This is a genomic window from Pseudomonas sp. 14P5.3.2 (assembly GCF_057799175.1).
On sequence record NZ_JBYOKU010000035.1, the window covers coordinates 1 to 56313 of the forward strand.

At 60.3% G+C, this 56313-nt stretch carries 55 protein-coding genes, 4 tRNA genes and 1 pseudogene (1 of these 60 only partly in view); 24 read left to right on the forward strand and 36 right to left on the reverse strand.

The annotated features are described in order from the left end of the window. Positions 1–143 precede the first annotated feature (143 nt). From acs to AC27VU_RS23240, 5 genes are all read left to right on the forward strand, one after another. A complete protein-coding gene (acs, locus tag AC27VU_RS23220) occupies positions 144–2081 on the forward strand; it encodes an acetate--CoA ligase (protein ID WP_488725004.1) in 1938 nt (645 codons plus the stop codon). A 50-nt stretch (positions 2082–2131) separates the two neighbouring features. Then, entirely contained in the window at positions 2132–3004 is an 873-nt protein-coding gene (locus AC27VU_RS23225) for an oxygenase MpaB family protein (RefSeq protein WP_488725005.1), read from the forward strand. A 184-nt stretch (positions 3005–3188) separates the two neighbouring features. After that, complete coding sequence (locus AC27VU_RS23230) at positions 3189–4205, forward strand: class I SAM-dependent rRNA methyltransferase (RefSeq protein ID WP_488725006.1); 1017 nt, start codon at positions 3189–3191, stop codon at positions 4203–4205. A gap of 220 nt (positions 4206–4425) precedes the next feature. Then, positions 4426–7374, forward strand: a complete 2949-nt coding sequence (locus AC27VU_RS23235; protein WP_488725007.1) for a DUF748 domain-containing protein — start codon at positions 4426–4428, stop codon at positions 7372–7374. Further along, positions 7374–7670 (forward strand): DUF2845 domain-containing protein, encoded by a 297-nt coding sequence (locus AC27VU_RS23240; RefSeq protein WP_400508087.1) that lies wholly within the window; start codon positions 7374–7376, stop codon positions 7668–7670. The genes AC27VU_RS23235 and AC27VU_RS23240 overlap by 1 nt, the downstream gene beginning before the upstream one ends. Positions 7671–7939: 269 nt before the next feature. Here AC27VU_RS23240 and AC27VU_RS23245 read toward each other — a convergent pair whose 3' ends face one another. Together AC27VU_RS23245 and AC27VU_RS23250 are read right to left on the reverse strand one after the other, a co-directional pair. Continuing rightward, a complete protein-coding gene (locus tag AC27VU_RS23245) occupies positions 7940–8296 on the reverse strand; it encodes a BON domain-containing protein (RefSeq protein ID WP_262143301.1) in 357 nt (118 codons plus the stop codon). Between the two features lie 298 nt (positions 8297–8594). Continuing rightward, a complete protein-coding gene (locus AC27VU_RS23250) occupies positions 8595–9035 on the reverse strand; it encodes a pilin (RefSeq protein ID WP_338800026.1) in 441 nt (146 codons plus the stop codon). A gap of 228 nt (positions 9036–9263) precedes the next feature. On the opposite strand from AC27VU_RS23250, the gene pilB reads away from it, so the two are divergent. Genes pilB through yacG form a run of 5 tightly spaced genes read left to right on the forward strand, consistent with a single transcriptional unit; the run spans position 9264 to position 13872 of the window. After that, a complete protein-coding gene (pilB, locus tag AC27VU_RS23255; RefSeq protein ID WP_103484969.1) occupies positions 9264–10964 on the forward strand; it encodes a type IV-A pilus assembly ATPase PilB in 1701 nt (566 codons plus the stop codon). 2 nt (positions 10965–10966) lie between these two features. Continuing rightward, positions 10967–12184, forward strand: a complete 1218-nt coding sequence (locus AC27VU_RS23260) for a type II secretion system F family protein (protein WP_488725008.1) — start codon at positions 10967–10969, stop codon at positions 12182–12184. Between the two features lies 1 nt (position 12185). After that, a complete protein-coding gene (locus tag AC27VU_RS23265; RefSeq protein ID WP_003228291.1) occupies positions 12186–13058 on the forward strand; it encodes a prepilin peptidase in 873 nt (290 codons plus the stop codon). Next, positions 13055–13678: a dephospho-CoA kinase gene (gene coaE / locus AC27VU_RS23270; protein WP_488725009.1), complete on the forward strand. Its 624-nt coding sequence runs from the start codon at positions 13055–13057 to the stop codon at positions 13676–13678. Before AC27VU_RS23265 ends, coaE begins: the two co-directional genes overlap by 4 nt. Continuing rightward, positions 13675–13872: a DNA gyrase inhibitor YacG gene (gene yacG, locus AC27VU_RS23275; protein ID WP_003228296.1), complete on the forward strand. Its 198-nt coding sequence runs from the start codon at positions 13675–13677 to the stop codon at positions 13870–13872. The genes coaE and yacG overlap by 4 nt, the downstream gene beginning before the upstream one ends. Before the next feature lie 2 nt (positions 13873–13874). Here yacG and AC27VU_RS23280 read toward each other — a convergent pair whose 3' ends face one another. Together AC27VU_RS23280 and AC27VU_RS23285 are read right to left on the reverse strand one after the other, a co-directional pair. Further along, positions 13875–14090, reverse strand: coding sequence for a hypothetical protein (locus tag AC27VU_RS23280; protein WP_003228298.1), 216 nt, complete (start codon positions 14088–14090; stop codon positions 13875–13877). Positions 14091–14155: 65 nt separating this feature from the next. After that, entirely contained in the window at positions 14156–14845 is a 690-nt protein-coding gene (locus AC27VU_RS23285) for an energy-coupling factor ABC transporter permease (protein WP_103484970.1), read from the reverse strand. A 118-nt stretch (positions 14846–14963) separates the two neighbouring features. On the opposite strand from AC27VU_RS23285, the gene AC27VU_RS23290 reads away from it, so the two are divergent. From AC27VU_RS23290 to AC27VU_RS23305, 4 genes are all read left to right on the forward strand, one after another. Then, the gene (locus AC27VU_RS23290; RefSeq protein ID WP_003228301.1) at positions 14964–15590 is read left to right on the forward strand and encodes a DUF1780 domain-containing protein; all 627 of its coding nucleotides are present in this window, start codon (positions 14964–14966) and stop codon (positions 15588–15590) included. Next, positions 15587–16114, forward strand: a complete 528-nt coding sequence (locus AC27VU_RS23295; protein WP_003228303.1) for an MOSC domain-containing protein — start codon at positions 15587–15589, stop codon at positions 16112–16114. The genes AC27VU_RS23290 and AC27VU_RS23295 overlap by 4 nt, the downstream gene beginning before the upstream one ends. Positions 16115–16165: 51 nt before the next feature. After that, positions 16166–16339 carry a DUF3094 family protein gene (locus tag AC27VU_RS23300; protein ID WP_003228304.1) on the forward strand — a complete coding sequence of 58 codons (174 nt, stop codon included), beginning with the start codon at positions 16166–16168 and terminating at the stop codon, positions 16337–16339. A 63-nt stretch (positions 16340–16402) separates the two neighbouring features. Next, positions 16403–17701, forward strand: coding sequence for an NAD(P)/FAD-dependent oxidoreductase (locus AC27VU_RS23305; RefSeq protein ID WP_488725010.1), 1299 nt, complete (start codon positions 16403–16405; stop codon positions 17699–17701). A 152-nt stretch (positions 17702–17853) separates the two neighbouring features. Here AC27VU_RS23305 and AC27VU_RS23310 read toward each other — a convergent pair whose 3' ends face one another. The 9 genes and pseudogenes from AC27VU_RS23310 to rluD form a co-directional block, all read right to left on the reverse strand. Next, positions 17854–18717: a methyl-accepting chemotaxis protein gene (locus AC27VU_RS23310; protein WP_488725018.1), complete on the reverse strand. Its 864-nt coding sequence runs from the start codon at positions 18715–18717 to the stop codon at positions 17854–17856. Beyond that, positions 18709–19479 (reverse strand): annotated as a pseudogene (locus AC27VU_RS23315) (MCP four helix bundle domain-containing protein); the annotation flags it as partial. The pseudogene AC27VU_RS23315 and the gene AC27VU_RS23310, both read right to left, overlap by 9 nt. A 161-nt stretch (positions 19480–19640) precedes the next feature. Continuing rightward, positions 19641–19717, reverse strand: a tRNA-Pro gene (locus tag AC27VU_RS23320). Positions 19718–19814: 97 nt separating this feature from the next. Beyond that, positions 19815–19890: transfer RNA gene (locus AC27VU_RS23325), tRNA-Lys, on the reverse strand. Positions 19891–19895: 5 nt separating this feature from the next. Then, a tRNA-Pro gene (locus tag AC27VU_RS23330) sits at positions 19896–19972 on the reverse strand. Positions 19973–19981: 9 nt separating this feature from the next. Continuing rightward, positions 19982–20057: transfer RNA gene (locus tag AC27VU_RS23335), tRNA-Asn, on the reverse strand. Between the two features lie 295 nt (positions 20058–20352). Continuing rightward, positions 20353–22917, reverse strand: coding sequence for an ATP-dependent chaperone ClpB (gene clpB, locus AC27VU_RS23340; protein WP_488725011.1), 2565 nt, complete (start codon positions 22915–22917; stop codon positions 20353–20355). Positions 22918–23047: 130 nt separating this feature from the next. Then, positions 23048–23770, reverse strand: coding sequence for a peptidoglycan editing factor PgeF (gene pgeF, locus AC27VU_RS23345; RefSeq protein WP_103521816.1), 723 nt, complete (start codon positions 23768–23770; stop codon positions 23048–23050). Further along, complete coding sequence (gene rluD, locus AC27VU_RS23350; RefSeq protein WP_003228314.1) at positions 23767–24729, reverse strand: 23S rRNA pseudouridine(1911/1915/1917) synthase RluD; 963 nt, start codon at positions 24727–24729, stop codon at positions 23767–23769. Before rluD ends, pgeF begins: the two co-directional genes overlap by 4 nt. 151 nt (positions 24730–24880) lie before the next feature. Between rluD and AC27VU_RS23355 the strand changes: the two genes are divergently transcribed. From AC27VU_RS23355 to AC27VU_RS23370, 4 genes are all read left to right on the forward strand, one after another. Beyond that, entirely contained in the window at positions 24881–25900 is a 1020-nt protein-coding gene (locus tag AC27VU_RS23355; RefSeq protein WP_003228317.1) for an outer membrane protein assembly factor BamD, read from the forward strand. Positions 25901–26026: 126 nt separating this feature from the next. Next, entirely contained in the window at positions 26027–26260 is a 234-nt protein-coding gene (locus tag AC27VU_RS23360) for a PP0621 family protein (RefSeq protein WP_488725012.1), read from the forward strand. Beyond that, positions 26250–27839 (forward strand): sensor histidine kinase, encoded by a 1590-nt coding sequence (locus AC27VU_RS23365; RefSeq protein ID WP_488725019.1) that lies wholly within the window; start codon positions 26250–26252, stop codon positions 27837–27839. The genes AC27VU_RS23360 and AC27VU_RS23365 overlap by 11 nt, the downstream gene beginning before the upstream one ends. Further along, on the forward strand, positions 27836–29182 hold the full coding sequence (locus tag AC27VU_RS23370) for a sigma-54-dependent transcriptional regulator (RefSeq protein WP_488725013.1): 1347 nt from the start codon (positions 27836–27838) through the stop codon (positions 29180–29182). Before AC27VU_RS23365 ends, AC27VU_RS23370 begins: the two co-directional genes overlap by 4 nt. Before the next feature lie 132 nt (positions 29183–29314). Here the strand turns inward: AC27VU_RS23370 and thiO are convergent, their stop codons facing one another. From thiO to AC27VU_RS23405, 7 genes are read right to left on the reverse strand one after another with little or no spacing between them, the layout of a single operon-like run. After that, a complete protein-coding gene (gene thiO / locus AC27VU_RS23375; protein WP_262143294.1) occupies positions 29315–30415 on the reverse strand; it encodes a glycine oxidase ThiO in 1101 nt (366 codons plus the stop codon). 59 nt (positions 30416–30474) lie between these two features. After that, on the reverse strand, positions 30475–30876 hold the full coding sequence (locus tag AC27VU_RS23380; RefSeq protein WP_041065326.1) for a type IV pilin protein: 402 nt from the start codon (positions 30874–30876) through the stop codon (positions 30475–30477). Between the two features lie 15 nt (positions 30877–30891). Next, positions 30892–33975 carry a pilus assembly protein gene (locus tag AC27VU_RS23385; RefSeq protein ID WP_488725014.1) on the reverse strand — a complete coding sequence of 1028 codons (3084 nt, stop codon included), beginning with the start codon at positions 33973–33975 and terminating at the stop codon, positions 30892–30894. After that, a complete protein-coding gene (locus AC27VU_RS23390; protein ID WP_045122842.1) occupies positions 33962–34441 on the reverse strand; it encodes a pilus assembly PilX family protein in 480 nt (159 codons plus the stop codon). The genes AC27VU_RS23385 and AC27VU_RS23390 overlap by 14 nt, the downstream gene beginning before the upstream one ends. A 10-nt stretch (positions 34442–34451) precedes the next feature. Beyond that, complete coding sequence (locus tag AC27VU_RS23395; RefSeq protein WP_103485407.1) at positions 34452–35165, reverse strand: PilW family protein; 714 nt, start codon at positions 35163–35165, stop codon at positions 34452–34454. Then, positions 35162–35611: a type IV pilus modification protein PilV gene (pilV, locus tag AC27VU_RS23400; RefSeq protein WP_003228332.1), complete on the reverse strand. Its 450-nt coding sequence runs from the start codon at positions 35609–35611 to the stop codon at positions 35162–35164. Before pilV ends, AC27VU_RS23395 begins: the two co-directional genes overlap by 4 nt. Next, on the reverse strand, positions 35608–36081 hold the full coding sequence (locus AC27VU_RS23405) for a GspH/FimT family pseudopilin (protein WP_488725015.1): 474 nt from the start codon (positions 36079–36081) through the stop codon (positions 35608–35610). The genes pilV and AC27VU_RS23405 overlap by 4 nt, the downstream gene beginning before the upstream one ends. A gap of 131 nt (positions 36082–36212) precedes the next feature. On the opposite strand from AC27VU_RS23405, the gene AC27VU_RS23410 reads away from it, so the two are divergent. After that, complete coding sequence (locus tag AC27VU_RS23410; RefSeq protein ID WP_400497758.1) at positions 36213–36782, forward strand: GspH/FimT family pseudopilin; 570 nt, start codon at positions 36213–36215, stop codon at positions 36780–36782. Here AC27VU_RS23410 and ispH read toward each other — a convergent pair. The 6 genes from ispH to murJ all read right to left on the reverse strand — a co-directional run bounded on the left by ispH (position 36739) and on the right by murJ (position 44272). Next, positions 36739–37683: a 4-hydroxy-3-methylbut-2-enyl diphosphate reductase gene (gene ispH / locus AC27VU_RS23415; protein WP_003228337.1), complete on the reverse strand. Its 945-nt coding sequence runs from the start codon at positions 37681–37683 to the stop codon at positions 36739–36741. The two genes, AC27VU_RS23410 and ispH, sit on opposite strands and share 44 nt — an antisense overlap. A 187-nt stretch (positions 37684–37870) precedes the next feature. Next, on the reverse strand, positions 37871–38308 hold the full coding sequence (fkpB, locus tag AC27VU_RS23420) for an FKBP-type peptidyl-prolyl cis-trans isomerase (RefSeq protein WP_198286829.1): 438 nt from the start codon (positions 38306–38308) through the stop codon (positions 37871–37873). 7 nt (positions 38309–38315) lie between these two features. Then, positions 38316–38828 carry a signal peptidase II gene (lspA, locus tag AC27VU_RS23425; protein ID WP_003228341.1) on the reverse strand — a complete coding sequence of 171 codons (513 nt, stop codon included), beginning with the start codon at positions 38826–38828 and terminating at the stop codon, positions 38316–38318. Further along, entirely contained in the window at positions 38821–41652 is a 2832-nt protein-coding gene (gene ileS, locus AC27VU_RS23430) for an isoleucine--tRNA ligase (protein ID WP_226501101.1), read from the reverse strand. Before ileS ends, lspA begins: the two co-directional genes overlap by 8 nt. Positions 41653–41665: 13 nt before the next feature. After that, positions 41666–42604 (reverse strand): bifunctional riboflavin kinase/FAD synthetase, encoded by a 939-nt coding sequence (gene ribF / locus AC27VU_RS23435; RefSeq protein ID WP_003228347.1) that lies wholly within the window; start codon positions 42602–42604, stop codon positions 41666–41668. A gap of 129 nt (positions 42605–42733) precedes the next feature. Continuing rightward, positions 42734–44272: a murein biosynthesis integral membrane protein MurJ gene (murJ, locus tag AC27VU_RS23440; RefSeq protein ID WP_103485413.1), complete on the reverse strand. Its 1539-nt coding sequence runs from the start codon at positions 44270–44272 to the stop codon at positions 42734–42736. 252 nt (positions 44273–44524) lie between these two features. Here murJ and rpsT point away from each other — a divergent pair, with 252 nt between their 5' ends. Then, entirely contained in the window at positions 44525–44797 is a 273-nt protein-coding gene (rpsT, locus tag AC27VU_RS23445; RefSeq protein WP_003228351.1) for a 30S ribosomal protein S20, read from the forward strand. A 183-nt stretch (positions 44798–44980) separates the two neighbouring features. On the opposite strand, the gene AC27VU_RS23450 is transcribed toward rpsT, so the two are convergent. The 5 genes from AC27VU_RS23450 to rplU form a co-directional block, all read right to left on the reverse strand. Further along, complete coding sequence (locus AC27VU_RS23450; protein WP_003228353.1) at positions 44981–45448, reverse strand: CreA family protein; 468 nt, start codon at positions 45446–45448, stop codon at positions 44981–44983. Positions 45449–45459: 11 nt separating this feature from the next. Further along, on the reverse strand, positions 45460–46578 hold the full coding sequence (gene proB / locus AC27VU_RS23455; RefSeq protein WP_064589259.1) for a glutamate 5-kinase: 1119 nt from the start codon (positions 46576–46578) through the stop codon (positions 45460–45462). Positions 46579–46715: 137 nt separating this feature from the next. Next, positions 46716–47939 carry an Obg family GTPase CgtA gene (gene cgtA, locus AC27VU_RS23460; RefSeq protein WP_003228358.1) on the reverse strand — a complete coding sequence of 408 codons (1224 nt, stop codon included), beginning with the start codon at positions 47937–47939 and terminating at the stop codon, positions 46716–46718. 194 nt (positions 47940–48133) lie between these two features. Further along, positions 48134–48391, reverse strand: a complete 258-nt coding sequence (rpmA, locus tag AC27VU_RS23465) for a 50S ribosomal protein L27 (protein ID WP_003228360.1) — start codon at positions 48389–48391, stop codon at positions 48134–48136. A gap of 35 nt (positions 48392–48426) precedes the next feature. Then, the gene (gene rplU / locus AC27VU_RS23470) at positions 48427–48738 is read right to left on the reverse strand and encodes a 50S ribosomal protein L21 (protein ID WP_003228361.1); all 312 of its coding nucleotides are present in this window, start codon (positions 48736–48738) and stop codon (positions 48427–48429) included. 241 nt (positions 48739–48979) lie between these two features. Here rplU and AC27VU_RS23475 point away from each other — a divergent pair, with 241 nt between their 5' ends. The 3 genes from AC27VU_RS23475 to AC27VU_RS23485 all read left to right on the forward strand — a co-directional run bounded on the left by AC27VU_RS23475 (position 48980) and on the right by AC27VU_RS23485 (position 50935). Further along, positions 48980–49948, forward strand: coding sequence for a polyprenyl synthetase family protein (locus AC27VU_RS23475; protein WP_003228362.1), 969 nt, complete (start codon positions 48980–48982; stop codon positions 49946–49948). A 180-nt stretch (positions 49949–50128) separates the two neighbouring features. Continuing rightward, a complete protein-coding gene (locus AC27VU_RS23480; RefSeq protein WP_003228364.1) occupies positions 50129–50470 on the forward strand; it encodes a zinc ribbon domain-containing protein YjdM in 342 nt (113 codons plus the stop codon). Positions 50471–50677: 207 nt separating this feature from the next. Continuing rightward, entirely contained in the window at positions 50678–50935 is a 258-nt protein-coding gene (locus tag AC27VU_RS23485) for a PA4570 family protein (RefSeq protein WP_003228365.1), read from the forward strand. A gap of 130 nt (positions 50936–51065) precedes the next feature. On the opposite strand, the gene bamJ is transcribed toward AC27VU_RS23485, so the two are convergent. The 3 genes from bamJ to AC27VU_RS23500 all read right to left on the reverse strand — a co-directional run bounded on the left by bamJ (position 51066) and on the right by AC27VU_RS23500 (position 52734). After that, positions 51066–51683: a BamJ family beta-barrel-assembly machinery protein gene (gene bamJ, locus AC27VU_RS23490; protein WP_003228367.1), complete on the reverse strand. Its 618-nt coding sequence runs from the start codon at positions 51681–51683 to the stop codon at positions 51066–51068. A 121-nt stretch (positions 51684–51804) separates the two neighbouring features. Next, the gene (locus AC27VU_RS23495) at positions 51805–52110 is read right to left on the reverse strand and encodes a DUF6482 family protein (RefSeq protein ID WP_003228369.1); all 306 of its coding nucleotides are present in this window, start codon (positions 52108–52110) and stop codon (positions 51805–51807) included. A gap of 135 nt (positions 52111–52245) precedes the next feature. Further along, complete coding sequence (locus AC27VU_RS23500) at positions 52246–52734, reverse strand: TIGR00645 family protein (protein WP_003228371.1); 489 nt, start codon at positions 52732–52734, stop codon at positions 52246–52248. 177 nt (positions 52735–52911) lie between these two features. On the opposite strand from AC27VU_RS23500, the gene AC27VU_RS23505 reads away from it, so the two are divergent. Then, the gene (locus AC27VU_RS23505; protein ID WP_488725016.1) at positions 52912–54744 is read left to right on the forward strand and encodes a hypothetical protein; all 1833 of its coding nucleotides are present in this window, start codon (positions 52912–52914) and stop codon (positions 54742–54744) included. 6 nt (positions 54745–54750) lie between these two features. On the opposite strand, the gene AC27VU_RS23510 is transcribed toward AC27VU_RS23505, so the two are convergent. Continuing rightward, a complete protein-coding gene (locus tag AC27VU_RS23510) occupies positions 54751–55080 on the reverse strand; it encodes a PA4575 family protein (protein WP_003228378.1) in 330 nt (109 codons plus the stop codon). A gap of 324 nt (positions 55081–55404) precedes the next feature. Beyond that, positions 55405–56313 carry the 3' end of a Lon protease family protein gene (locus AC27VU_RS23515; protein WP_103520288.1) on the reverse strand. Its footprint extends 1530 nt past the window's final position, so 909 of the gene's 2439 nt are visible here — the last part of the coding sequence; its start codon lies off the right edge, out of view; it ends in the stop codon at positions 55405–55407.

Consider the following 56313-nt stretch of genomic DNA (forward strand, 5'->3'; position numbering starts at 1 on the left):
CCCCCCCCCGAGCAGGCTCACTCCTACAGTTGTTTTAGGGGATATTCAAAATCAGGCTCAAACATCAGATTCCTGATGCGGCTTGAACCCTTGGCCCTCTCGGCGCATCTTTATTCTTCGCACAACAAGAATAAGGAACCGTCATGTTCGATATCAGCACGTTCCCCAAAGCCGATGCCGTCCGCCGGGCTGCGCAGTTGAGTCAGGACGACTATAAGCGTCTGTACCGCGAATCCATTGAACACCCCAGCGCCTTCTGGGCTGAACATGCCACCCGCTTCCTCGACTGGAGCACACCGTGGCAGACCGTGCAGCGCTACGACCTGAAAACCGGTGAAGCGTCCTGGTTTGCCGGCGGCCAACTGAACGTCAGTTACAACTGCATCGACCGCCACCTCGCCCAGCGCGGCGAGCAGACCGCGATCCTCTGGGAAGGCGACGACCCGGCCGAATCAGCGCAGATCACCTACAAAAAACTCCACCATCACGTCTGCCGCCTGGCCAATGTGCTGAAAAGCCGTGGGGTGAAAAAAGGCGATCGGGTGTGCATCTACATGCCGATGATCCCCGAGGCGGCCTACGCCATGCTCGCCTGCGCGCGGATCGGCGCGATTCATTCGGTGGTGTTCGGCGGCTTCTCCCCGGACTCATTGCGTGACCGCATCCTCGACGCCGACTGCCGCACCGTGATCACCGCCGATGAAGGCGTACGCGGCGGCAAGTTCGTGCCACTCAAGCACAACGTCGACAAGGCCCTGCAAAGTTGCCCGGACGTCAGCACCGTCGTCGTAGTCGAACGCAGCCAAGGCCAGGTCGATTGGGTCGAGGGCCGTGATCTCTGGTATCACCAGGCCGTGCGTGAGGCCAGCGACGATTGCCCGCCAGAACCGATGGACGCCGAAGATCCGCTGTTCATCCTCTACACCTCCGGCAGCACCGGCAAACCCAAAGGCGTGCTGCACACCACCGGCGGCTACCTGCTGCAAGCGGCGATGACCTTCAAGTACGTGCTCGATTACCGCGACGGCGAAGTGTTCTGGTGCACCGCCGACGTCGGCTGGGTGACCGGCCACAGTTACATCGTCTACGGCCCGCTGGCCAACGGCGCAACCACGCTGATCTTCGAAGGCGTGCCAAGTTATCCGAGCACTTCGCGCTTCTGGCAGGTGATCGACAAACACCACGTCAACATCTTCTACACCGCGCCGACCGCCCTGCGCGCGTTGATGCGCGAAGGTGCCGGGCCGTTGCAGGAAACGTCGCGCCAAAGCCTCAGATTGCTCGGCAGTGTCGGTGAGCCAATCAACCCGGAAGCGTGGGAATGGTATTTCAACGTGGTCGGCGAGCAGCGCTGCCCGATTGTCGATACCTGGTGGCAGACCGAAACCGGCGGGATCATGCTCAGCCCGCTGGTCAGTGCGCAACGCATCAAGCCGGGTTGCGCCACGCAGCCGATGTTCGGCGTGCAACCGGTGCTGCTCGACGAGCACGGCAAGGAAATCAAAGGCGCCGGCAGTGGCGTGCTGGCGATCAAGTCCAGCTGGCCGGCGCAGATCCGCAGCGTCTACGGCGATCCGCAAAGAATGGTCGACACCTATTTCAAACCTTACCCCGGCTATTACTTCACCGGTGACGGCGCACGCCGCGACGAGGACGGCGATTACTGGATCACCGGGCGCATCGATGACGTGATCAACGTCTCCGGCCACCGCATCGGCACCGCCGAAGTGGAAAGCGCGCTGGTCCTGCACGACAGCATCGCCGAGGCCGCCGTGGTCGGTTACCCGCACGACGTCAAAGGCCAGGGCATCTACGCCTTCGTCACGCCCATGAACGGCTTCGAGCCGAGCGATGAGCTGAAGAAAGAACTGCTCGCCCACGTCAGCAAGGAAATCGGCAGCTTCGCCAAACCGGACCTGATCCAGTGGGCGCCGGCCTTGCCGAAAACCCGCTCAGGCAAGATCATGCGGCGGATCCTGCGCAAGATCGCCTGCAACGAACTCGACAGCCTCGGCGACACCTCGACCCTGGCCGATCCGAGCGTGGTCCAGGGCCTGATCGACAAGCGCCTGAATCAGTAACATCTCCGGCGCGGCCAACCGCCCGCGCCCTCCACCACCAATGAGTTGTCATGGAATTCATCCGCAGCCGTATCGAAAACCAACTCATGAGCCTGACCGGTCTGTCCCTCGGTCAGCTCGATCTGGAAAATCCCAAGGGCGATCCCGGGCTGTTCGGGCCGGACTCGGTCAGTTGGCAAGTGCATGGCGACTTCAGCAGCATGCTGATCGGCGGCATCAGCGCGTTGTTGCTGCAAGCCCTGCATCCGCTGGCGCTGGCCGGGGTCTGGGATCATTCGAACTTTCGTCAGGACATGCTCGGACGTCTGCGCCGCACCAGTCAGTTTGTCTCCGGCACCACGTTCGGCTCACGCCGCGACGCCGAATGGCTGATCGACAAGGTGCGCACCATACACCTGCAAGTGGTCGGCACTGCGCCGGATGGCCGGCCGTATGCGGCCAGCGATCCGGACCTGTTGACCTGGGTGCATGTGGCCGAGGTCAGCCATTTTCTTGCGGCGCATTTGCGTTACCGCAATCCGCAATTGTCGGGGGCGAATCAGGATCGCTACTACGCGGAAATCGCCGTGGTCGCCGAGCGCCTGGGTGCGCGGGATGTGCCGAAATCGCGGCAAGCCGTGGCCGACTATCTGCAACACATGCGCCCGCAACTGCTCTGTGATGAGCGCAGCCGCGAAGTCCTGCGCCTGTTGCTCGACGCGCCAGCCCCGAGCGTGCTCGCTCGACCGTTTGGCGACCTGATGATGAAGGCCGGCATCGATCTGCTGCCGGACTGGGCCAGTGACCTGTTCGGCATACGGCAGAACCCGCTGCAACGCCAGTTGATCCGCGCCAGCGTCAAGCGCAGTGCGCCGATGCTGCGCTGGGCGATGCGCAATGGCTCGGTACAGCGGGCCAAACGCCGAATGGGACTGCTCACCTGATTTATACACAGAACCTGTGGCGAGGGAGCTTGCTCCCGCTGGGTTGCGCAGCGACCCTCGGAATGTTGCGAGCGCTTCGCACTCGAGCGGGAGCAAGCTCCCTCGCCACAGATCTGCGCAATGTCTCAGGGCTTCGGTAACTGCTAAACTCCCGCGCCCCAATTCTCACCAGCAAGGCGCACGCATGTCTTCCTTGAATCAGGCGCTGCGCGCCGCCCTCGATCAACGCCAGGATCTGCTCGCTGAGCTGCACAGCCAGGGCACCGATTGCTATCGCCTGTTCCACGGCAGCCAGGAAGGCGCCGGTGGTCTGACCGTCGACCGCTACGGCCCGCAGTTGCTGGTGCAAAGCTTTCACCAGACCCTGGAGCGTGACGACCTGCTGCAACTGCACGCCATGGTCAACCAGACCCTGGGCTTTGAAACGCTGCTGGTCTACAACGACCGCTCCCGCGGCAACTCGCGGATCGATCGCGAAGACAGCGTCTACAAAGCCGACGACGCCGCACTGGCGGATCTCATCGGTCATGAGTGGGGCCTCAATTACCGCGTGCGCGGGCGCCATGCCGGGCAGGACCCGCTGCTGTTCCTCGACCTGCGCAACACCCGCGGCTGGGTCAAGGATCACGCCAAAGGCAAAAGCGTGCTCAACCTGTTCGCCTACACCTGCGGCGTCGGCCTCAGTGCCGCTGCCGGTGGCGCGCGCGAGGTGTGCAACCTCGACTTCGCCGAAGGCAATCTGGCAGTCGGCCGCGAAAACGGTCTGCTCAATCCACAGTTGCCCGAGATGCAATTTATCCAGTCCGATTACTTTCCGGCGATCCGCCAACTTGCCGGGCTGCCGATCAGCCAGCGGCGCGGGCAAAAACTGCCGAGCTATCAGCGCCTCGACCAGCGTCAATACGATCTGGTGCTGCTTGATCCACCGGCCTGGGCCAAGAGCGCGTTCGGCACCGTCGACCTGCTGCGCGACTATCAGAGCCTGCTCAAACCGGCACTGCTGAGCACCGCCGACAACGGCGTACTGATCTGCTGCAACAATTTGGCAAAAGTCAGCATGGATGACTGGCGTGAACAGGTCCTGCGCTGCGCCGAGAAGGCCGGGCGCCCGGTGCGCGAATGGAGCGTGATGACCCCGGGCGCGGACTTCCCGTCGCGTGATCAACAGCCACCGCTGAAAACCCTGATCCTGCAGCTGTAACCCCCCCTGCGGGACTGGCAACCATCCAATGTGGGAGCGAGCTTGCTCGCGAAGGCGGCGTGTCAGTCAGCATATTTCTCGACTGATCCACCGCTTTCGCGAGCAAGCTCGCTCCCACAGTGTCTTGGTCCTACAGAACAATCTGAACAATCCTGCACCCCACGATGTACTTCGGAACCAGAATCGCGTGCCATACTCCAAGGCACTCCGATTCAGACAGATGAAGCCGCACATGCCCAAAGGATTGATTCGCGCGATTGGCGCCTTGTTGACTGCTCTGGCCCTCTACAGCCTGCTGGGGTTTCTGATTTTGCCGGGCATCGCCCTGCGCATCGCCAACCAGCAGTTGGCCAACTACGCCACGGTACCGGCGCATATCCAGCGCATCGAACTCAATCCGTTCAGCCTTGAAGTCACCCTGTGGGGACTGGTCATCGGTGAGCCGGGCAAGGAACAGGTCGGTTTCGAGCGGCTGTACGCCAACCTGCAACTCGACAGCCTGTGGACCAAGGCGCTGCATCTGGCCGATATCGAGCTGGACAAGCCCAAGACCGAAGTCCTCTTCGCCAAGGACGGCCAGCTCAATCTGCTGGGCCTGTTCAAAATTCCCGCCAGCGAGCCGACCCCGGCCGACCCGAATGCCAAGCCGTTCCCGCTGCGCATCGACCGCATTCAACTGGCCGGGGGCAACGTGCATTTCCAGGACGCCCGGCCGAGCGAGCCGATCGAGTTCCTCTACGACAAACTCGACTTCGAACTGAAAAACCTCAGCACCCTGCCCGAAGACAACGCCGACATGACCCTGGTGGCTGCCGGCCCGGCCGGTGGGCAGATCGACTGGAAAGGCAACTTCAGCCTGATCCCGTTCACCTCCGAAGGCACTTTGAAAGTCACCGACGGCAAGATGAAATCCTTCTGGCCCTACGTGCGCGATGCGCTGCCCTTGGTGCTCGAAGACGGCGTGATCAACCTCAGCACCGAATACAAACTGAATCTGTCGAAAGAAACCGAACTGCTGTTGAACAACGTCGCGGTGAGCATTGCGCCGTTCGCGATCAAGGCGCCGGACGGCCGGCCGCTGGCAAAACTCGAACGCCTCGATGTCAGCGAGACCTCGGTCGACCTGGCCAAACAGCAAGTGGTGGTCGGCAAGATCCGCAGCAACAAACTGGAAACCTGGGCCGCGCTCGAAGCCGACGGCCAGCTCGACTGGCAGAAACTGTTCGCCAGCCAGCCATCGAAACCGGCCGCCAAGGCCGCCGCCGAACCCAAGTCCACTCCAGCCGCCGCCGACTCGCCGAAAGCGCCGGCCGCGCCGAGCAAGCCTTGGCAAGTGCTGCTCAAAGACGTACAGCTACGCAACTACACCGTGCATCTCGCCGACCGTTCGGCCAACCCGCCGGTGGCGCTGGACATCACCCCGCTGAACATCGACCTGCAGGATTTTGACAGCCTCAACGGCTCGCCTTTCAAGGTCAGACTCGACAGCGGCTTGGGCAAACAAGGCAAGATCAACGCCGACGGCGTGGTCAACCTCGCGCCGGTCACCGCCCAGCTCAACGTGAAAACCCAGGACATCGACCTGCGTGTCGCGCAGTCCTACATCAATCCGTTCATTCGCCTGGAGCTGCGCAGCGGCATGCTCGGCAGCGACCTCAAGGTCAACCTCAAGAGCACCGCCCCCCTGGCACTCGGCGTGACCGGGCGTGCGCAGATCGATCAATTGCACACCCTCGACACCCTGAAAACCCGCGACTTCCTCAAGTGGCAGCAAGTGGTGGTCGAAGGTCTGAATTATCAGCACGGTGACAGCCTGTCGATCGACAAGGTCAACCTGTTCCAGCCGTATGTGCGGTTCATGATCAACGATGACCGCACCACCAACATCGACGATCTGCTGATCCCGCAGCCTGCCGACAGCGGTGCGAAAACCGCCGCGGCGAAGCCGGCCAGCAAGGACAAGCCGCTGGGCATTCACATCGGCGCGATTGCGATCAACGACGGCTCGGCCAACTTCGCCGACTTCAGCCTGACGCCGAATTTCGCTACGGCGGTGCAACAGCTCAACGGCCAGATCGGTACCATCGACAGCCGTCAGGCGAAACCGGCCAGCGTCGACGTCAAGGGCAAGGTCGATCGCTATGCACCGGTGACCATCAAAGGTGCGGTCAACCCGTTCGATCCGATGGCCAGCCTCGACATCGCCACCAGCTTCAAACGTGTCGAACTGACGACACTGACGCCGTACTCCGGCAAGTTCGCCGGTTACCGCATCCGCAAGGGCCGGCTCAACCTCGACCTGCACTACCTGATCACCAAGGGCCAGTTGAAGGCTGAAAACAAAGTGGTGGTCGAGCAACTGCAACTCGGCGAGAAAGTCGACAGCCCGGATGCCGTGAGCCTGCCACTGAAGCTGGCGATTGCCCTGCTCAAGGACGTCGATGGCAAGATTTCCATCGAGCTGCCGGTGACTGGCGATCTGAATAACCCACAGTTCAGCGTGATGCCGATTGTCTGGCAGACCCTGCGTAATCTCATCGTCAAAGCTGCCGCGGCACCGTTCAAGCTGATTGGCGGGCTGATCAACGGCGGCGGTTCCGAAGACCTCGGCACCGTGTCCTTTGCCCCGGGGTCCAGCGACCTGAGCAAGGACGCCCAGTCGGCGCTGGACAAACTGTCCCAAGCCCTCAAGGAACGTCCGGCCCTGCGCCTGGAAATCGAAGGCACCGCCGCTCAGAGCAGCGACGGTCCGTTGATCGCCGAACAGCGTCTGGAGCGCGAATACCAGTACAACTACTACAAGATGCTCCAGCGCCGAGGCGACAAGGTCCCGGCTCAGGCTTCCCTGCTGCAGGTGCCGGACAGCGAAAAAGGCCCGCTGCTCGAAGGCATCTACCGCACCCGACTGAAAACCCAGCCACCGGCCGAATGGAAGGATCTGGGCAAGGAAGAACGCACGGCGAAAATGCGTGACGGCGTGATCAAGTTCTGGAGTTCAAGCGATGTGCTGTTGCGTCAATTGGGGCAGGAACGCGCCAGCAGCATCAAGGACTACCTGGTCGACAAGGGCCAACTGGCGGATGACCGGGTGTACTTCATCGACGCCAACCTTGGCGAAGCCGAAAGCGATGGTCGGGTCGTGACGCAAATGCACCTGGACGCCGAGTGATGAGCCACAACTGGCTGGTTGCAATAGCGCTGATGCTCGCCGCCAGCCCCGCGCTGGCCTCCGACACGCTGCGTTGTGGCAGTCAGTTGGTCAGTCTCGGCGACCGCACCAGCGAAGTGCTGCAGAAGTGTGGCGAACCGGTCAGCCGCGATGTCCTCGGCTACAAGCGCAGCGCCAATCGCCGCGAAGAGTTTCAGGTCGAGGAATGGACCTACGGCCCGAGCAACGGCATGTACCAGTACCTGCGCTTTGAAGGCAACCGCCTGCGGCAGATCAACAGCAAGCGCGGTAACTGAACCACAACCTATATCCCTGTGGGAGCGGGCTTGCTCGCGAATGCAGTGTGTCAGCTGATGAATATGCCTGCTGACACACCGCATTCGCGAGCAAGCCCGCTCCCACATTTAGCTTTTGCTGACCTGAAATAGAACAGGCCCCGACACAAGTGCCGGGGCCCGTAATGGTCACGTCCGTGTGACCGTTCGCATGAACTCTAAAGTTGCGGCAGACGTATTGCTCGGCCCGTCTGTCGCGCCTTCTCCCGGTCCAGGCGAGAAGTCATGCCTTACTCGGCTTTCAGGCCGTCAGCGGAGACCGCTTTGACGCCTTTGATTTTCTTGGCGATAGCCACGGCGGTGGTTTTCTGTGCCTCGGTCACTGCAACAGTGGAGGACAGGGATACAACGCCTTTGTTGGTTTCAACTTTGATATCGGTACCTGGAATGCCTTTTTCGGTTACCAGGTCGCTTTTGACTTTGGTAGTGATCCAGGTATCGGAAGTAGCTTCTTTAGCCTTGGTCATTTCACCAGCAGCCAGAGTCATTGGAGCCTGAGTAGCCTGGGTGGTTTGTGCGAAAGCACCGGAAGCCATGGTCAGGGTCAGCGCGGTAGCAGCAGCGGCAGTGATAGCGAACTTCTTCATACGAGTAACTCCTGTTTTTCTGGAAAGTCTGCTGGTTGTCTTGTCAGCAGGGTTACTGGGTATATTGCGAAGGCTGTGCCAACTTTTCGAAAGACAATAAATCGTTATAAATCAATTAGTTATGAATTAGCCAAATTTTCGGAATCATGCAATTTGCATGACGCATGCATTATCGACATGCAAGTTGCGGCTTTTCGGAAAGTTCCTAACACGCTGAAATTATTGAAGCTTTTTCCAGCGCAGAAAGGCAAAAAAATGCCCCGCATCGCGGGGCATCTCAGGCCGTTTGCTGACTAGATCAGGCACCGGTACCCGCGCAACCTTTAGGCGCGTAGTCCGGGTTGACGGTCGATGCACAGCTCCAGACGCCGGAGGTGTTGCCGGTTGCAGCCCCCGTGCGGGTAAGAGTGATGGTTTTACCCAGCACCGGGCCCGGGGCGTTCACCAGTGTGCAGGTAATGGTGCCGGCACCTGTCGTAGCTGTTCCCGAAGCCGCCAGTGTGCAGTTGGAGGTGGTCGCTGTGGCACTACCGGCCACGAGTAACAGGGTTGGATCGGTACCTTGATTAATGGTGTCCTCGAACGGCACCTTCAGCGCGCTGATTTCGGCCAGACCTGCCGTCACCTTCGAACGCGCCTGATACTTGGAGTATTGCGGCAGGGCGATGGTCGCCAGAATGCCGATGATCGCCACCACGATCAGCAGCTCGATCAGAGTGAAACCTTTTTGGTTGTTCATAGACAGGCTCTCCATGCATGAGTCGGAATCTCATGATCTGCAAAGGGCTCAGCATAGGCCGTGCCAACCGCTTGCAGACCCCGTGCGCTCGGCATAAAGGGGCCGTGTCGCGCTTTCCTACAACCCGTAACCGCACTATCTGACACTTTTTGTCACCTGTACCGGGCGTGTTTGGCGCTGTCACTTGACTAGGCTATAAGTCATGAACTGTCAGCATCCGGAATCCCCATGAATGACATCGCTCTGAGCGGACTGGCCAAGCAATTGGTACAGGCCGAACTGCTTACGGAAAAAAGCGCCCAGCAGGCCTGGCAACAGGCGCAGCGCAATCGGCTGTCGCTGGTCAGTTACCTGGTGCAGAACAAACTGGTGAAGAGCTCACAGGTCGCCGAGATCGCTTCCGAGCATTTCGGCATGGCCTTCATGGACCTCAATTGCCTGGACAAGGAAACCCAGCCCAAAGGCCTGGTCAGTGAAAAACTGGTACGCCAGCACCACGCCCTGCCCTTGTGGCGGCGTGGCAACAAACTATTCGTGGGCATTTCCGACCCGAGCAATCATCAGGCGATCAATGACATTCAGTTCAGCACCGGGCTGAGCACCGAAGCCATTCTGGTGGAGGACGACAAGCTCACAGAGGCCATCGAGAAATTCTTCGACACCCATACCAGCGGCCTCGAAGAAATGGCCGACGTCGATCTCGACGGCGTGGATGTCGAGTCCGTCGACGACAGCCGCCAGGACGCCATTGGCGGACTCGACGCCGACGACGCACCGGTCGTGCGTTTCGTGCACAAGATGCTGCTCGACGCGATCAAAAGTGGTTCGTCGGACCTGCACTTCGAACCCTACGAAAAAAACTTCCGGGTGCGCGTGCGTACCGACGGCATCCTGCGCGAGGTGGCCAAACCGCCGATCCAGTTGGCCGGGCGAATCGCCGCACGCCTGAAAGTCATGGCCAGCCTGGATATCTCGGAGCGACGCAAACCCCAGGACGGGCGGATCAAGATGCGCCTGTCGAAGACCAAGTCCATCGACTTCCGGGTCAACACCCTGCCGACCCTGTGGGGCGAAAAAGTGGTGATCCGGATTCTCGATCCTTCCAGCGCGCAGATCGGCATCGATGCGCTGGGTTACGAACCGGCGCAGAAAGACCTGTACATGGCAGCGCTGAAGCAACCGCAGGGCATGATTCTGGTGACCGGGCCTACCGGGTCGGGGAAAACCGTATCGCTGTACACCGGCCTGAATATCCTCAACACCGTCGACATCAACATTTCGACCGCCGAAGACCCGGTGGAAATCAACATGGAAGGCATCAACCAGGTCAACGTCAATCCCAAGCAAGGGCTGGATTTTGCCCAGGCGCTGCGTTCGTTTCTGCGGCAGGACCCGGACGTGATCATGGTCGGGGAAATCCGCGATCTGGAAACCGCCGAAATCGCGATCAAGGCCGCGCAGACCGGCCACCTGGTGCTGTCCACGCTGCACACCAACAGCGCCGCCGAAACCCTGACCCGCCTGCACAACATGGGCATTCCCGGGTTCAACATCGCCACCTCGGTGAGCCTGATCATCGCCCAGCGTCTGGCGCGCAAGCTGTGCAGCCACTGCAAGAAACCGATCGAGATCCCCCGCGAAACGCTGATCAAGGAAGGTTTCCCGCCGGAACAGATCGGCAGTTTCACGATCTATGAGCCGGTCGGTTGCGACCTCTGCAACGGCGGCTACAAGGGACGCGTGGGGATTTACGAAGTGGTGAAAAACACCCCTGACCTGCAACGGCTGATCATGGCCGAAGGCAATTCGCTGGAAATCGACAGCCAGATGCGTCGCGACGGCTTCGACGACCTGCGCACCTCGGGCCTGCACAAGGCCATGCAAGGCATCACCAGCCTGGAAGAAATCAACCGGGTCACCAAGGACTGAACATGGCGGTCAAGGCAGCGAAAATCAGCGTCTACGCCTGGGAAGGCACGGATCGCAAAGGCAGCAAGGTCACGGGCGAGTTGAGCGGGCAGAACCCCGCGCTGATCAAGGCCCAGCTGCGCAAACAAGGGATCAATCCAGGCAAGGTGCGCAAGAAATCCACCTCCTTGCTCAGCCTCGGCAAACGCATCAAGGCCCAGGACATCGCCCTGTTCACGCGGCAGATGGCAACCATGATGAAGGCCGGCGTACCGCTGTTGCAGTCGTTCGACATCATTGGCGAAGGCTTCGACAACCCGGCGATGCGCAAACTGGTGGACGAGGTTAAGCAGGAAGTGGCCGCCGGCAACAGCTTCGCTGCGGCCCTGCGCAAGAAGCCGCAGTATTTCGATGAGTTGTATTGCAACCTGGTGGATGCCGGCGAGCAATCCGGCGCCCTCGATACGTTGCTGGAACGGGTCGCGACCTATAAGGAAAAAAGCGAAGCGCTCAAGGCCAAGATCAAGAAAGCCATGACCTATCCCGCCGCCGTAGTACTGGTGGCGATGGTGGTCACGGGGATTTTGCTGGTGAAAGTGGTGCCGCAATTCCAGGCGGTATTCTCCGGTTTCGGTGCTGAACTGCCGGCCTTTACCCTGATGGTCATCAGCATCTCGGAGTTCATGCAGCAATGGTGGTGGATAGTGCTCGGCGCCCTGATTGCGGCGGTGTTCGGCATTCGTCATGCGCTGAAGAAATCCCAGGCCTTGCGCGACCGCAAAGACACCTGGCTGCTGAAGCTGCCGCTGGTGGGCACGCTGATGTACAAATCGGCGGTGGCGCGATTCGCCCGCACCCTGTCGACCACCTTCGCCGCTGGCGTACCGCTGGTGGAAGCACTGGATTCGGTGGCCGGCGCCACCGGCAACGTGGTGTTCAAACGTGCCGTGCTGCGTATCCGCCAGGACGTCGCCACCGGCATGCAGCTGAATTTTTCCATGCGCAGCACCGGGGTCTTCCCCAACATGGCGGTGCAGATGACCGCCATCGGTGAGGAGTCGGGCGCACTGGATGACATGCTCGACAAGGTCGCCGGTTTTTATGAGGACGAAGTGGATAACATGGTCGACAACCTCACCAGCCTGATGGAGCCGTTCATCATGGTGGTGCTCGGGGTCATCGTCGGCGGGCTGGTCGTGGCCATGTACCTGCCGATTTTCCAACTCGGCTCAGCGATCTGACATGCCTATCGACGAACTCTTCAGTCTGTATCCGCTGGCCTTCGTACTCGCCGCCCTGCTGCTGGGGCTGGTGGTCGGCAGTTTTCTCAACGTGCTGGTCTGGCGTCTGCCGAAAATGCTCGAGCGCGATTGGCGCCAGCAGGCGCAGGACGTCCTTGGCCTGCCGAGCGAAACGCCGCTGCCAACCTACAACCTGATGCTGCCGCACTCCCAGTGCCCGCACTGCGGCCACCGGATTCGGGCGTGGGAGAACATTCCACTGCTCAGCTACCTGCTGTTGCGCGGACGCTGTTCGGCGTGCACCGCGCCCATCAGCAAACGTTATCCCCTGACCGAACTGGCCTGCGGCCTGCTCTCGGCATTCGTCGCCTGGCATCTGGGGTTCGGCTGGCCGGCCGGTCTGTTGATCGTCCTCACCTGGGGGCTGCTGGCGATGAGCCTGATCGACACCGAACATCAACTGCTGCCCGATGTGCTGGTGTTGCCGTTGTTGTGGCTGGGGCTGATCGTCAACAGTTTCGGCCTGTTCGTCTCGCTAAACGCGGCGCTGTGGGGCGCGGTGGCCGGTTACATGGCGCTGTGGTCGGTGTTCTGGCTGTTCAAGCTGCTGACCGGCAAGGACGGCATCGGCCACGGGGATTTCAAGCTGCTGGCGCTGCTCGGGGCCTGGGGTGGCTGGCAGATTCTGCCGCTGACGATCCTGCTGTCATCGCTGGTGGGGGCGATTGTCGGGGTGATTCTGTTGCGTCTGCGCGAGCAGAAAACCTCGACGCCGATCCCCTTCGGCCCGTATCTGGCAATTGCCGGCTGGATTGCCTTGCTCTGGGGTGGTCAAATAACCGACTTCTATTGGCAGTTTGTCGGTTTGAAATGAATACCCCTGTGGAAAAACCCTGGATTCTCGGCCTGACCGGCGGCATCGGCAGCGGTAAAAGCGCCGCGGCCCAGCACTTCATCGATCTCGGAATCCATGTGGTCGACGCCGACCATGCGGCGCGCTGGGTGGTCGAGCCGGGACGTCCGGCACTGGCAAAGATTGCCGAGCACTTTGGCGCGGATGTGTTGCAGGCTGACGGCACGCTGAACCGCGCCGCCCTGCGCCAGCTGATCTTTGAAGTGGCGGAGGAACGCCGCTGGCTCGAAGCCCTGCTGCATCCGTTGATCGCCGAGGAAATCGCCCATCATCTGGCGCTGGCAAAATCGCCGTACGCGATTCTGGTGTCGCCGCTGTTGATCGAATCCGGGCAACACGCGATGACCCAGCGGATTCTGGTGATCGACGCCCCGCAACAACTGCAGATCGAACGCACCTTGCAGCGCGACCAGACCAGCGAACAGCAGGTCCAGGCGATCCTCAAGGCCCAGTCGAGCCGCGAAGATCGCGTGAGCCACGCCGACGATGTCGTGGTCAACGACCGCGACCTCGCCTGGCTGCACAGCGAAGTCGAGCGTCTGCATCACTTTTACCTGACTTTATCCGGAGGCCATTCATGAGCCCTACAACCGTCGAATGCCCAACCTGCGGCGCCCCCGTGGAATTCACCCCCGAGAACAAATTCCGCCCGTTCTGCTCCGATCGCTGCAAGCTGATCGACCTCGGCGCCTGGGCGTCCGAAGAGCACAAGATTCCGGTCGCCCCGGATGCCGAAGACGAAATGTTCTCCGGCGATTTCGACCCGCGTCACTGAGATCAGGGCCGCATGAAGCCGTAGTCCTGATCGTCGTCGAGGTTTTCCGCGAGAAAGCGCAACTCGTCGGCCAGGTCTTCGGCGTTGCGCACCGTCTTGCTCTGTTGCACCACCGCGCTGAGCAAGGCGCGCAAACTCAGGCCCGGATCGAAGCCCACCTCCAGCGCCATGTCCAGACTCTGCCGTGTCTCCTGCCTCGCCCACTCGTAAACACTCATGCCGCTGCTCCTGAAGGAATTTGGCCGAGCATGAAATGCCGTGCGGGTGGCGGGTTTGATGTGGATCAAGACTTGGGATCGTCGTCCTTCCAGGGCGCCGAAAGGTAGCGGGTGCGGTTGAAGGTTTCCAGCCACTCGGGACTGAACACCACCAGCGCACTGATCACCATGCCGTTGATAAAGGCTTCGGGGAAAATCAGCAGCCACAGGTAGCCGATGAAGTCTTCCAGCCATTCCGGCATGGCGAACAGACCGTCGTACCAGAGCAGGCCCAGGCTCAATGTCAGGCACAGCAACGCCGACAACGCCGCCGCAAAGAACCCGGAACAGAAGATGTACACAAACGGATTACGCGGCTGGGCACGCTCGACGATGATCGCCACGCACTCGGTGATCAACACCGGCAACAGGATCAGCAACGTACCGTTGACCCCGACCGCCGCCAGATCCTGACGCCCGAGCAACACCAGCCCGAGCTGCGCCACCAGCCCGCCGATGATCGCCAGCGGCCAGTCGAGCAGCAACGTCACGGCGGTCATGCCGATAAAGTGATAAGAAACCCCGGTGTCGAAATCCCTGCGCACCATCCACAGCAGAAACAAGGCGAACACCGTGCCGAACAGCAGATGCTGGCGGCGACTGTCAGTGAACAACTCGACCCACGGCGCACGACAGATCGCCCAGACCAGCACCGGCAGGTAAATCAGCCAGCCAAGTGTCAGGCTTGTCGAAGACAGCAGTTCTGCACCGATCATGAATCCCTTACCTTCTCCATGGGTTTGATTCCCTCATCGGAGTCTACACCGCCCTCTTCCAGGCATCAGCCGATGCAAAGCTTTCTGCTTGTCGCATTTGAACGCTAAGCTTGGGCCTATGGATGACTCAGATTACTTACGCCTGCTGACCATTGCGGCCGAGCAAGCCAACGCGTTCCTGTCCAATGCCCGCAAATGGGAGCGTGAGCGTTGGGTCTGCCAGCGCCTGCTGCAAGGCTTGAACATCCCTTACCGCGCCGATGAGTTCGCCCCCGCCGGCGAGCCGCCGGACGTGCTGTTTCGCGATGCCAATTTCGAAGTGTTCTTCGTTCTCGATGAAGGCCGCCGACTCAACGACGAATGGCGCGATGAACTGCAACGCCGCCGCAGTGCGTTTTCCCTCAGCCAACTGGTGCGCCGTGAAGCCAAGCCACGGCGGATCCCGGCCAATGAGTTCTTGCTGCGACTGGCGCCGACCTTGCGCAAAAAAGCGCACAACTACAAAGAACGCGGTATGGATCTGGGTGAACTGGACATCATTGCCTTCGCCAGCCTCAAGCGCGAGGTGCTGGACCTGAACAGCCATTTTCCACCGCCGACCGAGTATCTGCGCCAAGGTTGGCGCTCGCTGTCGCTGGTCGGCCCGACCTTCGCCCGGGTGCTGTTCGCCCATCCCGATGCGCCGGACTTTCTGCGCAGCAACCTCGGTCGCAGCATCGTCTTCGATGTCGGGATCAGCCTGTGACGCCGCTGCAGCAGTTGATTGCCGACGTCCCGCAGACTGGCCGCGTACGCTGGATCGGCGTGCGCCCCGAGTCTCGCGGCCCGATGATCGAGCTCGACGCCGTCGAGGCACGGCTTGAAGCCGGATTGACCGGTGACCACGCCCGCCCCGGCGTGCGCAATGCGCGGCAAGTGACGTTGATTCAGTTCGAACACCTGGCGGTCATCAGCGCGTTGATGGGCCGGCCTGAAGATCAACCCGTGAGGCCTGAAGACCTGCGGCGCAATCTGGTCATCAGCGGTATCAATCTGTTTAGTCTCAAGGGTCGGCGCTTTCGCATCGGTCAGGCAATATTCGAGACCACCGGCTGGTGTCAGCCCTGCGCGCGCCTGCAAAACAACCTTGGCCCCGGCACCTTTCAAGCGGTGCGCGGGCATGGCGGAATTACCGCGCGGGTGTTACAAAGCGGGATCATTCGCCTCGACGACGGTGTTTCTGTCGAACCGGTTCCGGCCAGTGGCTATGCTGCATTCAACCCGGGTTAAAAACCGCTGTAGCTTCCCCACCTTCAGCAACGTCTACCTGACGAGGCCTTTATGACCAGCCGCCTGAACCCCGAAGACCAGAAGCATGTCGAAGAGTACCTGCAGTTGTCCCAACACCGTGTCGAGCGCCGGCCTTTCCGGCCGTGGATGCTCCTGGTGCTGGTACTGGCAGTGACCATTGGTCTGGGCTTGCTGAGCCGATTAATCAGTTACCTGACGCTATGAGCTGCCTCGCGCTCGCTCGGGTAACCGCACCGATTTCCTTTAAAAACCTTGCGAGTTATCCCTATGTCCCATCGTATTGTTATTGTCGGCGGCGGCGCCGGCGGTCTGGAGCTGGCTACCCGTCTGGGTAAGACTCTGGGCAAGCGCGGCACGGCCAGTGTGATGCTGGTCGACGCGAACCTCACGCACATCTGGAAACCATTGCTGCACGAAGTGGCCGCCGGATCGCTGAACTCTTCCGAAGACGAACTCAACTATGTTGCTCAGGCGAAATGGAACCACTTCGAGTTCCAGCTGGGGCGCATGAGCGGGCTTGATCGCGCGCAGAAGAAAATCCAGCTGGCAGCCACCTACGACGAGAACGGCGTGGAACTGGTACCGGCTCGTGAAGTGGCCTACGACTCGCTGGTGATCAGTGTCGGCAGCACCACCAACGACTTCGGTACCCAGGGCGCGGCGCAGCACTGCCTGTTCCTCGACACTCGTAAACAGGCCGAGCGTTTTCACCAGCAACTGCTCAACCACTATCTGCGCGCGCATGCCGGGCAGACCGATGTGATCGAGCAGATCAGTGTGGCGATCGTCGGGGCCGGCGCCACGGGCGTCGAGCTGGCGGCAGAACTGCACAACGCGGCGCATGAGCTGGCTGCGTACGGCCTGGACCGGATCAAACCGGAAAACATGCACATCACCCTGATCGAAGCCGGCCCTCGGGTGCTGCCAGCCCTGCCAGAACGCATCAGCGGCCCGGTGCACAAGACCCTGGAGAAACTCGGGGTCAATGTGACGACCAACGCTTCGGTCAGCGAAGTGACCGCCGACAGCCTGATCACCGCCGATGGCAACGTGATCAAGGCCAGCCTGAAAGTCTGGGCCGCCGGGATTCGCGCGCCGGGTTTCCTCAAGGACATCGACGGTCTGGAAACCAACCGTATCAATCAGCTGCAAGTGCTGCCGACGTTGCAGACCACCCGCGACGAAAACATTTTCGCCTTCGGTGACTGCGCCGCGTGCCCGCAACCGGGTTCGGATCGCAACGTGCCACCGCGTGCGCAAGCCGCGCACCAACAAGCTTCGTTACTGGCCAAGTCGCTCAAGCTGCGCATCGAAGGCAAGACTCTGCCGGAGTACAAATACACCGACTACGGCTCGCTGATTTCGCTGTCGCGCTTCTCGGCTGTGGGTAACTTGATGGGCAATCTGACCGGCAGTGTGATGCTGGAGGGATGGCTGGCGCGGATGTTCTATGTCTCGCTGTACCGCATGCACCAGATGGCGCTGTACGGGCCGTTTCGCACTGCGATGCTGATGCTGGGCAGCAAGATCGGTCGCGGCACCGAGCCACGCCTGAAGCTGCATTGATTTAAAAACGGTGGGAGCGGGCTTGCTCGCGAAGAGGTCGTGTCATTCAACATTCCTGTCGACTGATACACCGCTTTCGCGAGCAAGCCCGCTCCCACATTGTTTTGCGCAGCTCACAAATCCAGCTCACTCCTACAATCGATCTCTGTTCATCAGAGCTGGAAGCGCCGCACCATGCCTTGGAGCGCGTTGGCCAGTTGCGACAGTTCGTGACTCGACGCGCTGGTCTGATCGGCGCCCGCTGCCGAACGGACCGACAGGTCGCGAATGTTCACCAGGTTACGATCCACTTCCCGCGCAACTTGCGCCTGCTCTTCGGCGGCACTGGCGATCACCAGATTGCGCTCATGAATCTCATGCACTGACGCGGTGATGGTTTCCAGCGCCTCCCCGGCGCGCTCGGCCAACGCCAGCGTGGTCGTGGCCCGTGCAGCGCTGGCCTGCATCGAATCCAGCGCCAGGCTTGAGCCACTGCGCATGCCCTGCACCATCTGCTCGATCTCCTGCGTCGATTGCTGGGTGCGATAGGCCAGCGCCCGCACTTCATCGGCGACCACCGCAAAACCTCGTCCGCTCTCCCCTGCGCGGGCCGCCTCGATGGCGGCGTTGAGCGCGAGCAGGTTGGTCTGCTCGGCAATGGCACGGATCACATCCAGCACTTTGCCGATGTCCTGTGACTGGTTGGCCAGCGATTGCACCAACTCGCCGGTGTGCTGCACGTCGCTGGCCAGCGCATTGATGGCCAATGCGGTGTCGCTGACCCGCGCCTGTCCCAGTTGCGCCGACTCACTGGATTGACGGGTGGCATCGGACGTCGACACGGCATTACGAGCGACTTCTTCAACGGCCGTGGTCATTTCATTGACCGCCGTGGCGGCCTGTTCGATTTCGTTGTTCTGCTGTTGCAGACCTTGTGTGCTATCGAGCGTCACGGCGTTGAGCTCATCGGCAGCGGTCGCCAGTTGCGTGGCCGAACCGCTGATGCCTTGCAGCGTTTCCCGCAGGTTCTGCTGCATGGTCGCCAGCGCCTTGAGCAAACGACTGACCTCATCGTTGCCGTGGGTTTCGATCGGTCGGGTCAGATCGCCCCGGGCCACGCTTTCGGCAGCGCTGACAGCGGTGCTCAGCGGACGGACGATGCTGCGGGTGAGCAACATGGCCAGGGCCACCGTGGCCAGCGCCGCCAGCGCGATGAACAGACTGACGATAGTGCGCGAGGTCTGATAGTGGTCAGCGGATTTCTGGCTTTCAGCGGCCACCTGTCTGGCGAACAGATCCGCCAGGTCATTGAGTTGCTTGCCGGAGCCGTCGACCACGGTTTTCATATCAATCAGCAGCAGTTTGGTCAGTGCGTCACGCTGGCCTTGATCGGCCAGGGTGAAGGATTGCGCGATGCCGGTGCGATATGCGGCAAAGGTTTTTTTGAACTGGTCATAGAGCTGCTGGCCTTCCGGCGTGGTGACCAGTTTGTCGTAGGCGGCGATCTTCTCGCTCAGCTCTTTGTCGCGGGTGTCCATCTGGCTGCGGTAAGTCGCGATGTTCTTCGGATCCTGATCAAGTGCCATGCGCAGGGAAATCGTGCGGATCCGCAGCATCAACTCACGAATCTCGTCGCCGCCGCGAATGCTCGGCAGCCACTGGCTCTCTACCGCAACTTCACTGTCACGGATGCTCGACATCTGCCCCAAGGCAAATACCCCAAGCAACGCCACCAGTACCGCGATCAGGGCAAAACCCAGTGCGGCACGTGGAGCAATATTCAACTGACGAAGCAACATGAGGAACGCCCTTATTCTTGTATTGGCCAGATTGAAGGGGCGAACAGCGGCAGTCCCCTCTCGTTAGCGGGCTATCGGCAAGTTGTACGATGACTTGAAGCGAATTGTCTTTTGCGAGGACAAAAAAATCCCCGTATCTTTCGATACGAGGATTTTCAATATGGTCGGGGTAAGGGGATTCGAACTCCTGACATCCTGCTCCCAAAGCAGGCGCGCTACCGGACTGCGCTATACCCCGGTAAAAAAAAGGCGACCTTTCAAAGATCGCCTTCTTCGATCAGCGCTTTTGGCCTCTGATCTTAAGATTCGATCCCAGCCTTAACTGGTTTCAAAAATGGTGGGTCGTGTGGGATTCGAACCTACGACCAATTGGTTAAAAGCCAACTGCTCTACCAACTGAGCTAACGACCCAAAAATGGTCGGGGTAAGGGGATTCGAACTCCTGACATCCTGCTCCCAAAGCAGGCGCGCTACCGGACTGCGCTATACCCCGGCTTGAAATTGGCTCCGTGACCAGGACTCGAACCTGGGACCCAATGATTAACAGTCATTTGCTCTACCGACTGAGCTATCACGGAACTACATATTTCAATTTACAACGGTGAATCTTACAGCTCTTAGACGTCGTTCGCATCGCTGCGTTCGTGTGTCTGAGGCGCGCTATTCTACAACCTAGAACACCTCTGTCAACCCCCTAAATCGCTTTCAAGTTAATGATTTGCAACTTATTTCAGATTTCAGCTCAGTGAGCTGAGATGCTGCGGGTGACTGACTGCGGGGCGCACTTTACAAGCCTTTTCCTTAGAGTTCAACAGCCTAACGAAAAAAAGGCCTCGCAAAGCGAGGCCTTCCTTATTTCATTGGCTTTGCCGCTCAGTCGAAAACGATTTCGTCGTTCACGACCTTGCCGGTCGCCGTATCGCCCGGCAGGAAATGCCCTGACAGGATCAACTGCGCCAACGGGTTTTCGATCCAGCGCTGGATCGCACGTTTGAGCGGACGTGCGCCATACACCGGGTCGTAACCCACGGCAATCAACTTGTCCATGGCTTCCGGACTCAGTTCCAGCTTCAGCTCGCGCTCGGCCAGACGACTGCGCAGACGGCCCAGCTGGATCTCGGTAATGCCCGCGATCTGATCCCGCGCCAGCGGTTCGAAAATCACCACTTCGTCGACCCGGTTGATGAACTCCGGACGGAAGTGCGACGTCAGCGCGTCCATCACCGCTGCACGCTGGGCCTCACGGTCACCGACCAGTTCCTGAATCTGCGACGAACCGAGGTTCGACGTCATGACGATCACGGTATTGCGGAAATCCACCGTGCGTCCGTGACTGTCGGTCAGACGGCCGTCCTCCAGCACTTGCAGCAGGATGTTGAACACGTCCGGGTGCGCCTTCTCGACCTCATCCAGCAGGATCACCGAGTAAGGCTTGCGACGCACCGCTTCGGTCAGGTAACCACCCTCCTCGTAGCCAACATAGCCTGGTGGTGCGCCGATCAGCCGTGCCACGGAATGTTTCTCCATGAACTCGGACATGTCGATCCGCACCATCGCCTCTTCAGTATCAAAGAGGAATTCGGCCAGCGCCTTGCACAGCTCGGTTTTACCGACACCGGTCGGGCCGAGGAACATGAACGAGCCGCTTGGACGATTCGGATCCGCCAGCCCGGCACGCGAGCGGCGTACCGCGTTGGCGACCGCAACCACCGCTTCGTCCTGACCGATCACACGCTGGTGCAACAGGCTTTCCATCTTCATCAGCTTGTCGCGCTCGCCTTCAAGCATTTTCGACACCGGAATACCGGTCCACTTCGAAACGACTTCGGCGATTTCCTCTTCGGTCACCTTGCTGCGCAGCAACTGGTTTTCGCTCTTGCCGTGCTGGTCGACCATTTGCAGGCTGCGCTCCAGATCCGGGATCACCCCGTACTGCAATTCGGCCATGCGGTTGAGGTCGCCTTTACGACGTGCCGCTTCCAGCTCCTGACGCGACTGCTCGATCTTTTGCTGAATCTGCGCCGAACCCTGTACCTCGGCTTTTTCCGAGTTCCAGATTTCTTCCAGATCCGAGTACTCACGCTCGAGGCGGACGATTTCTTCCTGGAGTTTTTCCAGGCGTTTCATCGCCGCTTCATCGCTTTCTTTCTTCAGTGCCTGAGATTCAACCTTGAGCTGAATCAGGCGACGCTCCAGACGATCCAGCACTTCCGGCTTGGAGTCGATCTCCATGCGAATACGGCTGGCGGCCTCGTCGATCAGGTCGATGGCCTTGTCCGGCAGTTGCCGGTCAGTGATGTAACGATGGCTGAGCTTGGCCGCGGCGATAATCGCGCCGTCGGTGATCGCCACTTTATGGTGAACCTCATAACGCTCCTTGAGGCCACGCAAGATGGCGATGGTGTCTTCTTCACTCGGCTCGTCCACCAGGACTTTCTGGAAACGCCGCTCAAGCGCCGCATCCTTCTCTATATATTGGCGGTACTCGTTGAGCGTGGTTGCGCCGACGCAGTGCATCTCACCGCGCGCCAGTGCCGGTTTGAGCATGTTGCCGGCATCCATCGAGCCTTCGCCCTTACCGGCGCCGACCATGGTGTGCAATTCGTCGATGAACAGAATGATCTGCCCTTCCTGCTTCGACAGCTCATTGAGCAACGCTTTCAGGCGCTCTTCGAACTCACCGCGATACTTGGCACCGGCAATCAGCGCGCCCATGTCCAGCGACAGCAGACGTTTACCCTTGAGGCCGTCCGGCACTTCGCCGTTGATGATGCGCTGGGCCAGACCCTCGGCAATCGCGGTTTTACCCACGCCAGGTTCACCGATCAGCACCGGGTTGTTCTTGGTGCGACGCTGTAGAACCTGAATGGTGCGGCGAATTTCGTCGTCACGGCCGATCACCGGATCGAGCTTGCCTTCTTCGGCACGCTTGGTCAGGTCGACGGTGTATTTATCCAGCGCCTGACGCGACTCTTCGTGGTTGGCGTCATTCACCGCCTCACCGCCGCGCAGGTTGTTGATCGCGTTTTCCAGGGCTTTCTTGCTCACGCCCTGGCCGAGCAGCAATTTGCCGAGCTTGCTGTTCTCGTCCATCGCGGCGAGCAGCACCAGTTCGCTGGAAATGAACTGGTCGCCCTTCTGCTGGGCCAGACGATCCGCCTGATTGAGCAGGCGCGCCAGATCCTGCGACATGTTCACGTCGCCGGTCGGGTTCTGGATTTTCGGTAATTGGTCGAGCTCTTTGGTCAGCTCTTTGCGCAAGCTGTTGACGTCGAAGCCCACTTGCATCAACAGGGGTTTGATCGAACCACCCTGTTGTTCAAGCATGGCTTGCATCAAGTGCGCCGGCTCGATGGCCGGATGATCGTGGCCGACAGCCAGGGATTGGGCGTCGGACAACGCCAACTGAAGTTTGCTGGTTAAACGGTCTATACGCATGGGGTCACCTTCCTTTTGAGCAGGCCGGACCTAAAAACCATCCTGAATAAAGAAACCTGCCAGATACCACTGTAGATGTGGTCGATTCTGGGAGATTCAAGCGGCGGACAGTTGATGCAGATCAGTCAGTCTAGCGGGTGAGCCAGATTAAGGAGGCGAACCGACCTGTGCGCGACGCACGGCGGTAAGAAAAGAAGCGCGGGTCGGTCACGGTGCAGAAACCGCCGCCATAAACCGCGGTGACACCGCGTTCAGCCAGACGCAGGCGCGCCAGCAGATAAATGTCAGCCATGAACTTGCCAGCATTGTGGCTGGGCACGAAGGCGGCTGCCGCTTCGGGCAATTGACTGACGAAGACTTCGCGTACTTCCGGCCCGACTTCGAAGGCTTTCGGGCCGATGGCCGGGCCGAGCCAGACCAGCACGTCCGCCGCAGCGGTGTCGAGATGATCGAGGGTGGCTTCAAGTACGCCCGCCGCCAACCCGCGCCAGCCGGCATGGGCCGCCGCGACGCGAGTGCCGGCACGGTTGCAGAACAATGCCGGCAGGCAATCCGCGGTCATCGCCGTGCAGGCAACCCCGGGAGTTGCCGTCCAACTGGCGTCGGCGGTGGCGACCACGCCCGGATCAGCATGAGCCACGTCAATTCCGTGCACTTGCTGCAACCAGGCAGGCTTGATCGAGAAGTGTTCGGTCAGACGCCGACGATTCTCGGCTACTGCTTCCGGACGATCATCGACGTGATCGCCCAGATTGAGGCTGTCGAACGGTGCCTCGCTGACACCCCCCTCGCGGGTGGTGACACAGGCCCTGACGCTGGCCGGCGCTGGCCAGTCCGGCGTCAGCCAGTTCATCCGACGAATGCCTCGCGATCCTGCTTGAGCAGGGTCAGCAGCCAGACGAAATCTTCCGGCAGCGGCGATTCCCAGCTCATGCGCTCACCGCTGGTCGGATGATCCAGTTCAAGGAAGCGCGCGTGCAATGCCTGACGCGGGAAGTGCTTGAGCGATTCGACCATGGTCGGGTTCGCAGCAGGCGGAATACGGAAACGCCCGCCGTACGCAGGGTCGCCGACCAACGGGAAGTTGATGTGCGACATGTGCACACGGATCTGGTGAGTCCGGCCGGTTTCCAGTTTGACCCGCACGTGCGTGTGCGAACGGAAACGCTCCAGCACGCGGTAGTGACTGACGGCCGGCTTGCCGCCTTCCATCACTGCCATGCGTTGGCGCTGCTGGCCGTGACGGCCGATCGGGGCGTTGATCTTGCCCCCGGCGGTCACGACACCAATCACGATGCACTCGTAGATCCGGCTGACGCTGCGGCTTTGCAGCTGGGCAACGAGCTTGGTCTGCGCCTGAATGGTCTTGGCCACCACCATCAGACCGGTGGTGTCCTTGTCCAGGCGATGCACGATACCGGCGCGCGGGACATTGATGATGTCCGGCACGTGGTGCAGCAAGGCATTGAGCAAGGTGCCATCGGCGTGACCGGCAGCCGGGTGCACCACCAGGCCCGCAGGCTTGTTGATCACCAGGATGTCGTCGTCTTCATAGACGATGTCGAGTTCGATGTCCTGGGCGATCCACTCGCCCTGGGCTTCCTGCTCGGCAGTCAGCTCAAGGATGGCACCGCCATGAACGATGTCGCGCGGGCGGATGACCGCCCCGTCCACAGTCAGGCGACCTTCTTTGATCCAGGCGGAAAGGCGCGAGCGAGAGTGCTCAGCGAAGAGTTGGGCGGCGACTTGATCGAGGCGTTGGCCGCCCAAATCGGACGGCACCTCTGCGCGAAGTTCAATTTTATCGGACATGCTCTGACTGGGCGTCGGCACAGCCTTTGGTTTCGGCTGCGCGCTTGTGGTTAAATACGGCGTCTTTTGCCCCGAGGCTTTTCAACGGGGCGCTCATCATAACAGGACGGCCCCGCCCAAGACAGCGGCCGTCATAGGGACGCAAGCCGCCATGCAAGTGAAACACCTGCTGCTGATCGCCATCCTCGCATTGACCGCTGCTTGCTCATCGAAGGAAGTCGTAGACGAAAACCTCAGCGAAGCCGAGCTGTATCAGCAGGCTCAGACTGACCTGGACAACAACAGCTACACCAGCGCCACAGCCAAGCTGAAGGCCCTGGAGTCGCGTTATCCGTTCGGTCGCTACGCCGATCAGGCACAGCTGGAGTTGATCTACGCCAACTACAAGAACGCCGAGCCGGAAGCTGCAAAGTCCGCCGCCGAGCGTTTCATTCGTTTGCATCCGCAGCATCCGAACGTGGATTACGCGTATTACCTCAAGGGTCTGACCTCTTTCGACCAGGACGTCGGCCTGCTGGCGCGCTTCCTGCCGTTGGACATGACCAAGCGTGACCCGGGCGCTGCCCGCGACTCGTACAACGAGTTCGCGCAGCTGACCAGCCGCTACCCGAACAGCCGCTACGCGCCGGACGCCAAGCAGCGCATGATCTATCTGCGCAACCTGCTGGCGGCCTACGAAATCCACGTAGCCGACTACTACCTGACCCGTCAGGCCTACGTCGCCGCCGCCAACCGTGGCCGCTATGTAGTGGAAAACTTCCAGGAAACCCCATCGGTCGGCGACGGCCTGGCGGTGATGACCGAGGCTTACCAGCGTCTGCACCTGGACGAGCTGGCCGCCACCAGTCTGGAAACCCTGAAGCTCAACTACCCGAACCACCCGAGCCTGAAGGACGGTCAGTTCGTGCCATCGGTCGCCGAAGCCGACAACCGTTCGTTCCTGAGCAAGGCGACTTTGGGCCTGATCGAGTCGCGTCCGCCGCTGCCGCCGGGAGAAACCCGCGCCAACCAGGACGTGCAGAAGCAGTTCCAGGATGCAAAAGACGCAATCCCGAATGAGCTCAAGCCAAAAGACGAAAACGGCGAAGTGATCGAAGAAACTCACGAAGCCGCCGGCAACAACGACGACCGCTCGTGGTTCAGCTACATGACTTTCGGCATCTTCGACTGATCACACCGGGTACACAAAAAAGGGAGATCTGCGGATCTCCCTTTTTCATTGCCGGGCGTTAATAGTCTGTGCGCCTGACGACTCCTTGGCTAAACTGCCGAATCATTAGCCGAAAAGCCGCCCATCATGCTTCGTTTACTGTTCTGGATTGTCCTGATTTTCGCTGCAGTATGGCTGTGGCGCAAATTCAAGGCGCCCTCCGCGTCTGCCCAATCGCCCCGCGAGCAAGACGCCGCGCCGATGGTGCGTTGCGCCCATTGCGGCGTGCACCTGCCGCGCGATCGCGCGCTGAACCTTAAGCAACAGTGGTATTGCAGCCAGGCTCACCTTGAGCAAGGCCCAGGCACCAGTGATCGCTGAGGCCGCCAACGCCGACAGTAAACAGGCGCAGCGCCTGCTGCGCCTCTATCATCTCTACCGTTTAAGCGTCGGCATCACCCTGGTGCTGCTGATCTCCAGCAACATGGACAACCGCCTGCTGACGTCGGCCGACGACGAACTGCTGCGCAGCGGCAGCTGGTTGTATCTGGTGCTGAACATTCTGCTGGTGGTGTTCCTGGAGAACACCCGCCGCCCGGCGCAGCTGTTCACCCTGGCGCTGGTCGATGTGCTCTTGCTGTGCGGCCTGTTCTACGCGGCGGGCGGCGTGGCCAGCGCCATCGGTAACTTGCTGATTGTCTCGGTGGCGATCGCCAACACCCTGCTGCGCCGACGCATCGGCTTGCTGATAGCCGCCATCAGCGCTCTCGGTATCATTGGTGCAAGTTTCCTGCTGAGTTTCAACCACCCCCTGAGCGCCAACAATTACCTGCAAGCCGGAACCCTGGGCGCCTTGTGTTTTGCCGCTTCACTGCTGGTACAGGGGCTGGTCAGGCGCCTGGAAGTCAGCGAAAACCTCGCCGAACAGCGCGCCAGCGAAGTGGTCGGCCTCGAAGCCCTCAACGCCCTGATTCTGCAGCGCATGCGCACCGGCATCCTGGTGCTCGATGACCAGCGCCGGGTGCAACTGGCCAATCACAGCGCGAAAAGCCTGCTGGCGCAGTCGCACCTTGAGGGGCATTTGATCGATGACTACTCGCCGGCACTGGTCGAGCGCCTGCAACTGTGGCTGAGCAACCCGACCCTGCGCCCGCAGAGCCTGAAGATTCCCGGCAACGGCCTGGAACTGCAACCGAACTTCATCGCCCTCGCACAGAGTCCGAACCAGCAAACCCTGGTGTTTCTCGAAGACCTTGCACAAGTCGCCCAGCAAGCCCAGCAACTCAAGCTCGCCGCGCTCGGGCGCCTGACCGCCGGCATCGCCCATGAAATCCGTAACCCGCTGGGCGCCATCAGTCACGCCGCGCAGCTATTGGGTGAGTCCGAGGAACTCGATGGCGCGGATCGGCGTCTGACGCAGATCATTCAAGACCACTCCCAGCGCATGAACCGAGTCATCGAAAACGTCCTGCAACTGTCGCGCCGCCAGCAGAGCGCTCCGCAACGCCTGGATCTCAAACCGTGGCTGGAACGCTTCGTCTGCGAGAGCCGCGAACAGGCGACTGAGCGCCAGTCGATTCATTTGCGGATCAACTCCGGGGACTTCATCACATTGATGGACCCCGACCAGCTCACGCAAATTCTCGACAATCTGTTACGCAACGGCTGGCGGCACAGTGCCCTGCTGCACGAGCAGGCCGAGGTCTGGCTGGCACTGTTCATCGACCCCGACAGCCAGTTGGCGGTGCTCGAAGTGCAGGACAACGGCCCCGGTGTACCACCCGATCAGCAGGCCGATCTGTTCGAGCCGTTCTTCACCACCAGTAGCCAGGGCACCGGCCTTGGGCTTTATCTGTCCCGTGAGCTGTGCGAAAGCAACCAGGCGCGCCTAGACTTCAAACCACGCCAAGGCGGCGGCTGCTTTCGCATCACCTTTGCTCACGGACGGAAACAAAGTTGAACACGAGCCCACGGCAAAAAATCCTTATCGTCGATGACGAGCCGGATATCCGCGAACTCCTGGAAATCACCCTGGGTCGGATGAAACTCGACACTCTAAGTGCACGCAACCTCGGCGAAGCCCAGGCGCTGTTGCACAACAACACCTTCGACCTGTGCCTGACCGACATGCGCCTGCCCGACGGCACGGGGCTGGACCTGGTGCAGCACATCCAGCAACGTTATCCACAACTGCCGGTGGCGATGATCACCGCGTACGGCAGTCTGGAAACAGCGATCAACGCCTTGAAAGCCGGGGCCTTCGACTTCCTGACCAAGCCGGTTGATCTGACGCGCCTGCGCGAACTGGCCAGCACTGCGTTGCGCATGCCGGCAGCCGGAGGCAGCGTCACCTCGATCGACCGGCGCCTGCTCGGTGATTCGCCACCGATGCGCAATCTGCGCAAACAGATCGACAAACTGGCGCGCAGTCAGGCACCGGTCTACATCAGTGGAGAGTCGGGCAGCGGCAAAGAACTGGTCGCGCGGCTGATCCACGAACAGGGACCACGCGCCGGCAAGCCGTTTGTGCCGGTCAATTGCGGGGCGATTCCGTCGGAGCTGATGGAAAGCGAATTTTTTGGTCATCGCAAAGGCAGCTTCACCGGCGCAGTGGAGGACAAACCTGGGCTGTTCCAGGCCGCACACGGCGGCACCCTGTTTCTCGACGAAGTGGCGGACCTGCCGCTGTCGATGCAGGTGAAATTGCTGCGGGCGATTCAGGAGAAAGCCGTGCGCAGCGTCGGCGGCCAGCAGGAAACGGTGGTCGATGTGCGCATTCTTTGCGCCACCCACAAGGATCTCGACGCCGAGGTCGCCGCCGGGCGTTTTCGCCAGGACCTGTATTACCGCTTGAATGTGATCGAACTGCGTGTGCCATCCCTGCGCGAACGGCGCGATGACATCGAAGTGCTGGCGGCGCACATGCTCCAGCGTCTGGCGGCAGGCAGCGGCCGCGCAGCGGCTCGTTTGCACCCGCAGGCGCTTGAGGCGCTGAAGAGTTACCGTTTCCCGGGGAATGTTCGGGAGCTGGAAAACGTCCTTGAACGGGCGCACACGCTGTGTGAAAACCAGTTGATCGAGGCCGCAGATCTGCGTCTCAGCGAAGGTAATTGCACGGTCGAGGGCGGTATTGCCGACCTGACGCAGATCGATAACCTTGAGGACTATCTGGAAAACGTCGAGCGCAAGCTGATCCTGCAGGCGCTGGAGGAAACGCGCTGGAATCGTACGGCGGCGGCGCAGCGGTTGAGTCTGTCGTTCAGGTCGATGCGTTATCGGCTGAAGAAACTGGGCCTGGATTGAGGGCCCCTTCGCGAGCAAGCCCGCTCCCACAATAGATCTCGGTTGTTCACACAATTTGTGTTCACCGCAGATCCAATGTGGGAGCGGGCTTGCTCGCGAAAGCGGTCTGCCAGCCAGCAGAGAAAAATCTGACTAAATGCGACCTTCAGGCGCATACGGCGCCGGATCAATAATCGGCGCACGCCCCAGCATCACATCGGCAAACAACTGACATGACGCCGGCGCCAGCACCAGCCCGTTGCGGTAATGCCCGCAGTTCAGCCACAAACCCTCAAACCCCGGCACCCGGCCAATATACGGAATCCCCTCAGGCGAGCCCGGACGCAAACCGGCCCAGTGTCCCACCACTTCGGCATCCGCCAGCGCCGGCAGCAGCTCGACCGCCGAAGCCTTGAGGCTCTCCAGCGCGACATCGGTCGGCGTCTTGTCGTAGCCTTCGTGCTCCAGCGTACTACCGATCAGAATGTGCCCGTCGCGACGCGGAATCGCATAACGCCCCTTGGCCAGCACCATGCTCGGCAGGAAATCCGCTGCACACTTGTAGAGAATCATCTGGCCCTTGACCGGCTCGACCGGCAGCGTCAGATCCAATGTCTTGAGCAGATCACCGCTCCATGCCCCGGCCGTCAGCACGATCTGCTCGCCGCGGATCAGGCCTTTGGACGTCTCGACGCCTACCACTCGCCCGCCTTCGCGAACAAACCCGCTGACTTCGCATTGCTCGTGGATGGTCACGTTCGGCAGCGCCAGCAAAGCGGCTTTCAACGATTTGACCAGGCGCGGGTTACGCACATTGGCCACATCGGCCATGTAGATCGCCCGGGAGAATCCGCCACCCAGCACCGGCACCGCGTCGTGCGCCGCCGAAATATCCACAGCCCGCAGCGGACGGTTTTCCCGTTCGGCCCAGGCCAGTGCCTCGGCTTCATCATCCAGATCCAGCCAGTACAGGCCGGTGGTGTGCACTTCGGGATCAACCCCGGTATCGGCAAACAGCCGCTCGCCCAGCTGTGGATAAAAATCCTGCGACCAATGCGCCAGCGCGGTGACTGCCGGGCTATAGCGCCACGGGTACAGCGGCGAAACGATACCGCCGCCGGCCCAGGACGACTCCTGACCGACATTCGAACGATCCAGCAGCACCACGCTGCGCACTTCTGAGGCGAGGTTGTAGGCGGTCAGCAGGCCAATCACCCCGCCACCGACAATCACCACTTGCTGTTGCCTGGTCATGTTTGATCCAACCGTAAAAAAGACAGTGGGCGCAAAAAAGGCGCCCTTGAGAAGGTACCTCAGCGGCCCCAGCAATCCTTGGTGGTCAGCCCGGTGGTTGCGTTGTTCATACTTCTGACGCCGGTGTTGGTCAGGGTGAAATCCCCGCACTTGTCGGTGGCCATGGTCGTGCCGGCCTTGCGGGTGGCCGTCAGCAGGAAGGTCTGGTCAGCGATGGTCGGGGTGATGGTGTAGAAATCATTGCCCGTGCTCAGCCCGGTGATACCGGTATAAACATTGTTCTTGGTGTAGAAGCGCTCGAGGATCTGCGCCTGTTCCGAGAGCAGCGACACCACTTCGGCGCGGCGGCCCTTTTTCAGGTATTCGGTGTAGCTCGGTGCGGCGATGGTGATGATGATCCCGATGATCGCAATCACGATCATGATTTCGATCAGGGTGAAGCCCCGGTTGAATCTGCGCATGCCTCAAACTCTCACTTACTGTATTTGTCGCCACATGATACGACGGCTGCCGCCGCCGGATTTTTCCACCAGAGTGGTGACGGTGCCACTGGAATCGTTGACGATCTTGCGCGTCGCGCCGTTGACGATGGAGTTCAGGGTTGGAATACCGCCGGTGAACACCACGCCGCTGGAAATCGTGTCGTTGCTGTCGACCACGCCATCGGCGTTGGTGTCGAGCACCGCGTAGTTGAGCATCTTACCGCTGAACGCATCCAGTTCGACCAGTTTGCCGGTACCGAAACTGGCACACGGGTCGGTGGTATCGACACTGGCGGTGGTAAACACGATGCGCCCGAGTACCAGACTGGCCTGATTGATCACCCGCTCGCCGGTCAGCACGTTGTTGTACACCAACGGCAGATACCAGCCCTTCTCCGCCGGATAGGTCGTGTCGTTCTGGCTGGTGGTGATGAACTGTCCGGCGCTGCCGGAGAACACCCCGGTCACTGCTTGCGCCTGCAAGCTGCTGACGGTCAACTGACCGGAACCACCATCGGCGTCCCACACCGAGTAGAACGCCTGCAAATCCTTGTTGGTCTTGTCGGCGGTCTCGTTGAATTTGCCGGTGCCGACGAAGATCTGTTTGCCCCCCAGCGAATTGTCCGCCAGCAACGGCTGCGCGGTGATCGGCTGGGTCGCCCCGCCCGCCGTGGTGAACAGCGGTTTGCCGGAAAACGCCACGCCCCAGCTGTCGGTCGACGTCGCGCTCAGATCGAATTTCCACAGACGCCCTTTCAGATCACCGCCATAAGCGGCCTGCACCACGTTCGACGAATTGACCTTGAGCTTCACCGACGACAAACCATTGGTGGTTTCAGTGCTGTCGATGACGATCTTCTTGATCAACGATCCGTCACGCACATCCAGCACATACAACGCCGCCACCCCGGAGTTGCTGCCATAACCATTGGCAATGAATGCCGCCCAGCGACCATCGGCCAAGCGTGCCACTTCCGGCCGGGCATAGGCGTAACCCAGATCATTGAATACGTTGGCAGTGTTCGCCGTGGCAGGTGCACTGACTTCCCATAGGGCATTGAGCACATTGCCAGCAGACGCGTCGAACAGCTGCAGCGCGTAGAAGGTCTTGCCGCCGGCACCGGTGCCGCCGATGGCCACGGTTTTCCAGGCACTGTTGAACTGAAGATCGTAGACCCCGACCTGGCCGTCCACCAGAAACTTGTGGCTGACGCCATTGATGTACGCCGGATCGGCAATCAGCCGCATCGACGGCAACACGCTGGACGGCATGTAGGCATAGCGTCGAGTGCCGTTGGCCGAGTTGATCACGTTGACGAAACCGTCATTGGCGTTCACCACCAGATTGGCATTCATGTTCGCCGCTTTGGTGGTCAGGTAAGTGGTGTAGGTGGTGTCGCCCGACAGGTCGGAGGCGGTTTTGTCGCTGGGCGAGGCCAGCACCAGCGGCGAGTTGATGATGTCGCCGAGCAACACGCTGCGCACCTTGAGCCCGGTCTTGTTGGTGCCCTTGCTCCACTCCACCAGATCACTGCCGCTGATGCCGGTGGGCAGGCTCTGGCTGAGCGTCGCCTGTTGGGTCGCGGAAAAGTTGCCGTAGGCCAGAGCCACGGCGGCATTGCTGCTGGTGTTCCAGGATTGATAGGTCGGTGCGGTCGCGCCCGGCACGATGGTGGTATCGGTGGTCCACAACGCTGCCGAGGTGTTCACCGCGCCAGCCGAAGTGAAGCCAAAGGATTTGATCGTGCCGCGCCAGTCCCTGGGGTCGTAACTGGTCTGGAAATAACTGGTGCCACTGGCCAGCGTGGTGCCGCTGGTGACACCGCTGCCGCCGGAGCCGGCCTTGGAAGTGATGTCGCTCAACGCCGAGGACAGCGCACTGTTGAGACCGGTGCTGTCGCTCGCCTGGTAATACTTGCCCTGCCCATAGGCAGCGGCGTCGGAAAGCATGTCGTTGTCGGCAGTAAAGCCGACGGTGTAGGTGTTCATGTTCTGCTTGGGAAAATCCGCCGAGCCCCAGCTCTTGCCCGCGAGATCGGTACCTGTCGACCGCATGTCGATGTCGAACGCAAACTTGGCAATGTCATCCAGATACAGCGTGTCACCCTCGTTATCGCCATTGAGGTTGTTGCCGTCATTGTTGATGCCGTCCCAGTTCGGCAAGCGACTTCCGCCCAACGGGTCATTGGTGGGAAACGTGCGGTCATACGTCGGAAGGCCGTCGGTGATCACTACGCCATAGTTCTTCTGGCAGCGGTACTGGATCGGACTGGTGTAAGTGGTGGGTGTGCTGTTGTAGTACGGCGTCATGCCGCGCATGTACCGGGTGATTTCGTAATAGGTTTCCGCCAATGGCGTGTTGGCCACGGCCCCCAAACCACCGATCGCCGAAATCAACGCATTGTAGTTGGCGTCGGCCTGCGCCTGGGTCACGCTGCCGGAGACCGGCGACAGATCACTGATGGAACGAGCGATGTATCCACCGTTCCCGGGGTTGTTGCTGGTCACCGGGTTGAAGGTCGACAGGCCCATGCGCAAGTTACGGTTGCTGGTGACCAGTGCGGTGGACACGTTGCGCGCGACGTTGATCCGATAGTCGTTGGGAATCGCCCCGGTGGTGAAGTCGCGAGTGCCGTTGTTGATCGCCAGCCCGACCACATAGGCGATGTAGTCCCCCGTGTAGCGAGTATTGCCGCCGCCCACCGGATCAGGCAGTTTCAGGCACAACGGCGCGACGCTGTTGTTGTAGAAGGCGAAGGCGCCGCCGGAGCAACCGGAGGTCGGCAGGTTCGAGAGAAACACCGGATCGCCAGTGATCGCCGTTGAACTCAGGCACAGCCCGAGCAACGCATTACATTGCCGGGCCGGGGTGCGTGTGACGGTCGGATCGAATCCCGCCGCGTAAATGATGCTGTTCATGCTGCCGGAATCGTCGATCAGCAACATCACGTTGGGCGGTACCGCAGCGGCACTCAGCAGCGGCGAGTCGGAAGGCGTGAACGCATAAGCCGGCGCTGCCAGATAAAAGCTCAGCAGCATCCCCGCCAACAACGTCCGGCAGCGCTCAATACTTCGCATAGACGCTCTCCACCACACTGCGCGAAGTACCGGCGATGCCGACTGCGGTCACTCGGTACAAGGTCGCCGAGGTGTTGCTAGGCACGTTCACCGCCGTCAGCGTGGTACCGATGTTCTGCACACCATAGAAGCCGTTACCTGCGGCGACCCACGTCACCCCCGAGGTCGAGTTGAGCCCCGCCGCGCTGACCACCGAGGACTCCGCTGGCGGCGCACATTGCGTGGCGCTGGCACACACCGCCAGCGAATAACTGTCGAGTTGTACCGCACTCTCGCCGATGCGCAACGCCGCCTCAGCGGTCTGGAACGACTGATTGCGCAGGCTGACACTGCCGGCCATTTTCTCCTGCAGGTTGGCACTCTGCATCGAGGACAGCCCGATCAAGGTCAGCAGCAACAGAAACACCAGACTGACCAGCAACACCATGCCGCGCTGGGTTTGCCTCTGGTTGAACGTGATCCTCATCATTCCGGCCTCACTGCAAGCGGTTGCGCAAAGCGGCAACCACGTTGAAGGTTTGATTGGCCACCCGGTTGTTCGGGTCGGTGAGGGTCAGACTCAGACGCACACTGCGGATGCGCGCCGGGTCACTGGGGTTGGCGCTGTAGGAGGACGCCGCGACATCGGTGGCGGACGTCGCCAGACCGAACATGACGTTGAACGCACTGACATTGTTCACCAGCACCTGCTGGGTCGGGGTGCCGCTGCCGGTGCCCATGAGAATCTGGTTGTTGCTGAAGCTGTAGATCAAGCGGCGGATCGGAAAGGCGATCTGCCCGCTCGCCGCCGCCCGCAACCCGGTATAGGCCGTGGCGCTGTTGCGGCAATCGGAGACCACCGTCCAGGTTGGCGTACCACCATTGCCACCGACATCGGCAGTGACCAGGGTCAGCTTGAGGTTGCTGTTGTCCCAACTGATCGGGGTGATCTGCGCCGCGTTGAAATCCCCTGCCGAGCTCGCGTCAGTAATCGTGCCCAGGCAGCCGAACATGCCGACCATACGCAGTTCCTGAATCATCTTGCTCAGGACAAAACGTGCGTCTTCCTGCATGGCGGCAGCGGTGTTCTGGCTGACGTAAGTGTTCTTGGCCGCGAGAAACGTCTGCACCACCCCCAGCACGATGATCAGCCCGAGCGCCAGGGCGATGAGCATTTCGATCAGGCCGAAACCCCGGTTGGCGTGCTTCATGGGCCGGCCACCGGATCGACCGTGGCACGGCTGGTCAGGACAAAACTGCGTGTGGTACCGGTGGCATTCGCCGCCCGTGAGTCATTCCAGTTGATGGTGATGGTGTACACCCGCTGATTGAGGGTGATTGTGCCGGTGGCAGTCGGCCCGCCGAAATTGACGATGTTGGTGGTGAAATCGTAGAGATCCTGATCGCGGGCGACGCTGAGGTTGCCGGCGGTCGGCGGCGTGACCGTGTAATCGGCAGCGGAATTGGCGCGGATGCGGTCCATCATGTCGTAGGCGATGAAGCTCGCCTGACTGGTCATCCGGGAACTGTCGGTGTACTTCAGCGCATTCACTTGAACGGCGGCCGCGCCCAATATGCCGACGGTCAGAATCAGCAACGCGACCAGTACCTCGATCAGCGACATGCCCTCCTGTGCCTGTGTGCTCCCTGCCCTCATCCGCAACTTCCACCCAATTGAATTCGTCCGTTCAGACACACGTTCAGCGTCCTGCTTTGTGTTCCCAGCACATAACTGATGGCCACCGCCGTCGACGGCGCCGCCAGGCCGCCCAGATTATTGAAATCCAGTGCGGTCACTCCTGAGGGTAGCGTCAGAGTCGCGCCGCTGCTCATCGCTGGAACAACCCGTAATACATTGGCCGAAGTGCCAGTACTGTCGTAGACCGACAATTCGCCGGTCCACACGCTGCCGCCGGCGCTCGGGCGCAAGCGTGTGGTCACGCCGCGATCAATCGCCTCCAGCCGCGCGTAGTTGATGGCGCGCTGCAGGTCGCCCATTTCGGTGTCGGCCTTGCTGCTCTGGATCGAGCGAGTGAAGCCTGGCACCGCCAGGGTGATGAGGATCACCAGCACGGCGACCGCAGCCAACAGTTCGGGCAGCGTGAAACCTTTTGTACGATGATCCATCGATGCCCTCCGTTGCCGTCGGCTATACCTGCTTCTACAAGCTAGAACATTCAACCGGCCTGCGTCGGTTGATTTGCCCTGCCCGGCGAAAAGGATTGCGCCGGGCTTCATGCTCCACGGAGGGAGTCGGCATGCCGCAACAGGGTTTCAGTCTGATTGAATTGCTTATGGGACTGGCGATTGGCGCAATTGTTCTGTCGCTGGTCAGCCCGGCCTTCGCGGCCTTCACTGAATCGACTCATCGCGACCAGGCGGCCCGGTCGCTGCTCGAGGGCATTCGCAACGCCCGCACACAGGCCATCACCCGCAATCAGAGCGTGGTGATCCATGGCATCAATGGCGACTGGAGTCAGGGCTGGCGGATCATTCTGGATATCAGCGGCAAGGGGCCGCTGGACAGCAGCAATCCACTGCTGCTGGAGCACGCGAGTGACGGGCGAATACCGATCGTCGGCAATTGGCTGGTCAGTCGTTATGTGCGCTTCAGCAGTCTGGGACAACCGCTGATGCCCGGGCGGGCATTTCAGGCAGGGACGTTACATCTCTGCTCGGCACAGGAGCCGGTCAGCCAGCTCCAAGTGGTGCTGGCCGCAACCGGTCGGGTGCGCCTGACCAGCGCAAAGGCTGAGCAGGCGCTGTGCCTGAAGGCGAAGAGCGTCAGATCGAACGGACGCGCAGCTCTTTCGGCATCGAGAAGGTGATGTTCTCTTCGCGACCGGCCAGTTCATCGGCACCCGTCGCGCCCCAGGCTTGCAACTGCTGGATGACACCGCGAACCAACACTTCCGGTGCGGAGGCACCAGCGGTGATGCCGATGCGCTCGACACCCTCGAACCAGCTCTTCTGCAGGTCTTCGGCGCCGTCGATCAGGTAGGCCGGCGTGGCCATGCGTTCGGCCAGTTCACGCAGGCGGTTGGAGTTGGAGCTGTTCGGGCTGCCCACCACCAACACTACGTCGCACTCGTCGGCCAGTTGCTTGACCGCATCCTGACGGTTTTGCGTGGCGTAGCAGATGTCGTCCTTGCGCGGGCCACCGATGGCCGGGAAACGTGTGCGCAGGGCATCGATCACGCGGCTGGTATCGTCCATCGACAGGGTGGTCTGGGTCACGAACGCCAGTTTTTCCGGATTACGCACCTGCAGTTCGGCCACGTCTTTTTCGTCTTCGACGAGGTAGATCGCGCCGCCATTGCTGCCGTCGTACTGGCCCATGGTGCCTTCGACTTCAGGGTGACCGGCGTGGCCGATCAGGATGCACTCACGGCCGTCGCGGCTGTATTTGGCGACTTCGATGTGTACCTTGGTAACCAGCGGACAGGTGGCGTCGAATACTTTCAGGCCACGACCGGCGGCTTCGCTACGCACGGCCTGAGAAACGCCGTGGGCACTGAAGATCACGATGACGTCGTCCGGCACCTGATCCAGTTCCTCGACGAAGATCGCGCCACGACTGCGCAGGTCCTCGACCACAAACTTGTTGTGCACCACTTCATGACGCACGTAGATCGGCGGCCCGAAGACTTCCAGGGCGCGGTTGACGATTTCGATCGCCCGGTCCACGCCGGCGCAGAAGCCACGGGGGTTGGCGAGTTTGATTTGCATGCTGTGCCTCGTGTCTTGCGCGCGAAATAAATTTACGTCCTGCTGATCGAGCACATTGCTCAAATCCAGCAAAAATCCAATGTGGGAGCGGGCTTGCTCGCGAAAGCAGTGTGTCAGACAACTTCTATGTTGAATGTCAGTCAGCATTCGCGAGCAAGCCCGCTCCCACAATGTTCTGAGGTGTTACTCAGATCGCTTTGACGGAGATGATCTCTACGTCAAAGGTCAGCGTTTTGCCCGCCAGCGGGTGGTTGAAGTCGACGGTCACTTGCGCGTCGTCGAATTCTTTCACCACACCCGGCAGCTCAGTATTGGCCGCATCGTTGAAGATCACCAGCAGACCCGGTGACAGTTCCATGTCGGCAAACTGCGAGCGCGGGATGATCTGTACGTTTTGCGGGTTCGGCTGGCCGAAAGCGTTTTCCGGCTCGACGGTCAGCGTACGCTTGTCGCCGGCCTTGAAGCCGAACAATGCCGCTTCGAAACCCGGCAGCAGGTTGCCGTCGCCGACCTTGAAGGTCGCCGGGGCCTTGTCGAACGTGCTGTCGACCGTATCGCCGTTCTCCAGGCGCAATGCAAAGTGCAAAGTGACTTCCGTGTTCTGGCCGATGCGTTGCTCAGCCAATACCTGTTCAGTCATGAACGGCTTCTCCGGTTTTCTTACTTTTGAACATGTCCAGTGCCAGCATCACCGCACCGACGGTGATGGCGCTGTCGGCGAAGTTGAACGCCGGGAAGTACCAGCGGTTCTGCCAGTGCACCAGAATGAAGTCGATCACATGGCCCAGGGCGATGCGGTCATACAGATTGCCCAGCGCGCCACCCAGCACCAGCGCCAAAGCGACGGCCAGCCAGGTTTCGTTGCGGCCCAGGCGTTTGAGCCAGACCACCAGCACCGCACTGACCACAATCGCGATCAGGGCGAACAGCCAGCGCTGCCAGCCGGAGCTGTCAGCCAGGAAGCTGAAGGCAGCGCCGGTGTTGTAGGCCAGCGTCCAGCTGAAGTAATCGGGAATGATCACGATCTGCTGGAACATTTCGAGCTTGTTTTCGAAGTAGAACTTGCTGGCCTGGTCGATGACCAGAACCAGCAAACTCAACCAGAGCCAGCTCAACCGTCCGAAACGGCCAACGGCATTAGGCATAGTGACGAACCTCGCCGGCGCCGCTGATGTTGTCGACGCAACGACCGCAGATTTCCGGATGCTCCGGGTTCACGCCGACGTCTTCACGGCAGTGCCAGCAACGGGCGCACTTCGGGAAGGCCGATTTGACGATCTTCAGTTTCAGGCCGCTGACTTCGGTGGCGACCGCGTCCGCAGGTGCCTGAACGAAAGGCGCCACGCTGGCGGTCGAGGTGATCAGGACAAAGCGCAGCTCGTTGCTCAGCTTGGCCAGGTCGGCGCTCAGCGCGTCTTCGGCGAACAGCGTCACTTCGGCTTGCAGGTTGCCACCGACGGCTTTGGCCGCGCGCTGGATTTCCATCTCTTTGTTGACCGCCACCTTCACTTCCATGATGCGATCCCAGTAGGCGCGACCCAGCTCGAAGCCTTCCGGCAGCTCGGTCAGACCTTCGTACCAGGTGTTGAGCATCACCGATTCGTTGCGCTCGCCCGGCAGGTACTGCCACAGCTCGTCGGCAGTAAACGCGAGGATCGGTGCGATCCAGCGCACCAGCGCTTCGGAGATGTGGAACAGCGCGGTCTGGCACGAGCGACGGGCCTTGCTGTCGGCGCCGGTGGTGTACTGGCGGTCCTTGATGATGTCGAGGTAGAAACCACCCAGCTCCTGCACGCAGAAGTTGTGGATCTTCGAGTAGACGTTCCAGAAACGGTACTCGCCGTAGTGCTCCTGCAGCTCGCGCTGCAGCAGCAGGGTGCGATCCACCGCCCAGCGATCCAGTGCGAGCATGTCTTCAGCCGGCAGCAGGTCGGTGGCCGGGTTGAAACCGGTCAGGTTGGAAAGCAGGAAACGCGCGGTGTTACGGATGCGACGATAGGCGTCCGCGCTGCGTTGCAGGATCTGCTCGGACACGGCCATTTCGCCGGAGTAGTCGGTCGACGCGACCCACAGACGCATGATGTCGGCGCCCAGGGTGTCGTTGACTTTCTGCGGTGCGATCACGTTGCCCAGCGACTTGGACATCTTGCGGCCGGACTCGTCGACGGTGAAGCCGTGGGTCAGCAGTTCGCGGTACGGCGCGTGGTTGTCGATGGCGCAACCGGTCAACAGCGACGAATGGAACCAGCCGCGGTGCTGGTCGGAACCTTCCAGGTACAGGTCGGCGCGTGGGCCGGTCTCGTGGCCCATCGGGTGCGAACCACGCAATACGTGCCAGTGGGTGGTGCCCGAGTCGAACCAGACGTCGAGGGTGTCGCTGATCTTGTCGTACAGCGGCGCTTCATCGCCCAGCAGTTCGGCGGCGTCGAGTTTGAACCAGGCTTCGATGCCTTCGACTTCAACGCGCTTGGCGACTTCTTCCATCAGTTCGACGGTGCGTGGGTGCAGCTCGCCGCTTTCCTTGTTGAGGAAGAACGGGATCGGCACACCCCAGTTACGCTGACGGGAGATGCACCAGTCCGGACGGTTGGCGATCATCGAGTGCAGGCGCGCCTGGCCCCAGGCCGGAACGAACTTGGTCTCTTCGATGGCTTTGAGCGAGCGCACGCGCAGGGTGTCGCCGCTGACCGGCTCTTTGTCCATGCCGATGAACCACTGCGCGGTGGCGCGATAGATCAGCGGGGTCTTGTGGCGCCAGCAGTGCATGTAGCTGTGTTCGATGACGGTGGTGTGCATCAGCGCACCGACTTCGGTCAGTTTTTCGACGATGGCCGGGTTGGCCTTCCAGATGAACTGGCCGCCGAAGAACTCCAGCGACGGCACGTACACACCGTTGCTTTGCACCGGGTTGAGGATCTCGTCGTTGACCATGCCGTATTTCTTGCAGGTCACGAAGTCGTCCACGCCGTAGGCCGGGGCGGAGTGAACCACACCGGTGCCGGCGCCGAGCTCAACGTAGTCGGCCAGGTACACCGGCGACAGACGGTCGTAGAACGGGTGACGGAAGTTGATCAGTTCCAGCGCCGAACCCGGCGCGGTGGCCAGTACGGTGCCTTCAACGCCGTAACGCGACAGGCAGGATTCAACCAGCTCTTCAGCCAGGACCAGCAGCTTGTCGCCGATATCGACTAGGGCGTAGTTGAATTCCGGGTGCACGTTCAGTGCCTGGTTGGCCGGGATGGTCCACGGGGTGGTGGTCCAGATCACGATCGAGGCAGGCTTGCTCAGCGACGGCAGACCGAACGCGGCAGCCAGTTTGGCCTCGTCAGCGATCGGGAAAGCCACGTCGATGGTCGAGGACTTCTTGTTCTCGTACTCGACTTCGGCTTCGGCCAGCGCCGAACCACAGTCGAAGCACCAGTTCACCGGCTTCAGGCCTTTGAACACGAAACCGCCCTTGACGATTTCGGCGAGGGCGCGGATTTCACCGGCCTCGTTCTTGAAGTCCATGGTCTTGTACGGGTTGGCGAAGTCGCCCAGCACGCCGAGGCGGATGAACTCGGTCTTCTGCCCTTCGATCTGCTCGGTGGCGTAGGCACGGCACAGCTCGCGGGTCTTGTCCGCGCCCAGGTTCTTGCCGTGGGTCACTTCAACCTTGTGCTCGATCGGCAGGCCGTGGCAGTCCCAACCAGGAACATACGGCGCGTCGAAACCCGACAGGGTTTTCGAGCGGATGATCATGTCCTTGAGAATCTTGTTCAGCGCATGACCGATGTGGATCGTGCCGTTGGCGTACGGAGGGCCGTCGTGCAGGACGAACTTCGGACGATCCTTGCCAATCTCGCGCAACTTTCCGTACAGGCCAATACTGTCCCAGCGCTGCAGGATCTGCGGTTCGCGCTGTGGCAGGCCGGCCTTCATTGGGAAGGCGGTGTCCGGAAGGTTTAGCGTGGCTTTATAGTCGGTCATTTAAGGCTCTTCATTAGCGATGGGCGCTAGGTGCGGCTAGTGCACGGGCGGCGGCGACATCCGCGTTGATCGCCGTTTTCAGTGCCTCCAGAGAGGCAAAACGCTGCTCTTCACGCAGCTTTTGGTGGAAAACCACCGTCAGACGCCGGTCATACAGATCGCCGGCAAAATCCAGTAGATGAACTTCAAGGTGGGCTTTGCCATCACCTTGGACCGTAGGCCGCACGCCGATATTGGCGACGCCGGGCCAGGTCTTGCCGTCGATGTCCACATCCACCAGATAAACCCCGGTGAATGGCACGCGACGACGCTTGAGTTGAATATTGGCAGTGGGCGTACCCAGTTGCCGGGCCAGTTTCTGACCGTGCAGCACGCGACCGGCGATCCGGTACGGGCGGCCAAGCAAGCGTTCGGCCAAGGCAAAATCGGCGGCGGCCAACGCGTTGCGCACTTGGGTGCTGCTGACGCGAATGCCGTCCAGCTCGACGGTTTGCGCGGCTTCCACGGTAAAACCGTGAACCTGCCCGGCCTGCAGCAGGAAATCGAAATCGCCGAGGCGGTCGCAGCCGAAGCGGAAATCGTCACCGACCTCCAGATGCTGCACGCCGAGACCGTCCACCAGGATGGTATCGACAAATTCACTGGCGCTGAGCTTGCTCAGGCGCTGGTTGAACGCCAAGCACAGCACCCGGTCGACGCCTTCGGCGGCCAGCAGTTGCAGCTTGTCACGCAAGCGGGCCAGACGGGCCGGCGCGGTCTCCGGGGCGAAGAATTCCCGTGGCTGCGGTTCGAAAATCACCACGCAGCTGGGTACGCCCAACTCCAGCGCACGCTCACGCAGACGGGCCAGGATAGCCTGGTGACCACGGTGAACACCGTCAAAGTTGCCAATAGTGGCGACGCAGCCCCGATGCTGGGGGCGCAAGTTGTGGAGGCCTCGAACCAGCTGCATAACGCGCTTCTTGCTCATAAAGTGGTCGATTATAACCACACCCGACGGTCGACGACAGGCAACACCGTAACGCAAAGTGATCGAGCCGACAAAACTGCCGGCCCGCGCCCGTTTATAAAGGCTAAAACCTCAGCTCAAAGCCTTGCGATTGAAGTCACGCAGGCGGAAACCGAGCAGCAGCAACATACCGAAATACGCCACCACACCGGCAATCACCAGCGCACCCAGTCGCAGGAAGCGCTCCAGCATGTGCCCCTGATCCCAGGCCGGCATGAAATGCATACCGAGCAGCAACACCGCCGACATCACCGCCACCGCCACCACCAGTTTGAAGCCGAACAGGTACCAGCCCGGTTGCGGCTGATACATCTTTTGCTTGCGCAGTTGATAGAACAGCAGCCCGGCATTGAGGCAGGCACCGGCACTGATTGCCAGCGCCAGACCGGCGTGAGCCAACGGGCCGATCAACACCAGGTTGAACAGTTGAGTGACGATCAGGGTGAAGATTGCGATTTTTACCGGAGTGCGGATGTTCTGTTGCGCGTAAAAGCCCGGCGCCAGCACTTTGATCACGATAATCCCGAGCAGTCCGACAGAATAGGCAATCAGCGCACGCTGGGTCATGGACGCATCAAACGCGCTGAACTGGCCGTACTGGAACAGCGACACGGTCAGTGGCTCGGCAAGAATCCCCAGCGCCAGCGCACATGGCAGCACCAGCACGAAGCACAGGCGCAGGCCCCAGTCGAGGATCCGCGAGTATTCGTGACGATCCTTGCTCGCATAGGTCTTGGCCAGCGTCGGCAGCAAAATGGTGCCCAATGCCACGCCGAGCACGCCGGACGGCAATTCCATCAAACGGTCGGCGTAATACATCCACGACACCGAACCGGCCACCAGGAACGAGGCGAAAATGGTGTTGATGATCAGCGAAATCTGGCTGACCGAGACACCGATGATCGCCGGCAGCATCTGCTTCATCACCCGCCAGACACCGGTATCACGCAGATTCAGGCGCGGCAGCACCAGCATGCCGATTTTCTTCAGGTGCGGCAGTTGATAGAGCAACTGCGCCAGACCACCCACCAGCACTGCCCAGCCCAGGGCCATCACCGGCGGATCGAAATACGGCGTCAGGAACAGCGAAAACACGATCATGCTGACGTTGAGAAGGGTCGGCACGAAGGCCGGCACCGAAAAGCGGTTCCAGGTATTGAGGATTGCCCCGGCCAGCGAGGACAGGGAGATCAGCAATATATAAGGGAACGTCACCCGCAGCAGATCGGAGGTGAGCTGGAATTTTTCTGGCGTATCGGCAAATCCCGGCGCGGTGGCCCAGATCACCCACGGCGCGGCAATCATGCCCAGCGCTGTGACCAGCGCCAGCACCAGGGTCAGCAGGCCCGAGACATAAGCAATGAAGGTGCGGGTCGCCTCTTCGCCCTGCTGACTTTTGTATTCCGCCAGAATCGGTACGAAGGCTTGGGAAAACGCGCCCTCGGCGAAGATTCGCCGCAGCAGGTTGGGCAATTTGAAGGCGATGAAGAAGGCGTCCGTCGCCATTCCGGCGCCGAATGTGCGAGCGATGAGCGTGTCACGGACGAACCCCAGAATCCGGGAAAGCATCGTGATAGAGCTGACAGCGGCCAACGATTTGAGCAGATTCATTGAGGGAATTAGTGCCTGTCGATAAACAGCAGGCGAACAATGCGCCCACTTGTGCGATACTCCGCGCCGCAACAGCACAGAGCCAAAGCTCGCGAGTTTACAGGTCAAGCGCCGGAAATAAATATCCCGCCTCTTTACACCTACCACTTAGCGGAACGTTTCAAGCGCCCTTGACAAGACTTCAACTCATCGGCATGATTCGCGGCCTATTTTGTTTGCTATTTCCTAAAAAGTCTTTCGAGGAGCTCGACGGTGGCCAACTCACCTTCCGCCAAAAAACGTGCAAAACAGGCTGAGAAGCGTCGCAGCCACAACGCCAGCCTGCGTTCCATGGTTCGTACCTACATCAAGAATGTAGTTAAAGCCATCGACGCAAAAGACGCTGAAAAAGCTCAAGCTGCATACGTTCTGGCTGTGCCAGTTATCGACCGTATGGCCGATAAAGGCATCATCCACAAGAACAAGGCTGCTCGTCATAAGAGCCGTCTGAATGGCCACGTCAAGGCACTGAAAGAAGCTGCTTAATCGACGTAGTCATTAAAAAACCGACCTTAGGGTCGGTTTTTTATTGCCTGCGATTTGGTGAATCCCGCACATAAAAAAGTGGGAGCGGGCTTGCTCGCGAATGCAATCTGTCAGCCGACATCTCTAGCGACTGACACGACCTCTTCGCGAGCAAGCCCGCTCCCACATTGTGGATTTGCGGTGTTATTGCTGAACCGGAACCCACGGCACGATCGGAATCGCCGTCACCGCATTTTGCGGGCTACCTTCGATCACGCGATCGCTGTAGACCAGGTACACCAGCGTATTGCGCTTCTTGTCGAGGAAACGCACCACCTGCATGGTCTTGAACACCAGCGACGTGCGCTCCTTGAATACCTCGTCGCCATCCTTCAGTTCACCCTTGAACTTGATCGGACCAACCTGACGACAGGCAATCGACGCCTCGGCACGATCCTCGGCCAGACCCAAACCACCCTTTACCCCACCCGTCTTGGCGCGGGACAGGTAGCAGGTCACGCCATCGACTTTCGGATCATCGAAAGCCTCGACCACAATCCGGTCATTCGGACCGACAAACTTGAATACCGTCGACACCTGACCGATTTCCTCGGCCGAGGCCAGCAGTGGCAACGCCATCAGCAGACCCAACAATCCTTTTGCCATACGCATCGCGCTTTTCCTCAGACCAGAATCAGGTTGTCACGGTGAACCAGTTCCGGCTCAGCCATGTAGCCCAGCACGCCGACAATCGCGTCCGACGACTGACCAATGATTTTTTGCGCCTCTAGAGCACTATAGTTGGCCAAACCACGGGCAATTTCACGACCGTCCGGCGCCACGCAAACCACCATCTCGCCGCGACGGAAACTACCCTGAACCAGTTTCACGCCGACCGGCAGCAGACTCTTGTTGCCCTGCGACAATGCCGACACCGCACCTTCGTCGAGCACCAGCGTGCCGCGAGTCTGCAAATGCCCGGCCAGCCACTGCTTGCGCGCCGCCAGCATGCCGCGCTCAGGCGACAGCAGCGTACCGATGCGCTCGCCAGCCTTCAGGCGATCGAGCACTCGCTCCAGACGCCCACCGACGATGATCGTGTGCGCCCCGGAGCGCGCCGCCAGCCGCGCCGCACGCAGTTTGGTCTGCATGCCGCCACGTCCCAGCGCGCCACCAGTACCGCCCGCCACCGCATCAAGCGTCGGATCATCGGCGCGCGCTTCGTAAATCAGCTGCGCATCGGGGTTGTTGCGCGGATCGGCGTCGAACATGCCGTCGCGATCGGTGAGGATCACCAGCAGATCGGCCTCGACCAGATTGGCCACCAGCGCCGCCAGCGTATCGTTGTCGCCGAAACGGATCTCGTCGGTGACCACCGTGTCGTTTTCGTTGATCACCGGGATGACTTTCAGCTCGACCAGTGCGCGCAAGGTGCTGCGGGCGTTCAGGTAGCGCTTGCGGTCGGACAGGTCGTCGTGAGTCAGGAGAATCTGCGCGGTGTGCCGGCCATGCTCGGCGAAGCTCGATTCCCAGGCCTGCACCAAGCCCATCTGGCCGATTGCAGCAGCGGCCTGGAGCTCGTGCATCGCACTGGGTCGTGCGGTCCAGCCCAGGCGGCTCATGCCGGCAGCCACTGCGCCGGAGGACACCAGCACCAGCTCGACACCCGCCTCATGCAGGGCGACCATCTGCTCGACCCAGACACCCATTGCCTTGCGATCCAGCCCCTTGCCGTCCGCCGTCAGCAAAGCGCTGCCGATCTTCACGACCCAACGCTGCGCACCTGTCACTTTGCTCCGCATCATCTTCAACCTTAGCTTGAGGGCCGCGCGACCCAGCGCTGCCCGTGACGTTAATCGTGGCTATTGGTGACCAACGATCGATTTCCAGATACTAAAACGCCGCTCGATTGAGCGGCGCTTAAGTTTACTGCAACGAATCAGTCCCGCACGTAAATGATTTCCGGACCATCTTCATCATCCACATCTTCTTCGTCCCAGTCATCGTCGCCGATGTCATGGACCGACTTCACGCCGCTGCGACGCAGGGCACGCTTGTCATCCAGCGCCTGCAACTGCGCACGGGCTTCGTCTTCGATGCGCTGATCGAGATCAGCCAGTTCTTCCTTGTACGCAGGGTCGTTGGCCAGACGATCGGCACGATCTTCCAGATAACGCATGATGTCGCGCGTCAGGCGCTCGGTGCCTTCTTTGGCGATGGCCGAGATCACGTAGACCGGACCTTCCCACTGCAGGCGATCAACGATTTCCTTGACGCGCTCTTCGTGCTCTTCTTCAAGGATCTGGTCGCATTTGTTCAGCACCAGCCAGCGATCACGCTCGGCCAGCGACGGACTGAATTTGACCAGTTCGTTGACGATCACTTCAGCCGCGTCCGGTGCACTGGTGTCATCCAGCGGCGCCATGTCGACGAGGTGCAGCAACAGACGCGTACGCGCCAAGTGCTTGAGGAAGCGAATGCCCAGGCCGGCACCGTCGGAAGCACCTTCGATCAGCCCCGGAATGTCGGCGATGACGAAGCTTTTCCAGCGATCAACGCTGACCACACCCAGGTTCGGCACCAGCGTGGTGAACGGGTAGTCGGCGACTTTCGGCTTGGCCGCCGAAACCGAACGGATAAAGGTACTTTTACCGGCATTCGGCAAGCCCAGCAGACCGACGTCAGCCAGCACTTTCATTTCCAGTTTCAGGTCGCGCTGCTCACCCGGCTTACCCGGAGTGGTCTGGCGCGGCGCACGGTTGGTACTGGATTTGAAACGGGTGTTGCCCAGACCGTGCCAACCGCCCTGCACCACCATCAGTTTCTGGCCGGCCTTGGTCAGGTCGCCAATCACTTCCTGGGTGGCCGAGTCGATCACGGTGGTACCGACCGGCACGCGCAGAATCAGGTCTTCACCCTTCTTGCCGGTGCAATCGGTGCTGCCGCCGTTGGAGCCACGTTCGGCATCGAAGTGCCGGGTGTAACGGTAGTCGACCAGGGTGTTGAGGTTTTCGTCGGCCATCATGTAGATGGAACCGCCGTCACCGCCATCACCGCCGTTCGGGCCGCCGTTTTCAATGAATTTTTCCCGACGGAAACTCATGCAGCCATTGCCGCCGTCACCAGCTTTTACGCGGATCGATACTTCGTCTACAAACTTCATAACTCAACGCCTCTCGCCATACGGACGAGCCGAAAAACAATCAAGACATAAGACTCTTGCAAAAATGAGCGCAGCGACCCCAAACCACGACCTGCATCGCACGCCGACAGCCCATACAAACAGTTTTGCAAGAGACTCACCCCACAAACGAAAAAGCCCCGTCGCAAGACAGGGCTCTTCCAGCGATCTCGCGATTAAGCCGCGACAACGCTCACGTAACGACGACCGAAGGCGCCTTTTACTTCAAACTTGATCACGCCTTCGATTTTCGCGAAGAGAGTGTGATCTTTACCCATGCCAACGCCGTAGCCAGCGTGGAATTGGGTGCCGCGCTGACGCACGATGATGTTGCCGGCCTTGATGACCTGGCCGCCATACATCTTCACGCCAAGGCGTTTGGCTTCTGAGTCGCGACCGTTACGGGTACTACCACCAGCTTTTTTGTGTGCCATGAGTTCAATTCTCCTAGTGAGGAATTAGGCTGTAATTAAGCCTGAATACCGGTGATTTTGATCTCGGTGAACCACTGGCGGTGGCCCATACGCTTCATGTGGTGCTTACGGCGACGGAACTTGATGATGCGGACTTTATCGTGACGACCTTGGGAGATCACTTCAGCCTTGACGGTTGCGCCAGCAACAACAGGTGCGCCGATGTTCACGTCGTCGCCATTGGCGACCAGCAGAACGCGGTCAAAAGTCACGGATTCGCCAGTAGCGACTTCCAGTTTTTCGATCTTCAGGTATTCACCTTCAGCGACCTTGTATTGCTTACCGCCGGTAACGATTACTGCGTACATGGTATTTCTCCGATAATCCTGCTCACCCAGCTCTTTATAAGAAGAGGTATTGGCTGGCATGGCTGCATGGGGCTGGAACGGCCCAAGTGCAATTGCGTAAGGCAGGTGCTGCCCAGGAAGTTCAGGGTGCGCGATTGTACGCAAGCCGCGAGAGTCACGCAAGTGGCCGTCCATCGCGCCTTGACAGGCCCCGGTGTGGGTCCTAGCATGCCGCGCAACCCTTCTGGAGCAACTGTCGCTGATGCAACCCCAAGCTTTCTACCGCGCGGTGGCGGACGATTTTAACGCCGTCGACGGCATCATCAAGAAGCAGCTGACTTCCCGTGTGCCGCTGGTATCGAAAATCGGCGATTACATCACCTCGGCCGGCGGCAAACGCCTGCGTCCTTTATTGGTGCTGCTGTGCGGCAAGGCCCTGGGTCGCGAAGGCGACGACATGCGTCTGCTGGCCGCCACCATCGAATTCCTGCACACCGCGACCCTGCTGCATGACGACGTGGTCGACATGTCCGGCATGCGCCGTGGCCGCTCGACCGCCAACGCCATGTGGGGCAACGCCCCGAGCGTGCTGGTCGGCGACTTCCTGTACTCGCGCTCGTTCGAAATGATGGTCGAGCTGGGTTCGATGCCGGTGATGAAGATCCTGTCCCAGGCCACGCGCATCATCGCCGAAGGCGAAGTATTGCAGCTGTCCAAGGTACGCGACGCCAGCACTACCGAAGAAACCTACATGGAGGTCATCCGCGGCAAGACCGCGATGCTCTTCGAAGCCTCGACCCACAGCGCTGCCGCACTGGCCGGTGCCACCGCCGAGCAGAGCGAAGCCCTGCGCACCTTCGGTGATCACCTGGGCGTGGCGTTCCAACTGGTCGACGACCTGCTGGACTACAAGGGCGACGCCGAGACCCTGGGCAAGAACGTCGGTGACGATCTGGCCGAAGGCAAGCCGACCCTGCCGCTGATCTACACCATGCGTGAAGGCACGCCGGAACAGGCTGCACTGGTACGCCAGGCAATCCAGAAAGGCGGAATCGAAGACCTCGAAAGCATCCGCATCGCCGTGGAAGCCTCGGGTTCGCTGGAATACACCGCGCAACTGGCCCGCGACTACGTGGCCCGTGCGATCAAATGCCTCGACGCGCTGCCAGCCAGCGAATACCGCGATGCACTGGTAGAGCTGAGCGAGTTTGCGGTCGCCCGCACGCACTGATCTGCCTTCTGTGGGAGCGGGCTCGCTCGCGAAAGCAACCTGTCATTCAACATTAATGTTTGATGACACACCGCATTCGCGAGCAAGCCCGCTCCCACAGTTGTTTCTGCGCTATGCCCTCCTGCGCGTAAAACCCTATACAATGTGCGACTTTTAGCGATCCTCTATCAAGGAGCCTTAGTGAGCACGTTGCCACCCTGCCCGAAATGCAATTCCGAATACACCTACGAAGACGGTGCCCAACTGATCTGCCCCGAGTGCGCCCACGAGTGGTCGGCCAATGGCGAAGCCGAAGTGGCGTCCGATGATGCCGTGAAGAAAGATTCGGTGGGCAACGTGCTGCAGGACGGCGACACCATCACCGTGATCAAGGATCTCAAGGTCAAAGGCACTTCGCTGGTGGTCAAGGTCGGCACCAAGGTCAAGAACATCCGCCTGTGCGATGGCGACCATGACATCGACTGCAAGATCGACGGCATCGGCCCGATGAAGCTCAAGTCCGAGTTCGTCAGAAAGGTCTGATCCTTCTGTCAGCCATCCCGCGCCCGCCGCGGGATGGTGAATCGCCCTCCCCGCTCTCCTCTCCTGCATTCTCGCGTGATAGCCAGACGCCAGCCGTGTTGACCTTACGCAATCTTTACCCGGAAAAAATCGCATTCCGCCAATAGGCACTTGCTATTTGACGAATAAGAATTATTCTCATTGAAACCTTTCAAGGAGATGAGACCCATGACTTATTTGATCGACGCCTGGCTGGATCGCCCACACCCATACCTCAGGATCCTGCATCGGGAAACCGGAGAAGTCTGTGCGGTACTGGAAGAAGAAGCCCTGCATGAGCTGCAGGATCAGGGTGATCTGGACGTCAGCAGCCTGAATTCCAGCGAACCGCTGGTGCTCAAGGAGCTGGTGCGCAATCTGTTCCTGTTCTGCTATGCCCGGGCGTTGCGCCCGACCAATGAGCTGCATCACAAGATCGAAATATGAAGCCCCAAAAAACTGTAGGAGTGAGCCTGCTCGCGATAGCGGGATATCAGGCAACTGAGTAGTCGACTGAACAGACGCCATCGCGACAGGCTCACTCCTACATTAGCCCGCCTTGTAGGCAGGCCAGGTCTTACAGAACGTCCAGCAGCTCGACGTCGAATACCAGAACGCTGTGCGGCGGGATGCTGCCAACGCCTTGAGCGCCGTAAGCCAGTTCGCTCGGTACGTACAGGCGCCATTTGCTGCCGGCATTCATCAGTTGCAGAGCTTCGGTCCAGCCAGCGATCACGCCGCCAACCGGGAATTCTGCTGGCTGGCCACGATCGTAGGAGCTGTCAAACACGGTGCCGTCGATCAGCATGCCGTGGTAGTGAGTACGCACGGTGTCTTCACGGGATGGCTTGGCGCCTTCACCCTGGGTCAGCACTTCGAATTGCAGACCGGAAGCCAGCGTGGTGATGCCTTCTTTCTTGGCGTTTTCAGCCAGGAAAGCACGGCCTTCGCCGGCAGCGGCTTCAGCTTTGGCGGCGGCTTCGGCTTGCATGATCTCGCGGATCACCTTGAAGCTGGCGGACATGGCTTCCTGATCGACACGGCTTGGCTTGCCGGCGAATGCGTCGGTCAGACCGGCCAGGATGGCGTCCAGGCTGACACCCGGTGGCGGGTTGTCGCGCAGCTGGTCACCCAGCTGACGGCCGATGCCGTAGCTGACGCGAGTTTCGTCGGTGGACAGATTTACTTCGGACATGACACTGCTCCGCTGTGCGGACGGCCATCAGACTTGCCGTGCGTGCACAGCGCGTCCCGGCGCGCCCGGAACCAAAAGGGCGAGCAGACTAGCACAGATGCCCAGCGATGGCGCGCAAGGCCTACAGGGCCGAGCGCCAGGCCAGCGGTACTTTCAGGCTTTCATCGGCACTGACGACCAGTCCGCACATTTCATCGTGCACCAAGGTGTGTACGAGGTTGAACGGCAGCACCGGAAAGTTGTGCAACACATCCCGCGCATGCTCCACCGAACGCAGCATCAGCATGTTGCCCTTGGGATCACTCAGCGGATACGCCGCCCCATGCATCCGCGCCTCGAGCAGATAAAGCCCGCCCTCCATGGAGATCAGGTTCAGCTCATCGACCTTCCTGGCGATGGCAAACGCATTCAACTCTTGCAGGTTCATGAACGCACCTCACACAGTGGCGAGCCAAGACCTCTACAGGGATATGCCCGGACGCACCAAAGCACAAGCCACAAACGACACCGCCCGTCTGTTTCGCAACAGACGGGCGGTGTTTTTGCAGCGATCAATCAATGATCAGTGCTTGGTGACCTTGTCCAGGTAACCCATGGCGAACGCCGAGATCACGAAGGTCATGTGGATGATCACGTACCACATCAGGTGCTCGGGATCGACGTTCTTGGCGTCCATGAAGATGCGCAGCAGATGGATCGAAGAAATCGCCACGATCGATGCCGCCACTTTCATCTTCAGCGACGAAGAGTCCATGGTGCCCAGCCAGTTGAGCTTTTCCTTGTTGTCGTCGATGTCCAGCTGCGAGACGAAGTTTTCATAGCCGGAAATCATCACCATCACCAGCAGGCCGCCAACCAGCGCCATGTCGATCAGCGACAGCAGCACCAGGATCAGATCCGATTCGGCCATCGAGAACACGTTGGGGATGACGTGGAAGACTTCCTGGAAAAATTTCAGTGCCAGCGCCAGCAGCCCGAGGGACAGGCCGAAATAGATCGGCGCCAGCAGCCAGCGCGAGGCGTACATTGCGTTTTCGAAAAAGCGTTCCATTGAATCTCACACAAGGGGGGGGGTTGTAATCGGAGGCGAGTATACCAGCCCCCTGTGACAGCCAGAAACCGCCCGGCTCGCACCTCCACTCACTGCAACCTGCGTGTGTAGGTGATTTTTTTTCTGCTACTGTCCAAACCATTGACCGCCTAGCGAAAGTGGACAGGACGACTGGAAATGGATGTGCGATTGCCGTTTAAGACTGCCGGAATTTGCCTCGCTCTGCTGCTGGGAGGCTGCTCTCCGGGTGATGAGAAAAAACCATCGGTCAGCCTCGAAGCAAAGACGGCATCGTTCGAACATTCACTGGACGCCATCGCCGACCCGAAGCTCAAGGAGGCCGTGACCGAGCTCGGCGGATCGTTGCTGTTGCTCGAACGCGCGCAGCTCAAACTTGACGGCGCACCGCTGAAAACCGTGTACGGCGAAGACATTCTCGGCGTCCTCAAGCATTACCCTTCACCGCAGGCGCTGGTCGATACGTTCATCAATGGCCTGTTCGTGCTGCACAAGGATGCCAGCTCCGACTACCTCACCGACCTGCAACCGGTGTTCCCCTTCAACCTGAACATTCCCGGCGGCTTCCTGTTCCCGCATGGTGTGGAATGGCAGTCAGTCACGCTGAGCAACAAACGCGTGATTGCCTATCAGCAGGAGTGGTCGGAAACCGATCCCGGCATTCAGCTGAGCCCGTCCAGTTCCAACGTCACCAACCCCGAAGACCTGACCGTGACCTACCCGTTCATCGAGGGTCTGGACGTGGACAGGAAGAGCCAGCCGCAGCCGGTGAGCCTGCAAGGCAAAGTGGAAGTGATTGCGCCGCGACGCTTGTTCAGCTTCAACCTGAACCAGAAGGATGTCGGCCAGACCCGCACCGACGATAACCTCAGCGTCACCCTGCTGAAGCTGGAAAAGAACTACGCCGAAATCGAAGTCAGCAACAGCCTGCCACTGGCTCCCGAGGTTGAGGGGGCACAGCTCAATCCAGTGATCGTTCAGGCTCGCGACACCAGCGGGCAATACCTGGAGCGCGCCGGCTCAATCAATGAAAGTCCGGCACAGGTTGCCTTCTACGAAAAACAATTGGCGTACCTGCAACAACAGAAAACCTGGAGCGAAGGTCTGGAAAAACAGCTCGAGAACGAACAGCATGCCTTCGAGCAGCAACACCCACGGCGTTACAACAAGATCTACTTCAACGGCCCTATCGACACTCTGGAAATCAGCGTGCTCGACTTCTCATCGGCGACCGTGACTCGCAAAGCCCTGGATCTACCGGTGCGCACCTTCAGTCAGCACACCACGGAAAAGGCCATCCAGCCGCTGGACCCGGGGGTGGTGGTGTATGACGATCTGGCGCCGAACTGGCTCAAGGGCGCGCGCCTCACCGAGGAAGCGTTGAAGGCCGGCATCCGCATCCATCAGTCCACGGAAGACCCGAGCGCTGCACGCATCGAGTTCTCCCACCGACGCACCTTCAACGATGAATTGCTCGGCGATGACTTCAGCCCGGGCGACAGCCCGGTGACGTTCTTCACCGAGAAACGCAGCGGCAAACTCGATGAACCGATCGAACTGCCGCCCGAGGCGTACCAGGTCGATCCGCTGCAAGCGACCATCACTTACGATTTGAATCTGTTTCCGGAAACCCCGGCGATTGCCGTGGGCTCGATGCCATTGTTTCTCGCCAGCGTGGACAAAAAAACCTACGACGCGAAGTCCTTGCCCAAAGGCCTGGAGATCAAGAACAACATGCTGGTGGTAGACCTGAAACTGTTCCCGGCCAACGCCTGGCGATTCTTCGTCAAAGATGACAGTGGCAACTACCTGAAACAGATTCTGTCGGTCAGTCACGACGCGAGCGCACAAGGTCCGGCGCTGTTCGGCGTGCATTACTTCTATGGCCGTCCAACGCACGTGGAGACCTATCAGCGAACCGAACTCAATACCGTGCAATACGGCTTTGAGGTCAAGCTCGACAAGGCGCAACTGCCCGACACTGCGCCATGATGGCGCCTAATGGTCGAACACGCCGACCGTACGCCCACGCCCACCGTTGATCTGGCGCAGCTGTGCTTGCAGGTGCAGGCTCCAGATCTGCGGATCGTCGGCCAGTTCGTAGCCGTGCATCGTCAGGCTTTCAACAATGGTGTCGAGAATCGACTCGGCGGCGACCGGCCCGTGAAACGGACCCTGGGCCTTGATGGCGGAAGGTTGTTCGCCGGCCATGCCGGCAGCGAAGAGCAGCGTCCACATGCCGGTATCGCCGGCCAACGGCTTGATGACGCATTCGATGCGGGTCACAAGACCCAGGCATTGACGGGTGAGGCAGAGGTTGCGCGACATGGCGGCGACCCTCGGTAAAGCCTGTATTCAGCCTTCACGCGAAGGCTGTTTCGATCCAGTGATACTGTCGATGTCCTTGAGCTGAGAATAGAAGAAAAGTCCGCCAAGCAAGCCGGATAGAACCAGAAGGCGCCGAATGGTCATTGTGTGAATTCTGACGTCAGAGTAGTGGCACTTTTCCCGATGATCACCGCAAAATCCAATTTGAAAACAACTGTGGGAGGGGGCTTGCTCCCGAAGGCGGTGTATCAATCGACACATTAGTTGATTGATACACCGCCTTCGGGAGCAAGCCCCCTCCCACAATATTTACCAGGTCAGCGTTCAGGCTGGTTTAGCCTCTGCCAACGCCTCCTGCGCCAGTTCCTTCTCGGCCTCTTTCAGGTCATCTTCGCTGATCATCTCGGCAATCACCCGCAGACGCTCGACCACGCGGGCGTTGACGCTGCCCTCCGGGAACTGGCCTTCGGCGTCCGGCTCACCGGCCGGCTCGCCGACCAACAGGCTCAGCGCTTCGTCAGCCTGACGCACCGCGTACACGTGGAACTGCCCGGCACGTACCGCCGCCAGCACCTTCTCGTCGAGCATCAGCGTAGCGACGTTGGCCTGCGGAATGATCGCGCCCTGCTCGCCGGTCAGCCCGCGCGCCTCGCAGAGACGGAAGAAGCCTTCGATCTTCTCGTTGACCCCGCCGACCGCCTGCACTTCGCCGAACTGGTTGATCGAACCGGTGATCGCAAAACATTGCTTGAGCGGAGTTTTCGACAACGCTGAAATCAGCGTGCAAGCCTCGCCCAGCGACGCGCTGTCGCCATCGACATAACCGTAGGATTGTTCCAGCGCGATGCTTGCGGAAATCGCCAACGGGAATTCCTGAGCGTAACGACTGCCCAGATACCCGGTGAGGATCATCACGCCCTTGGAGTGGATCGGCTGGCCGAGATTGACCTCACGCTCGATGTCGACGATGCCGCTGCCGCCCGGATACACCGTGGCGGAAATCCGCGCTGGCACACCGAACGCCGAATCACCGACTTCCAGCACGGTCAGCCCGTTGCACTTGCCGACCGCCGCACCATCGGTGTCAATCAGGATGATACCGGCGAGCATATCGTCGAGAATCCGCGCCGAGACACGACCGGTGCGGGTTGCCTTGGCTTTCAGCGCACGTTCGATGTGCCCGGCGTCGGTCATTTCATCGCCGGCCAGATGACGAATGAAGTCCGCCTCGCT

Excerpts from the sequence above, each read along its gene's own strand:
- acs (WP_488725004.1), top strand. The coding sequence starts at position 144 with ATGTTCGATATCAGCACGTTCCCCAAAGCCGATGCCGTCCGCCGGGCT.
- AC27VU_RS23225 (WP_488725005.1), top strand. The coding sequence starts at position 2,132 with ATGGAATTCATCCGCAGCCGTATCGAAAACCAACTCATGAGCCTGACC.
- AC27VU_RS23230 (WP_488725006.1), top strand. The coding sequence starts at position 3,189 with ATGTCTTCCTTGAATCAGGCGCTGCGCGCCGCCCTCGATCAACGCCAG.
- AC27VU_RS23235 (WP_488725007.1), top strand. The coding sequence starts at position 4,426 with ATGAAGCCGCACATGCCCAAAGGATTGATTCGCGCGATTGGCGCCTTG.
- AC27VU_RS23240 (WP_400508087.1), top strand. The coding sequence starts at position 7,374 with ATGAGCCACAACTGGCTGGTTGCAATAGCGCTGATGCTCGCCGCCAGC.
- AC27VU_RS23245 (WP_262143301.1), bottom strand. The coding sequence starts at position 8,296 with ATGAAGAAGTTCGCTATCACTGCCGCTGCTGCTACCGCGCTGACCCTG.
- AC27VU_RS23250 (WP_338800026.1), bottom strand. The coding sequence starts at position 9,035 with ATGAACAACCAAAAAGGTTTCACTCTGATCGAGCTGCTGATCGTGGTG.
- pilB (WP_103484969.1), top strand. The coding sequence starts at position 9,264 with ATGAATGACATCGCTCTGAGCGGACTGGCCAAGCAATTGGTACAGGCC.
- AC27VU_RS23260 (WP_488725008.1), top strand. The coding sequence starts at position 10,967 with ATGGCGGTCAAGGCAGCGAAAATCAGCGTCTACGCCTGGGAAGGCACG.
- AC27VU_RS23265 (WP_003228291.1), top strand. The coding sequence starts at position 12,186 with ATGCCTATCGACGAACTCTTCAGTCTGTATCCGCTGGCCTTCGTACTC.
- coaE (WP_488725009.1), top strand. The coding sequence starts at position 13,055 with ATGAATACCCCTGTGGAAAAACCCTGGATTCTCGGCCTGACCGGCGGC.
- yacG (WP_003228296.1), top strand. The coding sequence starts at position 13,675 with ATGAGCCCTACAACCGTCGAATGCCCAACCTGCGGCGCCCCCGTGGAA.
- AC27VU_RS23280 (WP_003228298.1), bottom strand. The coding sequence starts at position 14,090 with ATGAGTGTTTACGAGTGGGCGAGGCAGGAGACACGGCAGAGTCTGGAC.
- AC27VU_RS23285 (WP_103484970.1), bottom strand. The coding sequence starts at position 14,845 with ATGATCGGTGCAGAACTGCTGTCTTCGACAAGCCTGACACTTGGCTGG.
- AC27VU_RS23290 (WP_003228301.1), top strand. The coding sequence starts at position 14,964 with ATGGATGACTCAGATTACTTACGCCTGCTGACCATTGCGGCCGAGCAA.
- AC27VU_RS23300 (WP_003228304.1), top strand. The coding sequence starts at position 16,166 with ATGACCAGCCGCCTGAACCCCGAAGACCAGAAGCATGTCGAAGAGTAC.
- AC27VU_RS23305 (WP_488725010.1), top strand. The coding sequence starts at position 16,403 with ATGTCCCATCGTATTGTTATTGTCGGCGGCGGCGCCGGCGGTCTGGAG.
- AC27VU_RS23310 (WP_488725018.1), bottom strand. The coding sequence starts at position 18,717 with ATGCAGCAGAACCTGCGGGAAACGCTGCAAGGCATCAGCGGTTCGGCC.
- clpB (WP_488725011.1), bottom strand. The coding sequence starts at position 22,917 with ATGCGTATAGACCGTTTAACCAGCAAACTTCAGTTGGCGTTGTCCGAC.
- pgeF (WP_103521816.1), bottom strand. The coding sequence starts at position 23,770 with ATGAACTGGCTGACGCCGGACTGGCCAGCGCCGGCCAGCGTCAGGGCC.
- rluD (WP_003228314.1), bottom strand. The coding sequence starts at position 24,729 with ATGTCCGATAAAATTGAACTTCGCGCAGAGGTGCCGTCCGATTTGGGC.
- AC27VU_RS23355 (WP_003228317.1), top strand. The coding sequence starts at position 24,881 with ATGCAAGTGAAACACCTGCTGCTGATCGCCATCCTCGCATTGACCGCT.
- AC27VU_RS23360 (WP_488725012.1), top strand. The coding sequence starts at position 26,027 with ATGCTTCGTTTACTGTTCTGGATTGTCCTGATTTTCGCTGCAGTATGG.
- thiO (WP_262143294.1), bottom strand. The coding sequence starts at position 30,415 with ATGACCAGGCAACAGCAAGTGGTGATTGTCGGTGGCGGGGTGATTGGC.
- AC27VU_RS23380 (WP_041065326.1), bottom strand. The coding sequence starts at position 30,876 with ATGCGCAGATTCAACCGGGGCTTCACCCTGATCGAAATCATGATCGTG.
- AC27VU_RS23385 (WP_488725014.1), bottom strand. The coding sequence starts at position 33,975 with ATGCGAAGTATTGAGCGCTGCCGGACGTTGTTGGCGGGGATGCTGCTG.
- AC27VU_RS23390 (WP_045122842.1), bottom strand. The coding sequence starts at position 34,441 with ATGAGGATCACGTTCAACCAGAGGCAAACCCAGCGCGGCATGGTGTTG.
- AC27VU_RS23395 (WP_103485407.1), bottom strand. The coding sequence starts at position 35,165 with ATGAAGCACGCCAACCGGGGTTTCGGCCTGATCGAAATGCTCATCGCC.
- pilV (WP_003228332.1), bottom strand. The coding sequence starts at position 35,611 with ATGAGGGCAGGGAGCACACAGGCACAGGAGGGCATGTCGCTGATCGAG.
- AC27VU_RS23405 (WP_488725015.1), bottom strand. The coding sequence starts at position 36,081 with ATGGATCATCGTACAAAAGGTTTCACGCTGCCCGAACTGTTGGCTGCG.
- AC27VU_RS23410 (WP_400497758.1), top strand. The coding sequence starts at position 36,213 with ATGCCGCAACAGGGTTTCAGTCTGATTGAATTGCTTATGGGACTGGCG.
- ispH (WP_003228337.1), bottom strand. The coding sequence starts at position 37,683 with ATGCAAATCAAACTCGCCAACCCCCGTGGCTTCTGCGCCGGCGTGGAC.
- lspA (WP_003228341.1), bottom strand. The coding sequence starts at position 38,828 with ATGCCTAATGCCGTTGGCCGTTTCGGACGGTTGAGCTGGCTCTGGTTG.
- ileS (WP_226501101.1), bottom strand. The coding sequence starts at position 41,652 with ATGACCGACTATAAAGCCACGCTAAACCTTCCGGACACCGCCTTCCCA.
- ribF (WP_003228347.1), bottom strand. The coding sequence starts at position 42,604 with ATGCAGCTGGTTCGAGGCCTCCACAACTTGCGCCCCCAGCATCGGGGC.
- murJ (WP_103485413.1), bottom strand. The coding sequence starts at position 44,272 with ATGAATCTGCTCAAATCGTTGGCCGCTGTCAGCTCTATCACGATGCTT.
- AC27VU_RS23450 (WP_003228353.1), bottom strand. The coding sequence starts at position 45,448 with ATGCGTATGGCAAAAGGATTGTTGGGTCTGCTGATGGCGTTGCCACTG.
- proB (WP_064589259.1), bottom strand. The coding sequence starts at position 46,578 with ATGCGGAGCAAAGTGACAGGTGCGCAGCGTTGGGTCGTGAAGATCGGC.
- cgtA (WP_003228358.1), bottom strand. The coding sequence starts at position 47,939 with ATGAAGTTTGTAGACGAAGTATCGATCCGCGTAAAAGCTGGTGACGGC.
- rpmA (WP_003228360.1), bottom strand. The coding sequence starts at position 48,391 with ATGGCACACAAAAAAGCTGGTGGTAGTACCCGTAACGGTCGCGACTCA.
- rplU (WP_003228361.1), bottom strand. The coding sequence starts at position 48,738 with ATGTACGCAGTAATCGTTACCGGCGGTAAGCAATACAAGGTCGCTGAA.
- AC27VU_RS23475 (WP_003228362.1), top strand. The coding sequence starts at position 48,980 with ATGCAACCCCAAGCTTTCTACCGCGCGGTGGCGGACGATTTTAACGCC.
- AC27VU_RS23485 (WP_003228365.1), top strand. The coding sequence starts at position 50,678 with ATGACTTATTTGATCGACGCCTGGCTGGATCGCCCACACCCATACCTC.
- bamJ (WP_003228367.1), bottom strand. The coding sequence starts at position 51,683 with ATGTCCGAAGTAAATCTGTCCACCGACGAAACTCGCGTCAGCTACGGC.
- AC27VU_RS23495 (WP_003228369.1), bottom strand. The coding sequence starts at position 52,110 with ATGAACCTGCAAGAGTTGAATGCGTTTGCCATCGCCAGGAAGGTCGAT.
- AC27VU_RS23500 (WP_003228371.1), bottom strand. The coding sequence starts at position 52,734 with ATGGAACGCTTTTTCGAAAACGCAATGTACGCCTCGCGCTGGCTGCTG.
- AC27VU_RS23505 (WP_488725016.1), top strand. The coding sequence starts at position 52,912 with ATGGATGTGCGATTGCCGTTTAAGACTGCCGGAATTTGCCTCGCTCTG.
- AC27VU_RS23510 (WP_003228378.1), bottom strand. The coding sequence starts at position 55,080 with ATGTCGCGCAACCTCTGCCTCACCCGTCAATGCCTGGGTCTTGTGACC.